Genomic DNA, 56385 nt, shown 5'->3' on the forward strand with positions numbered 1-56385 from the left:
TACTCCACCACCGCGTTCCTCAAGGGCCTGAAGCAGGTTGACGGTTGGCAGGACATGCCGCTGACCGACGCCGCGCAGACCGTGCAGGTCTCGGCTTACCCGGACGCGTACGCCCAGTGGGAGCAGCAGGCCGCCGACCTGGTCGGCCAGTACTGGAACAGCTGACCCACCGCAACACCACACAGCACCACCGCACAGCAGGACCGCACGGCAGGACCGCTGGCCGGCACCCCGCACACAGGGGTGCCGGCCAGCGGCATGTCCGGACCCCAACCCGGATGCTGGCCCACAGTCATGGCCACGCCGCGACACCCCCGAGGCGCGGGCCACCGGGTATGCGCGGACCTCGAACCCGGGATGCCGGCCAGCGGCACGTCCGCGCTTCGATTCTTGGACAGTTTCCGTTAGCCCCGCTAACGGAAACTGTCCAAGATTCGGGTGGGTGGTAGGTCGGGTGCGGGAACAGGGTGGGGTGGTGGTGGGTTGTGAGGGGTGTCGGTGTGACTCAGTGTCCCCGGGCCTCACCTAATATCGCCGTCGCGGAATACCGTTTGGCTGGAGCCGCGTCGCGCCACTCGCCGAGAGGCGACCTGCACACCGACACCAGCGCCGCCCCCGACCCACCCGGCCGGGGGCGGCGCCGTCTGCACCCACCCTGGCGCAGCGACGCCATGCGCGGCTCGCGTGCCGGTCACCCACGCGCACCCGCGGGGCCTCTTCGGCATCGCGCCGGCCCTCTTCCTCGAAACGTTTGCCGGTCACTTGCGCATGTGTGCTGGGCACCTACGGCACGCGCGCCGGCCACACGGTCGTTGCGCTCAGCGGGAGAATGCCCGTGTGACTGTTACGCAGCCCTGGTCCGAGCGGTCGGGTGTGCTCGTACTGCCGAGCGGGGCGACGGTGCGCGGACGCCGTGTCGCCGCGACTGCCTCGCCCGCCGATTTTGCCCTGCTGTTGGCGCCCGGCCCGGAGCCGGCCTGGCCGCACCGGCGGATCCGGTGGCCCGACTTCTGGCTACCGCTCGACCGTGAGGATGCGCTCGACGCCCTCCGGGACGCCCTGCGGCGGGCGCGGGACGGCGAGCGCGTGGAGGTGGCCTGCCGGGGCGGGGTGGGCCGCACTGGTACGGCGTTGGCCGCGCTGGCGATCCTCGACGGTCTGCCGGTCGACCGGGCGGTGCCGTGGGTGCGGGCGGGCTACCACCCGAAGGCAGTGGAGACCCCCTGGCAGCGGTGGTGGCTACGCGGGGTCTCCTGAGCTGTTGGGCTTGTTGACGCACTCGCGGAGGTGCTCGGCGGTCAGAGCGGCGAGCTCGGCGGGTGCGTCGGTGAGGGCGATCGTGACAGGTGTCGAGCCGAGTACGAGCGCCGGCCGACTACCCGTCCGTGGGCATCCGGTCCCGCCGGGCGATCTTGTTGACTAGGGTCGGGCACATGAGAGCTGCGCTGTTGGCGGCGACGGCGACCGCCGTCCTGCTCGCTCCCGCGCCGGTCGCCGCCGCGTCGGCCGTGTCCGCCCTGCAGGCCGCGCCCGCACCGCAGGCCGCGCGAGCAGCGCAGGCCGCGTCGGCCACGGGAGCAGCGCAGGCCGCTTCGGCCACGCGAGCACCGCAGGCCGCTTCCGCTACGGAGGCCGCCGCCGTGCGGTGCCCACGGGCGCCGGCGCCGGTGGTGTCCCGGCCGCCCCGGCCCGTGCCCCCGCCTACGCTGCCCGAGCAGCGGACCGTCGGCGGCGCCGGGCTGGCCACCAGTGGTCTGGTCGTGCCGGCCGGCGTGGGCGCACCGCCGGCGATCACCGCCACGTCGTGGCTGGTCGCCGACCTGGACACCGGGCAGGTGCTCGGGGGCTGCGGCCCGCACGAGTACGGCCCCCCGGCCAGCGTGCAGAAGCTCCTGCTGGCGGCCACCATGATGCCCCGGCTCGACCCGAAGCAGACGGTCACCGTCACGGCGGCGGACATGAACATCGAGCCGGGTTCCTCCGCCGTCGGCCTGGTCGAGGGTGGCCGGTACACCATCGAGACCATCTGGCTGGGGCTGCTGCTCAACTCTGGCAACGAGGCGGCGAACGCGCTGGCCCGGCTGGGTGGCGGGCCCGACGGGGCGGCCGGCGGTGTCCGTGCCATGAACGAGCAGGCGCACCGGCTCGGAGCGCTCCAGACGCACGCGGTCACCCCGTCCGGCCTGGACGGCAAGGGCCAGTTCACAAGCGCGTACGACCTGGCGTTGATCGCCCGGGCCTGTTTCGCGCAGCCGACCTTCCGGCGGTACGCGCTCACCGACCAGGCGACCATCCCGGCCCAGCCGGCGCAGCGCACCAAGGGTTTCCAGATCCAGAACGAGAACCAGCTCATCTACCGGTACCCGGGTGCGCTGGGCGGCAAGACGGGCTTCACCGATCTGGCCCGGCACACGTACGTCGGGGCCGCGGAGCGCAACGGCCGGCGGCTCGTGGCGACGCTGCTGGGTGCCGAGCCGGCGCCGATGCGCGGCTGGGAGCAGGGTGCGGCTCTGCTGGACTGGGGGTTTTCGCTGCCCCGCGACGCCGCCGTGGGCCGGTTGGTCGAGCCGGGCGAGTTGACAGCCACGCCGTCGGCCGTGCCGTCCGCGTTGGCCGCGCCCGGTGGGCCCAGGCCGGCAGCGGCCAGCGGCCCGCATCCCGGCTCTGGATGGCTGTGGCTGGTGACAGCGGTGAGCGGTGCGGCGGTGCTGGCGCTGCTGGGCGGGCTGCTGTGGCGCCGCCGCCAACTGCCCTGACGGATCGACAACAGGCTCTGGGATCCATAGACTCCGGTCGTTTCAGCACCACGAGTCCAGGAGGATCCCTGTGTCGAGTGAACTCGAACCGCCCTCCGGCGCTGCGGCACCCCGCCGGCCGGTGCGCGTGCTCACCCGCCTCGCGGGCGTGACGGCGCTCGCGGGGGCGCTGCTCGTCGGCGTGTCCGCCGCCGCCGTGGCCGCGCCGGGTGGACCCGTCGACGCGATAACCGCGCCGGGTGGACCCGTCGACGCGATAACCGCGCGGGGCGGGTCCGTCGACGCGCCAACCGCGTCCGCCGCGTCGCCTGCCGCCGTCCGGCCGCCGCGCACCACGCACGGCCCGTGCGCGTACACCGAGACGCCCGACGAGCCGGCCGCCCGCCCGGTGCCGTTGCCGCCCGACCCCCGCCGCACCCCGGCTCGGGGCAGCGTCCGGGTGACCCTCTCCACCAATCACGGGCCGATCGGGCTGACCCTTGACCGGGAGGCCGCGCCGTGTACGGTGCAGAGCTTCCTGCACCTGGTCGGCAAGCGGTTCTACGACCGCACCTCGTGTCACCGGCTCACCGCCTACCCGACGCTGAGCGTGCTGCAGTGCGGTGACCCCTCCGGCACGGGCGAGGGCGGCCCGGGCTACCGGTACCGCGACGAACTGCCGACCGACCTGCCGCCGGCACCCACCGACCCGACCGGGGAGCGCCGGATCTACGCCCGGGGCGTGCTGGCCATGGCGAACGCCGGGCCGGACACCAACGGCAGCCAGTTCTTCCTGGTGTACGCCGACTCGGCGCTGCGCCCCAACTACACGATCTTCGGCGAGGTCGATCCCGCCGGCCTGGCCACCCTGGACCGGATCGCCGCCGGGGGAGTGGCGCCGACCGCGGAGGACCCGGCACCTGTCGACGGCGCGCCCGCGCTGCCGGTCAGCATCCGTCGGGCTGTCCGCGTACACCACCACCACTGACGCGTTCGGCGCGGTGAGCGGCTCCCGTCGCTCACCGCGTCGGCGTGTCGACGGCCGGCGCTGGACGTACCGCCGTCGCCCGACCTGGGGCGGGACGGGTCGAACCGGAAATTTCGGTCGCTGCTCCGGAACGGGCGGACCCGGTTCCGGGCACGGCTCGGGCCGTCACGACGAGTGCGGTGACACGGCCGGCGGCGCTATGGTGCTGTCCCGTACGACCATCTCGGTCGCGAGTTCCACACGGGGCGAGTCGATGCTCTCGCCCTGGGCCAGTCGCAGCACCGTCCGCGCCGCGAGCCGGCCCATCTCGACGAGCGGCTGACGCACTGTGGTAAGTGGAGGTGAGGCCCAACGGGCCTCGGGCAGGTCGTCGAAACCCACCACGCTGACGTCGTCGGGGACGCGCAGCCCGCGCCGCCGGATGGCCTCGTAGACACCGAAGGCCATCTGGTCGCTTGCCGCGAAGATGCCTGTCGGCGGGTCGGCCAGTTCGAGCAGCGCCGTGCCACCGGAGAAGCCGGAGGCGTGGTAGAAGTCGCCCGGGTAGATCAGCGCGTCGTCCACCGGAACGCCTGCCGCCTCCAGCCCGGCCCGGTAGCCGTCGAGGCGGGCGCGGCTGCACAGCAGGTGCGTCGGCCCGGCCACGAACCCGATTCGCCGGTGCCCGATCGCCAGCAGGTGCTCGGTCGCGGCGAGCCCGCCGGCCCAGTTGGTGGCGCCGATCGTCGGCACGTCCATCGCCGGCACACCGGCCGGGTCGACGACTACCACCGGCACGTTGAGACGGCGGAGCTGCGCGTGCAGGGGCGGGCTCAGGTGTGACGTCACGAAGATGACGCCGTCGGTGGCCCGGGTACGCAGGTTCTGCAACCACTGCCGGGCCGCCGTGGGCTGCCGGTGGATCGCGGAGACCACTGTGCCCACGCCGGCGCCGTGCCCGACGTCCTCCACACCGCGGATGATTTCCACAGCCCACGGGCTGTCCAGGTCATTGAAGACCAGGTCGACGAGGCCGGCACGGCGCACGCTGCGGCTGCTGCGGCGCCGGTAACCGTGGTGGCGCAACAGCTCCTCGACCCGTTCCCGGGTGTCGGGGGCCACATCGGACCGACCGTTGAGCACCCGGGACACGGTCGGCACCGAAACCCCAGCCTCCCGCGCGATCGCGGTGATGGTCACCCTGCGTCCGTCGTCCGCGCCCACCCGCGTCTCCTTCACCGGTCCGGAAGAGCGACCGCAAGCCGTCGCCATGCCATTGTCCCGGAACGGCATTCCCGCTCCTGCGCGTCATCTTGCCTCACGGACGGGGGTTGACGACATGGCAGGTCGGTTCTAGCGTTCGGCGCAGTTGCGGAAAGATTCCGGTACGTTATCGGACTCCTTCCGGTGTGCTGCCCGACGCCCGCGCCGTCGCCCCCGGCGACCGCCCCCTGCTCAGTGTCAACCCGACGGACCGAGGACGCCATGTACACCGACCTGTCCGAGGAGCAGCTACGCGACCACCGTGGCGTGGTGACTGACCCCGCGGACTTCGACGAGTTCTGGGACGGCACCCTGACCGAGGCCCGAGCCGCCGGATGGCCGATCCGTGTCGAGCCGGTGGCGACCGCTCTGACCAGCATCGACGTGTTCGACGTGACGTTCGCGGGCTTCGCCGGTCAGCCCGTACGGGCCTGGCTGCGGGTGCCCCACGGGGCCGCCGGGGCGCTGCCGACTCTCGTGCAGTACGTCGGCTACGGCGGCGGGCGCGGGCACCCGTTGGAGAACCTGCTGTGGGCGTCGGCCGGGTTCGCCCATCTGCAGATGGACACCCGGGGGCAGGGCTCTGGCTGGAGCCGGGGCGACACCCCGGATCCGGGCACGTCCGGTCCGGAGGCGCCCGGCGTGACGACCCGGGGCATCGCCGACCCCCGCACGTACTACTACCGGCGGCTGATCACCGACGCGGTCCGGGCGGTGGACGCCGTCCGCACCCTGCCGATGGTCGACCCGACCCGGGTGGCGGTGCTCGGGCACAGCCAGGGCGGCGGGTTGGCCCTCGCGGCCGGCGCGTTGGCACCCGGTGTGCGGGCGGTGGTCGCCCTCGTGCCGTTCCTCTGCGACATTCCGCGCGCGGTGGTGGTCACCGACGCCCGCCCGTACCGGGAGATCCGCGACTACCTGGCGATCCACCGGGACGCCGAGGAGCGGGTGCTGACGACCCTGTCGTACGTCGACGGGGTCAACTTCGCGCGGCGTTGCCGCCGGCCCGCCCGCTACTCGGTGGCGCTGATGGACGACATCGTGCCGCCGTCGGGGGTCTACGCGGCGGTGAATGCCCACGCGGGGCCGACCGAGTTGGCGGTGTGGCGCTACAACGGCCACGAGGCCGGCGGGATCGACGACGACGAGGCGGCGCTGCGGTTCCTGCGTGGGCACCTGGTCGACGACACCGACACGGTGCGACCGGCCGACCGGCGAGGGTGATCCGGCCACCGACTGTCGATCCGGCGCGGAGCCCGGGGCGGGGCTGATAGACAGGACGGGTGCGCAGGTCAGGTCGGGTGGGCAACGCCGCCGTGCTCGCGGTCGTCGCGGTGCTCGGTGGCTGCTCGCACCCGCCGGCCGGCCAGGAGCCGGCGGTCCCGATCACCACGTCGGCGAGCCCGGGGTCGGCGTCGGCGAGCGCTGAGCCCTCCGCCGCGGGCCGGCTGCCGGGGTTCGTGGTGCTGTCCGACGTCGATCCGCGCATCCACTCCGACATCCGGTACGCCACGGCGCACAACTTCGTCGGCCGGCCGGTCGCCGCCTACCGCGAGCCCCTGTGCCTGCTCACCCGCCAGGCGGCCGACGCGCTGCGCCGGGTGCAGGACGCCGCGCTGGCCGGTGGGCACAGCCTGAAGGTGTACGACTGCTACCGGCCGCAGCCGGCGGTGGACGACTTCGTCGCCTGGTCGAAGAGCACGCGCGAGCAGCAGACCAAGGCCGAGTTCTATCCGGATCTGGCCAAGGATCGGCTCTTCGCGGACGGCTACATCGGTGCGCCCACTGCGCACAGCCGGGGCAGCACGCTGGACCTGACCCTTGTCGACGAGCCCGCCGCCAGCCAACAGCCGTTCGTGCCGGGGCAGCCGCTCGTCGCCTGCACGGCCCCGGTCGGGCAGCGGTTCGCCGACAACAGCATCGACATGGGCACCGGCTTCGACTGCTTCGACGCCCGTGCGCACACCGACGACCCCCGTATCACCGGCACGGCCCGGGACAACCGGCAGTTGCTGCGACGGCTGATGACCGACGCCGGCTTCGTCAACTACGACCGCGAGTGGTGGCACTACCGCTATCGCGACGAGCCCTACCCGGACACCTACTTCGCCCTGCCGGTGGCCCGCTCCTCGGTCGGCTGACCTCGGCGGTCACCGTGTCGACCTCGTAGCCGCCGGCGCGTACGGCGGTGCTGTCGGAGTTGCCGCGAGACTTCCGCGCCAGCCTCGGCGTCCACAATTGACGCCCTCGCGGTGGAGAGCATAACCTCTCGTCTATCTGTAAAGGTTGTGAACTGATAGTTCACGCTGACGCGACGGCGCGCGTCCCGGGCCCACACCGAAGGGCGATCACGTGATCACACAGCAGCTCTCCACCCGTACCAGAAGGATCTTGTCGGCGTTCGTGGCGCTCCTCGTCGCGGTGAGCGCCGGCCTCGTGGGCGGCGCCGCACGGAGCGCGCACGCCGCGCCGACGTTCAAGGTCCTGGCCTTCTACAACGGCACCTGGGACGCCGCGCACATCGACTTCGTCCGCGACGCCCGCGCCTGGTTCCCGCAGGCGGCGGCCCAGTACGGCTTCTCCTGGGAGGCGACCACCAACTGGAACCTGCTGAACACCGCGAACCTGGCCCAGTACAAGGTCATCATGTTCCTCGACGACGCCCCGCCCACCGCGCAGCGCGCCGCGTTCCAGCAGTACATGCAGAACGGCGGCGGCTGGCTGGGCTTCCACGTCAGCGCGTGGACCGACAACCCGTCGAGCTGGAGTTGGTACTACAACACATTCCTCGGCACCGGCGCGTTCCAGTCGAACACCTGGGGGCCGACCCGGGTCACGCTGCGCGCCGACAACCGCACCCACGCGGCCACCCGGAACCTCCCGGCGACGTTCGGATCGTCGATAAGCGAGTGGTACTCCTGGAGCAACGACCTGCGGCAGAACCCGAACATCGACATCCTGGCCTCGATCGACCCGTCCAGCTTCCCGGTCGGCACCGACCCCAACCAGACCTGGTACGGCGGCTACTACCCGCTGGTGTGGAGCAACAGGAACTACAAGATGCTGTACGCCAACTTCGGCCACAACGCGATGAACTACAGCACCAACACCGGGCTGTCCTCCACCTTCGACAGCGAGCCGCAGAACCGGCTGCTTATCGACGGGCTGCACTGGCTCGCGGGCGTCGGCACCGGGACCACCCCTACGCCCACCCCGACGCCCACGCCGACGGGCCCGATCTCGCCGACCGCCTGGCACAGCGTGGTCAACCGAGGCAGCGGCAAGTGCGTGGACGCGCGGGCCGCCGCCAGCGCCAACGGCACGGCCATCCAGCAGTACACCTGCAACAACAGCACCGCCCAGCAATACCAGTTCGCGCCGACAAGCGATGGCTACCTGCGGGTCAACAACCGCACCAACAGCGCCCAGGTGCTCGACGTGACGAACGTGTCGACAGCCGACTCGGCGCCGATCCAACTCTGGTCCTACAGCGGCGGCAACAACCAGCAGTGGCGGGCCGAGTCGGAGGGCGGCGGCTACTACCGCCTGGTCAACCGCCTCAGCGGCAAGTGTCTCGACGTGCCGGGGGCGTCCACGGCGAACAGCGTCCAGCTCATCCAGTACACCTGCAACGGCACCGCCGCGCAGTCGTTCCGGCTGGTGCCACAGTCATAGGCCTCTCTCCTGGATCGAGCACGATCCAGAGCCCGCCCGGGCGGTGAACCCTGAAACAACAGGGCTCACCGCCCGGGCGCAATATCCTTTGCGGACAGGCCGCGGCCCACCTATCGTGATCGGCGCAAGGTCAACCGATCAGACCCCCGGGGAGTACGCCGTGTCGCAGCGCGACCGCACCACGACCACCTGGCACGCGCCAGGTGCGGGTGCCGGCTTGCCCTCGAGGGCACGGTGCCGGTATCTCGGTCTGCCCGCCTGCTTCGGCCAGCCCGCCGAGGGCTGGCGACCAGGGCGACACCACCGCTGACGCCAGCGCGTCAGGTGTCGCCGCCCACCCCACCGGGGTCGGGCGGCCTTTTCGTATCCGACAAACCCCTTCGCGCCCGGCCGATCCGTTGGCGCGATCATTTCCGGTCACCCCTGCGACGATGGTGCCGGTACGACATAAGGAGACCACGATGGGATTCACGCCCCTCGCCGGTACCCGGGCGCCGGTCCGGGTCTGGACCGACCCGTACGCCATCGAGCCGCAGGCCGCCAAGCAACTGCGCAACATCGGCGCGCTGCCCTGGGTGCAGGGCGTCGCCGTGATGCCGGACGTGCACTTCGGCAAGGGCGCCACCGTCGGGTCGGTGATCGCGATGCGGCAGGCCGTCTCGCCGGCCGCCGTCGGCGTCGACATCGGCTGCGGCATGTCGGCGGTGCGTACCTCGCTGACCGCCGCCGACCTGCCGGACGACCTCGCCGGCCTGCGTTCCGCTATCGAGGCCACCATCCCGGTCGGCTTCGCCCAGCGGAAGGAGGCGGTCAACCCGCGCCGGGTCCGTGGCCTGGAGCAGGGCGGCTGGGCCGACTTCTGGGGCCGGTTCGCCGGGCTGGACCGCCGCGTCGCGCAGTTGGAGACCCGGGCTCAGCGGCAGCTCGGCACGCTCGGCGGCGGCAACCACTTCATCGAGGTCTGCCTGGAGCAGGGCGGCGACGACGAGGGTCGGGTGTGGCTGATGCTGCACTCCGGGTCCCGCAACATCGGCAAGGAGTTGGCCGAGCGGCACATCGGGGTGGCCCGGGGGCTGCCGCACAACGCCGACCTGCCCGACCGGGACCTCGCCGTGTTCCTCGCCGGCACGCCGGAGATGGACGCGTACCGGCGGGACCTGTGGTGGGCGCAGGAGTACGCGCGGCGCAACCGGGCGGTCATGGTGGCCCTGCTCTGTGGTGTGGTGCGGGAGCAGTTCCCGCAGGTGGGCTTCGACGAACCGATCTCGTGCCACCACAACTACGTCGCCGAGGAGAGCTACGACGGGGTGGACGTGCTCGTCACCCGTAAGGGCGCGATCCGGGCCGGTCGGGGGGACCTGGGCATCATTCCCGGGTCGATGGGCACCGGGTCGTACATCGTGCGGGGTCGGGGCAACCCGGACGCGTACTGCTCGGCCTCACACGGGGCCGGGCGGCGGATGTCGCGGGCACAGGCCAAGCGGACCTTCAGCACGGACGACCTGGTCGCGCAGACCGCAGGGGTCGAGTGCCGTAAGGACGCCGGGGTGGTCGACGAGATCCCCGGGGCGTACAAGGACATCACCGAGGTGATGGCCCAGCAGGAGGACCTGGTGCAGGTGGTGGCGCACCTGAAGCAGGTGGTCTGCGTGAAGGGGTGACGGCCGCGCGGGCCGGGAGGACCGGCCCGCGCGGTACGCGTCAGAAGCCGACGAAGACCCGGCGCAGGTCGTCGAGTGTCACCGGGCCGGTCACCTGTACGCCGTCAGGGGTGTACGCGGGCCCGAGCCGGCCCACCGCGAGTCGCAGCCACGCCTCGGCCGGTGCGGTCAGCTCGCCGTCGGGCTGCGCGGGCGCGTCGACCAGCTCGACCTTCTCGCCCAGCCGCAGCCCGTACGTCCGCTCCGGCTGGTGCAGCCGCAGCAGCAGGGTGGCTTCCCGGCCGGCCAGTTCCTGCGGCCGGCTGGTCCAGCCCAGCATGCCGCCGACGTGGTCGAGCAGCAGCGTCACCGCCTGCGGCGTCACCGACGCGAACGGGTTGAACGCCACCTCGACGTCCCACTGGTGCAGGGCGAACTCGCTGAGTCGGAACCGGGCCGAGGTGGCGACGTCCACCGGCTCGGGCAGGAAGCCCATGTCGATGCGCAGCGTGGCGCGGGTGTCGGCGTCGAGTGCCTCGTACGCCTCGACCAGCTCTTCGTTGGCGGCCAGGAAGCCGGCGGCGTGCTCGGCCGGGGACATCGCGTCCCAGCGCTTCCAGACGCGGCGGTTGAAGTCGCCGTCCAGGCCGGGAGCGCCGGTGCGGGCGGCGGTCAGGGTGGCGAGGCCGATCTCGGCGCCGCTGCCCAGGTGGCTGAGCACCTGGGACACCTGCCACTCGCTGGCCCCCGACGGTCGGAGCAGGTCGTCTTCCTTGAGGTCCCGGACGAGCGCGGCCAGCTCCTCGTGGCCCGCGCGTAGAGCGGCGATGATCTCATCGGCAGGGGTGGGCATGTGTCTCCTCAACGGGTTGTCGACGTGCTCGGAACGCTATCCGACGCCGGCCGGTCCACCCCGCTCGCGGGGACCGGCAGGCGCCGGTCGGTCCGCTCAACCCATGTGCGCGGGGCCGCTGGTCCGGATGTCGCCCTTGCGTACCTTGATCAGGAACAGGGTGATCAGGCCGGCGAGCACGATCAGTGCCGCGCCCCAGGCGAACGCCACGCTGTAGCCGTGCACCAGCGCCTTGACCTGGGTGGCCGGGCTCGGTGCCCGGGACACCAGGTACGCGGTGACAGCGCTCGTGTACATGGTGTTGAGCAGGGCGGTGCCCAACGAGCCGCCGATCTGCTGGGTGGCGTTGAGCGTCGCGCTTGCCGCGCCCGCGTCGTGCTCCGGCACCCCGAACAGCGCGAGGCTGGACAGCGGCACGAATGTGAAACCGAGGCCCAGCCCGAGGACGACCTGGGCTGGCAGCAGGAGGGCGAGGAACGAGGTGTCCACGTCGATCTGGGTGAGCACCAGCATGCCGATGGCGGCGAGCGCGGCGCCCCCGACCATGAGCGGTTTGGCGCCCAGCCGGGGCATCAGTTGGCTGGCGCCGGCGGCGGCGATCAGCACACCGCCGGTGACCGGCAGCGACGCGAGGCCGGCTTCCAGCGGCGTGTACTGGAGCACCACCTGGAAGTAGAAGGTCAGGAAGAGGAACGCGCCGAACAGGCCGGCGCCGATGAGCGTCGAGGTGAGGTACGCCGCGCCCCGGTTGCGGTCCAGGACGATCCGCAGCGGCAGCAGCGGATGGTTGGAGCGCAGTTCGATCACCACGAAGACGGCGAGCAGCACCACGCCTGCGGCGATGAAACCGAGCGTCGCGGCGGCGTCCCAGCCGTCCTCCGCGGCCTTTGTGAAGCCGTACACGAGGGAGACCAGGCCGGCGGTGACAACGACAGCTCCTGGTATGTCGTAGCGGGTGTTGCCGTGCGCCCGGCTCTCCGGCACCAGCGGCAGGGCGAGGGCGATCGCCACGGCGGCGACGGGGATGTTGACCAGCAGGCACCAGCGCCAGTTGGCGTACTCGGTGAGCACCCCACCGAGCAGCAGGCCGACAGCCGACCCGCCGCCGGCGATGCCGCCGTACACGGCGAACGCCTTGGCGCGTTCGGTCGTCTCGGTGAACAGGACGGTGAGCAGGGCCAGCGCGGCCGGGGCGAGCAGCGCGCCGAAGACGCCCTGCAACGCCCGGGCGGCGAAGAGCATCTCGCCGGTGGTCGCCAGACCGCCCAGCGCGGAGGCCAGCGCGAAGCCGATCATGCCGACGATGAACGCGCGCTTGCGACCCCAGTAGTCGGCGATCCGGCCGCCGAGCAGCAGCAGGCCACCGAAGGCAAGCGTGTAGGCGGTGACGACCCACTGCCGGTTCGCGTCGTTGATGCCCAGGTCCGCCTGGGCCTGGGGGAGCGCGATGTTCACGATTGTGGCGTCCAGGACCACCATCAGCTGCGCGAGGGCGATGACCACAAGCGCGAGCCAGCGCCGCGGGTGCGGCGTGCCGGGCGGCGTCCCGGCGCCGGGCGTGCCGGGTGCGGTCGAGGCGGTTGCGGGCATGGTGCGGCCTCTCGTGTCGCGAGCGGTGACGGGTCAGGCGGTCGGCACCCCGGAATCCGCGCCCACCCACTGACCGCCACGCATTCCGACGCCCACGAACGCTGTCGTACTGACGTTAGGTCGCGGCCAGACGACTTTGAGTCGCTTTACGAATTACGTCGCATCCGGTCGGGACAGCGGCTACCGTCCCGCCGCCCCCGCTCAGGCGGGCGCGAGGAGCACCGGCACGGCCACCGTGTTGATCCGTGCGCCGTCGTGCGGAGACACCTCGTACACCTCGATGGTGCCGTGCTGTTCTCGGGCCGTGCGCCAGCCGACGACCACGCGGTAGGCGCCCCGGCAGCCGCTGCCGCAACTGGCGTTGCCGAAGCCGGTGACCATCTCCCGGCCGGCGGCGTCCAGGACCCGGACGCTTACGGTGGCCTCGAACACGTCGGCGGTGCCGGTGACGGTGAGCGGGGCTGTGACCCGCGCACCGGCGCTCGGGCCGGTGACCACGATCGGCGGCAGCAGTCCCGGATAGTCGGCACGGTCGACAGGGGGGCCGTCGCCGAAGCGGACCTGCCGCACGGTGGGGAACTGGGTGAGCGTCCACACCACCTGCGCCTCGCGCAGCCGCTCACGCCCCGGGTCGTCGGCGGCCGGAAGCTGCCGCACCGTCGCCACGCCGTCGGTGATCCGGGTGACCTCGACGCCGGCCGGGAGCAGGGTGGTCAGGCCGGTGGCGGCCTCCGCCGGGGTGGGCCCGGCGGCCAGTTCGGTGAGCGCCAGTCGGGACGTCGCGACTGTCGCCGGCCGGGTCCGGCGGGTCGGCACGAGTTGCCCGGACCGGACGTACCACAGCTCGATTGTCACAGTCGCCTGCTGGTGCGGGCCGGTGGTGGCCGGCGTCGGCGGACGCGGCGGGGTGCCGCTGGCCGACGGTGACGGTGACGGTGACGGTGTCGGTGCGGCCACCGGGGTGGGGGTGGGGGTGGGGCGTGCGGTGGGCGCGGAGCTCGACGGCGACGTGGTCGGCGCCGGGCCGAGGGCACCGGAGCGCGGTGTGGCGCAGCCGCCGAGCAGAAGCACCGCGACGAGCACGGCGACGCCCATCGCGCGCCACCCGCCGGGCCGCGTCATCTCGCACCGCCGGTCGGGCCGGTGGTCTCCACGTCGGCGCTCGCGTCGAGGTGCCCGGCCGGGCGCGGCACGCCGTCCGGCGGCCCGTCGGGGCCGTGCGCGGGCAGTTCCAGCCGGAAGCGGGTGCCGGCGCCCGGGTCGCTGCGGACGCTCAGCACCCCGCCGAGCAGCGCGGCGTGTTCCCGGGCGATGGCAAGCCCCAGCCCACTGCCCGGTGCGGAGCGGGACGGATCGGCCTTGTAGAACCTGTCGAACAGGCGGGGCAGGTGTTCGGCCGGGATGCCCGGCCCCTGGTCGGTGACCTCGACGACGACAAGCGGGCCCGCCCCGGCCACTGTGGCCCGGATCTCGCCGCCACCGTGCTCGACCGCGTTGGACACCAGGTTGGCCAGCACCCGCTCCAACCGGCGTGGGTCGGTGCGCAGCACCACCGCCTCGGCACTGACCACCACCCGGCCCGACCAGCCGCGCGCCGTGACGATCCCGTGCAGCAACGCCGACGCGTCCACCGGCTCGATGCTCGGGCGCTCCCGTCCAGCGTCCAGCCGGGAGATCTCCATCAGGTCCTCGACCAGCCGGCGCAGCCGGACCACGTCACCGACCAGCAGCCGCGCGGCCGGCCGGGCGTCGTCGGGCAACTGGTCGAGCTGCTCGCGCAGCAGCGAGGCCGCGGCCACCAGGGCGGTCACCGGGGTACGCAGCTCGTGCGCGACGTCGGCGGTGAACCGTCGCTCCCGGGCCTGCGCCGCCGAGAGCGCGGCGATCTTCGACTCCAGAGCCTCGGCCATCTCGTTGAACGACGCCGCCCAGTCGCTGAACTCGTCGTGCCCGCGCACTGGCAGCCGGGTGGCGAGCAGCCCTTCGGTGAGCGCCCGGGCGGCCCGGCTGGCCCGGCCCACCGGCTCCAGCGTGCGGCGGGCCAGCGCGTGCCCCACCCCGGCGGCGAGCAGCACCACGAGCACCCAGCCGGCCAGCAGCGCGTTGCGCAGCTGATCCACGTCGGCGGCGATGCCGTCCTCCTCGGTGATCACGTACAGCTCGGCTGTCGACCCGGGGATGCGTCCGCCGACCACCAGGAGTCGAGGGCGCGTCCCCGGGGCGGACCGCTGGTAGCCGAGCTGCCCCTCGGCCACGGTGGCCCGCAGCCGGCCGCCGAGCGTCGGGGCGTACGCCGGGTGCGAGGGCCGGGCCGGGCCGTCGACGAGCACCACGTGCCGGCCGCTGCCCTCGAAGCTGGTGAGCAGATCGGTGCCGCGCTGCTCGGTGAGCGGCACGAACTGTCCGGCTAGGACGAGTTGGTAGCGGGCGTCGGCGGCGGCCTGGCGCAGCGAGGCGTCCAACCAGGACTGCCGCAGCAGCAGCCCGGTCCCGCCGGCCAGCAGACCTGCGGACACCCCGGCGACCAGCACGAACGCGATCGTCAGCCGGCGTCGCAGGCGGCCCGGTGGCACTGCGCGACCGGCCATCGCCGATCCTCCTCCTCAGCCCGTGGACAACTTGTAGCCGGCGCCGCGCACGGTGCGGACCAGCCGAGGGTGCGCCGGGTCGTCCTCGACCTTGGCCCGCAGCCGCTGCACCGCCACGTCGACCAGGCGCGAGTCACCGAGGAAGCTGTGGTTCCAGACCAGGTCCAGCAGCAGCTCCCGGGTGAAGACCTGGCCGGGGCGGCGAGCCAACTCCAGCAGCAGGCGGAACTCGGTGGCGGTAAGCGCGACCTCCCGGCCGTCCCGGCGTACCACGAAGCTGCCCGGGTCGATCTCCAGACCGCCGACCTCGATGGTGCTCGACGACACCGGCGCGCTGGCACGGCGCAGCACCGAACGGACCCGGGCCACCAACTCGGGCATGTCGAAGGGTTTACGCAGGTAGTCGTCCGCGCCGCACTCCAGGCCGACCACCACGTCGAGGGTGTCGGTGCGGGCGGTCAGCATCAGGATCGGCACCTGACTGGTCCGCCGGATCTCCCGGCAGACCTCCAGGCCGTCCAGGCCGGGCAGCATCACGTCGAGCACGATCACGTCGACCGGGTGGGCCCGCCACGCCGCCAGGGCCTGCCGCCCGTCGACGGCGGTGTCGACCCGGAAGCCGGCGCGGCGCAGACCGAGGGCGGTGACCTCCCGGATGGAGGCATCGTCCTCGACCACCAGTACGCGGCCCTCCACCACCTGAGCGTAGACCCGCCGCCACCCCGCGCGACCTGGCGAAACGGCCGGTGTCGGCGGCCCGGCCGGCCCGGCGGGGCGCCACGGTGGCGGGTCGGTGCACTACCTTGCTCCCGACCCGGCAGCTCACCCGAGAGGGCACGACGTGCAACGTTTTGGCTGTGTGATTCGGCTCCGCCCGGAGCAGCGGGAAACCTACCTGCGGTTACACGTCGCCGTCTGGCCGAGCGTCGAGCAGACGCTCCGCCGGGCCAACTTCCGCAACTACACGATCTTTCTGCACGACGACCTGCTCTTCGGCTACTACGAGTACGTCGGCGACGACTACGAGGCCGACCAGCGGCTCATCGCCGCGGACCCGCAGACGCAGGAGTGGTGGAAGCTGACCGATCCGTGTCAGGAGTCGCTCGCAGAGCCCGGATCGGGGCACTGGTGGGCACCGATGCGAGAGGTTTGGCACCTGACCGACGAGCCGGCGCAGGCCGTGCCCACCCAGGCGCGGCAGGGCTTGGAGGGCTGAGGAGCGCCCGGCCGAGCGGCAGTGCGCCGTCCGGCCGGGCAGCCCTGTCACTCCTGCCACTGGTGGGCCACGTCGAGCACGACACGGCTGTGTGTGCCGGGGCCGGCCAGCACGAGCACGCGGAACGGCAACCGCGCCCGTACGCCGACCGCGAAGGTGCTGTAGCCCTCGAAGCTGCCGCCGAAGACGACGTCGCGCAGTGTCGAGTAGCGCAGCAGGTTGGCGGTGTGCTCGCCGACGGCGTACGGGATCGTGCCGGAGTGCGCGGCGTCGTACGCGGGTGCCCGCAGCGACACCCGCAGCAGCGCGCCTCCGGCGGTGTACGGCGACAGCGCCAGCCCTTCGCCCTCGGTCCACGTCTCGCCGTAGCCGACGGCGTAACCGTCGACCGGGCCGGCGAACTCGAACACCACCCGGTCGTAGCAGTCGTGCCGGCCGGTGCGTACGTCGACGAGCGGGGCGTCGCTGAGTGTGCCTGCCGTCTTGTCGGCGCTGCCCCAGGTGATCCCGCAGTACGGCGACGCGGCCGCCGTGGTGGTGCTCGCCGTGGCGCTGCTGCCCGCGCCGGCGACCAGCGCGGCGAGAACGACCGCCAGCGCCGTCAGTGCGCTCCTGATCCTCATCGTGGTGCCTCCGTCCGATGCTCGGGGCCACGTCGCGGGTGGCCCTCTGCGTCGACCGTCGTCCCGGCGGGGCACTGTCACTTCGCTGCGGCGTAACCGCTGGGTAACAGCGGCCGGTATGACACTTCCGCTATGCCGAGCTGCGCTCGCTGTCACTTAACATCCACGTACATCAATGAGCGGCGGCCGATGGTCGCCGGCGACCAGGGGAGTGCGTGATGTTCCGACGACAACTGAGACGTGCGGTACAGGTCGCGCTGGTGGCCGTGCTGGCGGCCGCCGGCGTGCAGCTCGCCACCGGCGCACCGGCCGCGGCCGTGCGGACCGTCTACTACGACGCGAGCCGGACCGGCGAGTTCCGCACCAACTTCGACCAGGCCGCGCAGATCTGGAACAGCCGGGTCAGCAACGTCCGGCTCCTGGCCGGCACCCCGGCCAACATCACGATCACCGTCGACGACGGCTGGCCCCGGGCACAGCCGACCGGCCTCGGCTCGGGACGGATCTGGATGGGCCGCACCGCCGTCAACCAGGGGTACGACCGCAACCGGATCGCCACCCACGAACTCGGCCACATCCTCGGCCTGCCGGACCGGCGCACCGGCCTCTGCACCGACCTGATGTCCGGCAGCAGCGCCCCGGTCTCCTGCCGCAACGCCAACCCCAGCGCGGCCGAGGCGTCCCGGGTGAACTCGCTCTTCGCCGGGACGCTCGCCGCGCCCGCCGCCGGCACGACGTACACCTGGACCGACGGGGCCGGCGACATCAGCCCGCTCGTGGTCGGCGGCCGGCTGGCAACCGAGAGCTACCCGTTCATGGTGTACGTCTCCGGCTGCACCGGCACCCTGATCAAGGCCAACTGGGCGGTCACCGCCAAGCACTGCTCCACGCCGTCCTCGGTGCGGGTGGGCAGCGTCAACCGCAGCAGCGGCGGCACCGTCGTCCGGGTGACCCGCGCGGTCAACCACCCGAGCGTCGACGTCAAGCTGCTGCAACTGGCCAGCTCGGTGACGTACGCCCCGGCGCCGATCCCGAGCACCTCCGGCGCGGTCGGCACCGCCACCCGGATCATCGGCTGGGGTCAGACGTGCGCGCCCCGGGGCTGCGGTTCCGCCCCCACGGTCGCCAACGAGCTGGACACGTCCATCGTGGCCGACAGCCGGTGCTCCGGCATCAACGGCCCGTACGAGATCTGCACCAACAACACAAACGGCAACTCCGGCGCCTGCTACGGCGACTCGGGCGGCCCGCAGGTGCGCCGGGTCAACGGGGTGTGGAACCTGATCGGCGCGACCAGTCGGGCCGGCAACAACAACTCCACATGCGCCACCGGCCCGTCCATCTATGTGGACCTGCCGTCCATCCGGTCCTGGATCTCCACCCAGGTCGGCGGCGGCCTGCCCGTCTGACCTGCTCGATGTGCCGGGTGAGGGCGCGACGCGCGTCCCCACCCGGCGCTGTCTGTTCACCTGGACGCGGAGCTGCGGTACGGTGCCTGGCACATCGATGCATCCGAGGTGGACCCATGCCTGCCATCGTCGCGCTCTCGCTGGCCCTCGCGCTGACGCCCGCTCCCACTCCCACGCCCACTCCGTCGCCCTCGGCCACCTCGGGCGTGGTCGGTGGCCTGCTCGACGGCCTCGGTGGGCTCGTCGACGGCCTGCTCGGTGGCGGTAGCGCCTCCGGCTCGCCCGCGGCGCCCAGCCCGACCCCGACCGACGGCTCGACGCCGAGCCCGCAACCGGCTGTCGTCCCGCCGGGTGCCTCCGCCGCCCCACCCGCCGCGTCCGGCTCGGCGTCGCCGCCGGCACCAGGCGTGGCCCCGCGCACGCTGAACCCCGCCGGTCCGGGGCAGGGCGCCCGCGACGGGGTCCTGCCCGTGCCGAACGGCGGTGCCTCGGACTCGCTCGACTCGCCAGCGCTCGGTGCCCCGGAACGCGGCGGCTGGCCACTGCGTCCCGTGTACTACCTGCTGGTCGCGGGTGTGCTCGCGGTGCTGGCGCTGCTGCTTCTGCGCCGCACCCGGCCCGCCCGGGTGGCTGGCTCGGCTCCCACGCCGGCTCCGATCCCCGCCCCGACCCCGGCCCTTGATCCGGATCTGGATCCGGATTCCGAGCCGGTGCCGGACAACGTGAGCCGACTCCCGACAAACCTCAACGCCATCTACGAGCTGGGCCGGCTCGACGAGCGACTCGAACAGGAGCGCCGCTCGAAATCGTGAGCGCCAGCTCAGTGCGCCGGCCGGGCGCCCTCGGGCGGGGGGATCTCGTCGAGGTACGCCCCGACCGGCCCGGCGTAGCGGTCCGGGCCATCCGGGTACGGCCAGGCGTTGGCCGTGCACCCGTGCAGCCCCAGCGTCTGCTGCTGCATCACCGGCGCCGGCCGTCCCCGCCCCGGGCAGCGCTCGTGGCCCAGGCCGAGCCGGTGCCCGACCTCGTGGTTGACCATGTACTGGCGGTAGGTGGCCAGGCTCGCGCCGTAGCCCGGCACCGCCTCGACCCAACGCGCCACGTTGAGCACCACGCGAGCGCCGTTACGGCACGAGGTGTAACCGTCCGGGATGTCCTGGCACAGGTCGTCGCGGGTGCCGGGCGTCACGAGGTAGACGGTGAAGTCAGCCGTGGTGTCGGCACCCACCCGGCGCAGCCGCCACGCGCCGCCGGCCGTCCACCCACGCGGGTCGTTGAGCGTCGCGGAGATCGCCGCGGCGACGTCGGCCACCGGCAGGCCCCGAATGTCGCGCTCGACGGCGACCCGGTAGCGCAGCAGACGCCCGCTGGTGCCGTGCACGGCGGGCTCGGCCGCCGCCATCGACCAAGCGCCGCGGCCGGTGGCGGGATAGCTGATGGCTACGGGCGCGGCACCGGCGCTCGCGGCGGCGACCGGCGCTCGCCCGGTCCTGCCCTGCCCGGCTGCTGGCGGGCCGCCGACGGTCGGCGCGGTCTCGGCCGGTTCGGCCGCGGGCTGTCCGGCCGCCGGCAATCCGCAGCCGGTAAGCAATCCCGCCACCGCCAGCAACGCCACCGCTGACGTGGCCCACAGCCGACAAGTCTTCGTCGCCATGTCTCTCCCCTCGCACGCCGCGATGGCGTGCCGCGGAAAAGACGAGCGGACCCCCACGAAAAGTTGATCTCGCACGCATGCAACTTTTTGCCCGCCCCGTCCGTCGGTAAGCGGTGTGGCGGCTGTGCGGCCAGGTGCTCAGGCCGGGGCGTCCAGCCGGCGCTCGATAGTCACCGTCGTACCCTCGCCTGTGGAGATCATCCGCACGTCGCCGTAGGCGTTCATCAGCAGCGCGCCGCGGCCCCGGTCCATGGCCGGTCGGCGGTCCCGCCAGGTGCCGAAGTCGCGTACCGAGATGCGGACCAGGCCGTCGCCCACCCGGAGCCGGACCCGCACCTCGGGGCGGCTGGGCCGCTGCGCGTGCTCGACGGCGTTGTTCATCGCCTCCGACGCGGCGAGCAGCAGGTCCTCCAGCACATCCGGGTCGACGTTCAGGTCATCCAACACCCGCCGGACGTCACGGCGCATCGCCGACGCCGAGGTGGGCGCCGACGGGTATGCCCACCGGACGTCGACCGTGCCATCGAGCCCGGCCCGGTCGGCCTCCGAAACCACGGACGGGCCGTCGTTCAGCCCACCGGCGGCGGCCGGGTCGGCAGCTGGCACGGTCGCGGCGGGCGCCGGTGCCGGCACGACGGCGGCGGCACCGACAGGTGGTGCCGATACCGGGCCGCCGACCGGGCCGCGGTGGGCGTGGGCGCGTCGGATGGCGGCCCGGACCCGGGCGATCAGCTCCGCCGCGGCGAACGGCTTCACCAGGTAGTCGTCGGCGCCGAGGTTCAGGCCCACCACGCTTGCCGCCTCACCGGCCCGCGCCGAGAGCACCAGCACCGGCAGCGCCCTCGTCGCCTCGTCCGCGCGCAGCCGGCGGACCAGGTCGAAGCCGCCCAGGACCGGCATCATCACGTCGGTGAGCACCAGGTCCGGCGGCTCGCGGTGGATCGCGTCGAGGGCCTGCTGCCCGTCGGTGACCGATCGCACCCGCCAGCCCTGGCCGGTGAGCAGCCGACTCAGGTACGCCCGCATGTCGCTGTTGTCGTCGGCCACCAGGATTCGCGCCCCGGCCAGCTCGTCGGTCTCCGGACCGGACACGGCGGCGGGCTCCGCGACACCGCCGGTCGGGTCGGTCAGCCAGCTCAGCGCGTCCTGGACGGCAGCGTGTGCCGCCACGCCCTGCTGCCCGTTGGGCGCCGGCCCGGTCATCGCCGTGGGTCGTGACGTCGCCCAGGGCAGGGCGACGGTGAAGGTGGTGCCGACACCCACCCGGCTGGTCACCCGAACCTCGCCGCCCTCCAACCGGGCCAGCTCCTGGACCAGGGCCAGACCGATGCCGGTGCCCTCGTGGCTGCGCGAGCGGGCGCCCTGCACCCGGCGGAAGCGCTCGAAGAGCTTCGGCAGGTCGTGGTCGGCGATCCCGATGCCGCTGTCGGCGACGGTGAGGCGTACCTCGTCGTCGTCGGCGTCCACGGTGACCCGGATCCGCCCGATGAACGTGTACTTCAGAGCGTTGGACAGCAGGTTGGTGACGATGCGCTCCCAGTTGACCGGGTCCACCGGCACCGGCCGGGGCAGCGGCGGACAGTCGACCTCAAGTGCCAGGCCGGCCCGCTCCACGGCCGCCCGGAAGACACCTGCCAGCTCGGCGGTGAGCGCGGCGAGATCGACCGGGCGGGCCTCGCTGCGCGCCCGTCCGGCCTCCAGGCTGGAGAAGGTGAGCAGGCTGTTGACAAGTGTCAACAGTCGGGTGGCGTTGCGCCAGGCGGTGTCCACCCGCTCCCGCTGCACGGGTGCCAGCGGCGCGGCGGAGTCGTTGAGGGCGTCGGCGAGAGGGCCGAGCATGAGGGTCAGAGGGGTACGGAACTCGTGGCTGACGTTCGTGAAGAAATCCGTCTTCACCCGGTCCAGCTCGGCAAGCGACTCGGCCCGACGTCGTTCCAGCTCGTACTCCCGCGCGTTGCGCACCGCCATCGAGACCTGCTGGGCCAGCAGTTGGTAGAAGGAGCGGTACGCCTCGTCCAGCCTCCGGTTGGGGCTGACGCCGGCGAGCAGGACGCCCAGCGGCTCGTCCTCGGCGGCCGAGGGCAGCGGCAGTGCCAGCGCGGTGCGGACCGGGTCGCCCCACGGGCCGGCGGGCAGGGGCAGGCGGTCCGCGAGACCGGCCACCTCGGTGGGCCGACCTCGTGCGGCGTCCGGCAGGCCCCAGGCGCGGACGCCCGCGCCTGAGTCGGCAAGCTCCACGGCGTCCGGCAGCGCCCCTGGCACCGTCGGGTGACCCGGCTCGCCACCGACGCAGGCGATCCGCCGCAGCACCGACCCGTCGCGCAGGTAGATCGCGGCGAACGGCACATCCAGTGGATGTCCGCCGATCGCGTCGATCAGCCGGGCGCAGGTGGCGTCGACGTCGACGGTGCGCCCGTCGCCGCGCAGGGACAGATCGCGCAGCAGACGCAGCCGCCGTTCGCCGACGACCTGCTGGGTGACGTCGCTGCACACGGTGAGCACTCCGACGGTGCGGCCGTCGTCGTCGCGGGCCGGGGCGTGCGAGACGCTGAAGTGCGCCTCCTCGCGGTAGCCGGCGCGTTCCAGCAGCAGCCGCAGGGCGGGCACCCAGCTCGCCACACCTGTCGCCATGGCCTGGTGGACCAGCGGGCCGAGGACGTCCCAGCCCTCGGCCAGGGTCACCCGCACGTCGTTGCCGAGCGCGGCGGGGTGCTTGTCACCGATAAGCGCCGCGTACGCGTCGTTGTAGAGCTGGGAGAAGCGGTCACCCCAGAGCAGCAGCATGGGGTACCGGGAGGAGAGCACCATCCGGACGGCGGCTCGCAGGCTCTGCGGCCAGTCGGCCACCGGGCCCAGCGGGGTGTCGGCCCAGTCCAGCTCCGCCATGAGCCGGCCGGTGTCACCGCCGTCGGTGAACAGGTCCCTGCTGGGTCGTGTCACGCTCGACCCGACCTCATCGCAAGCCCCCGTTCCGGGCCCGATGACCCCTGCTGGTGGTACGCACCCATCCTGACACCTCGCCTCGCCTGTGCTGACGTCGGCACCCCGGCTGTCCCACTGCCGGGCGGTGTGGCCTCGGGGTGTGCTCGGCCCGGCGGAGGAGGTGCCGGTCGGTGATATCGGCAGGCGGCTGCGTGGTGGTATGTCCGGCGTCGAGCCGACGGGGTTGGGACGAACGACCGATGCCTGGCGAATAGATATCTGTAAGTGTCTCGGTTATCTCTCCAACCCCCGAGGAGCCCTCATGAGAGGCAGAACGCTGAGCGCGGCCATCGCGCTCACCGTGTTCGCCGGGACGGTGACGCTGGCCGCCCAGCCGGCAACCGCGTCACCCACCACCGGAACGGCAGCGGCCCGGCCGATCGCCGCGTCAGCCGCCGTCCTGGCAGCGCCGGACATCTCCGTCACGAACGTCCAGGCGCACCTGACCCAGTTCAACTCCATCGCCACAAGCAACGGCGGCAACCGGCGGGCTGGCTCGGCCGGCTACACCGCCTCGCTCACCTACGTGAAGAACAAGCTCCAGACGGCCGGCTACACCGTCACCGAGCAGTACTGCTCCAGCTGCACGTACCCGTCGAACAACCTCATCGCGGAGTGGCCCGGCGGCCCGACCGACCAGGTGGTCATGTTCGGCGCCCACCTGGACGGCGTCTCCGCCGGCCCGGGCATCAACGACAACGCCACAGGCTCGTCGGTCCTGCTGGAGAACGCCCTGGTCCTGGCCTCGCAGAACCCGACGATGACGAAGAAGGTCCGGTTCGCCTGGTGGACCGACGAGGAGCAGGGGCTCAACGGCTCCCGGTTCTACGTCAACTCGCTCAACACCACCCAGCGCGGCTACATCAAGGGCTACTACAACTTCGACATGGTCGGCTCGGTCAACGGCGGCTACTTCATCAACCGGGTCACGTCCACCACGGCGGCGCCGCTGAAGGCGTACTGGGACTCGCTCGGGTTGCAGCCGGAGGAGAACGTCGAGGGCCAGGGCCGCTCCGACGACTACTACTTCCAGCAGGCAGGCATCCCCACCTCGGGCTACGCGGCGGGCGCCAGCGCCCGCAAGACAAGCAGCCAGGCGGCCAAGTGGGGTGGCACCGCCAACTCCGCGTACGACCCCTGCTACCACCGTGCCTGCGACACCACGGCGAACGTCAGCGCCACGGTGCTGAACCGGGCAGCCGACGGCGTGGCGTACGCGCTGTGGGATCTGGCCGTCGGTGGAGGAACCCCGAGCAACGACTTCTCCGTGGCGGTCAGCCCCACGACCCGTAGCGTGGCCCGGGGCGCCAGCACCACCGCGACGGTCTCCACGGCGACCACTGCCGGCTCGGCGCAGTCGGTGAGCCTCTCCGCCTCCGGGGCGCCCAGCGGGGTGAGCGTCTCGTTCAGCCCGTCCTCGGTGACCTCCGGTGGCTCGTCGACGATGACGCTCACCGCGTCGTCAAGCGCCGCGACAGGCACCTTCACCGTGACGGTCACCGGCACCGGCTCGGTCACCCGCAGCGCTACCCTCACCCTCACGGTGACCGGCACCGGCGGCTGCGCGGCCGCCCAGGTGATCGGCAACGGCGGCTTCGAGAGCGGCGCCACGGTGTGGACGGCGTCCTCCGGCGTGATCACCAACTCCAGCAGCAAGCCGGCCCGGACCGGGTCGTACAAGGCGTGGCTCAACGGGTACGGCAGCACCCGCACCGAGACCCTGTCCCAGTCGGTGACCGTGCCGGCCGGGTGCGCCAGCTACACGCTGTCGTTCTGGACGCGCATCGACACCGCCGAGACCACCAGCTCCACGGCGTACGACAAGCTGACCGTGCGGATGGGCTCGACCACGCTTGCGACGTACTCGAACCTCAACGCCTCCACCAGCTACGTCCAGCGCACCCTGAACGTGGCCGCGTACGCCGGGCAGACGGTGACGCTGACGTTCACCGGCACCGAGGACTCGTCGTTGCAGACCAGCTTCGTGATCGACGACGTGACGTTGCAGGCGAGCTGACCACGTACCTGTTGCAGCGGGCCGCCGCCGGGAACACCCGGCGGCGGCCCGTCACGTGCAGGGGTCAGGGGAGCTGCGGGTAGAGCGCGGCGACGCCGCCGGCGAGCCCGGCCTGGACCCGCCGACTGATCTCGTCGGCGACGATCTCGTAGGCGTCGGACTCGATGCCGTCCACAGCGATCCGGGCGATGACCGCCGGGTCGGACTTCGGCTGGGTGACGGCGGCTGCCATGTCGGTGTCCATGTAACCGACGTGCAGGCCGGCGACCCGCACGCCCCGTTCGGCGAGCTGGACGCGCAGCGCGTTTGTCATCGCCCACTCGGCCGACTTGGCGACACCGTAGGCGCCGTGTGTCGGGAAGTTCACCCAGGACAGCACGGAGAGCACGTTGAGGATCGTCCCGCCGCCGTTGGCGACGATTGCCGGCGCGAACGCCCGGACCATCGACAGGGTGCCGAAGTAGTGGGTCTCCAGTTCGAGCCGGACGAGGTCCAGGTCGCCGTCGAGCAGATCGGTGCCGGAGTCGACGCCGGCGTTGTTGATCAGGAGGTTCACGTCGCCCGCGAGTTGGGCGGCGGCGGTGACGGAGGCGGGGTCGGTGATGTCGAGCCGCACCGGCGTCACGCCGGGCAGGTCGACGGTGTCCGGGTTGCGGGCGCCGGCGTAGACGGTCGCGCCACGGGTGACGAGTTCGGCGGCCAGGTGCCGGCCGAAGCCGCGGTTGGCGCCGGTGACGAGGGCGGTACTGCCAGCAATCTTCATGCGCGCCACTCTAGGCTATCTGACTTCTGTTAACCAAAGCCAGCTAGGTCACACGGGCGACCCCCACAATCGGGAATGCGACCCGGACGCGGCAGCACCCCGGCCGGTGATGACTCGTATCCTTTGCGCGAACCTCCGCACGAGCCGAGAAGGGAGACGGTGTGAGCAACCAGGCCGAGACGTTGGAGTTCCAGGCAGAGGCGCGTCAGCTCCTGCAGTTGGTGGTCCACTCGATCTATTCGAACAAGGACGTCTTCCTGCGGGAACTCATCTCGAACGCGTCCGACGCACTGGACAAGCTGCGACTTGCCACGCTCGTCGACAAGGACCTCGTCGCCGACATCGACGACCTGCACGTGACCATCGAGGTCGACAGGGACGCCCGCACCCTGACCGTCCGGGACAACGGCATCGGGATGACCCGCGACGAGGTCGTCGGGCTGATCGGCACGATCGCCAAGTCCGGCACCGCCGAGCTGCTGCGCCAACTGCGGGAGTCCGCCGACGCCCGTGCCTCGCAGGACCTGATCGGCCAGTTCGGCGTCGGCTTCTACGCCGCGTTCATGGTCGCCGACCGGGTCACCCTGCTGACCCGCAAGGCCGGCGAGACCGGCGGCACCCGCTGGGAGTCCACCGGCGAGGGGACGTACTCGATCGAGTCGGTCGACGAGGCACCCCAGGGCACCGCGGTGACGCTGCACCTCAAGCCCGCCGACACCGAGGACAACCTGCACGACTACACCGCCGAGTGGACCATCCGGGAGATCGTCAAGCGATACTCCGACTTCATCGCCTGGCCGATCCGGATGACAGTCGAGCGCCCCGGCGCCGACGGCGCGGACGCCACAAGCGAGGTCCAGACGCTCAACTCGATGAAGGCGCTCTGGGCGCGGCCCCGCGACGAGGTCGACGTCGCCGAGTACAACGAGTTCTACAAGCACGTCAGCCACGACTGGGCCGACCCGCTCGAGGTCGTGCACATGAAGGGCGAGGGCACCTTCGAGTACGAGGCGCTGCTGTTCCTGCCCAGCCACGCCCCACTGGACCTGTTCTCACCGCAGGGCCGCCGGGGCGTCCAGCTCTACGTCAAGCGCGTGTTCATCATGGACGACTGCGAGGCGCTGGTCCCCACCTACCTGCGCTTCGTCAAGGGCGTTGTCGATGCGCACGACCTGTCGCTGAACATCTCCCGGGAGATCCTCCAACAGGACCGGCAGATCCAGATCGTCCGCCGCCGCCTGGTCAAGAAGGTCCTCGCCACGGTCAAGGACCTCAAGGCCAACCACCCCGAGCGCTACCGGACGTTCTGGACCGAGTTCGGCGCGGTGGTCAAGGAAGGTCTGATCGACGACACCGACAACAGGGACACCCTGCTGGACATCCTGTCGGTGGCCTCCACCCACGACGCGACCGAGCCCACCGACCTGGCCGGCTACGTCTCCCGGATGAAGGACGGCCAGACCGACATCTGGTACGCCACGGGCGACTCCCGGGCCACAATCGAGAACTCCCCGCACCTGGAGGCGTTCCGGGCCAAGGGCCATGAGGTGCTGCTGCTCACCGACCAGGTCGACGAGGTGTGGGTCGAGCGGGTCGGCGCGTACGACGGGCGGCCGCTGCGCTCGATCGCCAAGGGCGAGGTCGACCTGGACACCGACGAGGAGAAGCAGCAGGCCGAGGCCGAGCGCGAGCAGCAGCGGCAGGAGTTCGCGGCGCTCGTGGACTGGCTGGGCACCACCCTGGCCGACAGCGTCCGCGAGGTCCGCTTGTCGTCCCGGCTCACCACCTCACCTGCCTGCGTGGTGGGTGACGCGCACGACCTCACGCCGACCCTGGAGAAGATGTACCGGGCGATGGGGCACGAGATTCCCGCGACGAAGCGCATCCTGGAGATCAATCCCGGTCATCCTCTGGTCGCCGCACTGCGCAAGGCCCACGAGCAGGGCGACTCCGCCGAAGCCCTCACCGAAACCGCCGAGCTGCTGTACGGCCTGGCGGTGCTCGCCGAGGGCGGCGACCTGGCCGACCCGGCCCGCTTCACCCGGACGCTCGCCGACCGGCTGGCCCGTACCCTGTGACCTGCTGCCTCGGCCGGCGGTCGCCCGCGTTGTCGGGTTGCCGCCGGCCGGGGCGGCCGGCCTGATCGGTTCCGGTCCATCGTGGTCACTGCACAGGTCCACACCGCCCGCAACCGCTGAGTACGCCGCTCAGCGTGGCCCGGTGAAGAACGTCACTGCGGTTAGGCGATCGTCACGGGCCGTGCCTAACGTCGGTCGGGTTCGCCATCGCGGACACCACGGCCGGCAACGCCAAATCCTGCCCCCGGTCGTCGGAACCCAGTCACCCGGGCAGGAGCGGGGGACCCACGTTCCTCGGTGCATCGTCACCTCGGGGTGAAGCCGCCACCGCGCGGCCGGGCTCCTCGGCCCGAACCCGACAGCTCACCTCGCCGGCGTGGAGGAAGCTCACATGACGTCTGTCTACACGCCCCGTCATCGACGGGTCACCACCCGCCGCCTCGCCGTCGGCACCCTGGCCGTCGGCGCGGTCACCGGCGCTGTCGCGCTCTTCGGGCCGGCCGCCCCGGCGCAGGCCGCGGTCAACTGGGACGCGATCGCCAAGTGCGAGTCCGGTGGCAACTGGAAGATCAACACCGGGAACGGCTACTACGGTGGTCTGCAGTTCTCGCAGAGCACCTGGGCCGGTTACGGCGGCAAGAAGTACGCTTCCCGCGCCGACCTGGCCAGCCGCGGCGAGCAGATCGCCGTCGCCGAGAAGGTGCTCAAGGGGCAGGGCATCGGCGCGTGGCCGACCTGTGGCAAGAAGGGCGGCTCGTCGAGCGGCTCCACGTCGAAGTCGACGAAGTCCACCTCGAAGTCGACGAAGTCCACGGCCAAGTCCGACAGGACCACCAAGCCCACCCAGCGGTCGTCGCGCGGCGAGCAGCCGGCGACCCGCAACCACGAGCGCACCGCCCCGGCGGCCAGCGGCGACACGTACGTGGTGAAGCCGGGCGACACCCTGTCGGAGATCGCGCAGAGCCACCGGCAGGCCGGCGGCTGGCAGGCCCTGTACGAGCGCAACCGGCAGTTGGTCGGCGCCGACCCGGGCCTGATCTTCCCGGGCCAGCGGCTCAGCCTCTGACGGAGTGCACCACGAACGCTCGGCCGGTGACCCGGCCGAGCGTTCGTGTGTGTCGTGCTGTCAGCCCGGGTGCCCGTGCGGGCTGTCACGCCGCCGAGACGGACGCCTTCGTCCCTCGGTGCGACGCTGCCGGGGCGGCGTTCCAGCCCCAGCGGGGGGCGGGCACCGCGGCCTCCTCGGGCCGGTCCGCGCCGCCGTCGACGGGTGCCTCGACCGAGTCGTGGCTGCTGCGGGACAGGCGCAGCGACTGCTCGGCGCCGTTGCGGGCCGCGCAGGGCCAGGACTGCCCGGCGCACTGGAGGTTGCGGCAGAACCCCTCGTCGTCCGGCTCGTGGGCGCTCAGCACATCCACCGCCAACTGCCAGAGCAGAGGGTCGGTCACGTCGTGCGGGCGTTCGGTGCGACGGCTCGGGCGGTTGCTGGTGTCGTCGGACATCGTGTGGGTCCCCCTTGTCAGGCTGTACCCCCCAAGGGTCACCCGTCAGCCGCTGGCTAAACCGCCGACCTGCTGTGATGTGTCTCCGATCGCAGCTGGAGCGGGTGAAAAAGCACGCGGACCGGTCAATCTGGCAGCAGCGGCATCTCGACGCCCGGGTCCCGGCCGAGCAGCACCGCGCGGGTGAGCGCCGCCGAGCCGAACCGGTCACGGACCGCGTCGACCGCGGCGTCGAGGTCGGCTCCCGGGGTGGCGTCGAACGGCAACTCCGGTTGGACCGGGTTGTCGTCGAGGTTGCCCACCGACACGCCGATAAGGGTGACGCCCCGCCTGTCGACCTCCGGCAGCGCCGTCCGCAGCAGTGCCCGCGCGGCGGCCAGCAGGGGCGTGGTGTCCGCGGTCGCCTTGCCCAGGGTGTGTGAGCGGGTGGCTCGGGTGTAGTCGCCGAAGCGCAGCCGCAGCATCACCGTGCGCCCGGACCGGCCAGCCGCCCGCATCCGCCGCGTGACCCGGTCCACCAGGCCCGCCAGGATGGCGTCCAGCTCGGCGGGCGCGTGCGGGCTGCGACTGAGCGCGTGCTGCGCGCCCATCGAGCCGCGTCGTCGGCCGACCTGCACCGCCCGCGGGTCACTGTTGTGGGCCAGGGCGTGCAGGTGCCGGCCCGCGCCCGCGCCGAGCAGGGACACAAGCGCCGCCTCGCCGAGGCGGGCCACCTCCCCGACGGTACGGATCCGCCGCTCCCGCAACTTCGCGGCGGTGACCGGGCCGACGCCCCAGAGCCGTTCCACAGGCAGCGGGTGCAGGAACGCCAACTCGGCGTCGGGCGCGACGACAAGCAGCCCATCCGGCTTCGCCACCCCGCTGGCCACCTTCGCCAGGAACTTCGTCCGGGCCACGCCCACCGTGATCGGCAGGTGGACCTGCTCGCGGACCTCCCGGCGCAGCCGCTCGGCGATGTCGGCAGGCGCCCCGGCCAGCCGACGCAAGCCGCCCACATCGAGGAACGCCTCGTCGATGGAGAGCCCCTCGACAAGCGGCGTGGTCTGCCGGAAGATCTCGAACACCGCCCGGCTGGCCCGCGTGTACGCCGACATCCGGGGCGGCACCACTATCGCGTCCGGGCACAGACGACGCGCCTGCTGCCCGCCCATCGCGCTGCGGACGCCCCGCGCCTTCGCCTCGTAGCTGGCCGCGAGCACCACGCCGCCGCCGACGATCACCGGCCGCCCGCGCAGGCGCGGGTCGTCACGCTGCTCGACCGACGCGTAGAACGCGTCCAGGTCGGCGTGTAGGATGCTGGCCCCGGGCGACACGTACACATGTTCGCATGGCGTCCGGCCGTCATGGCAGTGAGCTGGGCGAACGCCCGGTCAGTCGAGGCAGAATTCGTTGCCCTCCGGGTCGGCCATGATGATGTGGCCGGCACCCAGCGGGGGAGCGGGTTCGTGACGACTGAGCCGGGTGGCGCCGTGCGCGACGAGTCGTTCGGCCTCCGCCTCCAGGGCCTCCATCCGCTCGTCACCCGCAAGCCCGGGAGCGGCCCGCACATCGACGTGTACGCGGTTCTTCACCTGCTTGTGCTCCGGCACCCGCTGGAAGAACAGCCGCGGCCCCGAGCCGTCCGGGTCGACCACCGCCGACGCGGAGTTGTGGTCCTCCGGTGGCACACCCATCGCGTCCAGCGCCTGCTCCCACGACTCGAAGTCGCCGGGCGGGCCCTGCACCTGATGGCCGAGCGTCTCGGCCCAGAACGCCGCCAGCCCGGCCGGATCGGCGCAGTCGAATGTGATCTGGATGTCGCGGGCCATGGCAGCTCCCTGTCTCCTGGTCTGGTCGGTCATGATCCCAGCCTTCCCCTGATCGCGGACAGGCTCGTTCCGCGATGTGTGCAACGATCGGCGGGTGACCGTCGAGGCGACCACCGAGCGGGTCCTGCGGTTGCTGGGCCTGCTACAGCGACGACTGTCCTGGACGGCCACCGAGCTCGCCACCGAGCTGCTTGTCACCGACCGCTGCGTCCGCCGCGACGTGCAGCGACTGCGGGCGCTCGGCTATCCCGTGCACGCGGCCCCCGGTGTCGGCGGCGGTTATCAGCTCGGCGCGGGCACCCGGCTGCCGCCGCTGCTCCTCGACGACGAGGAGGCGATAGCGACGGCGGTCTCCCTGCGGCTCGCCTCGGGCGGCACGGTGGCCGGGGCGGGTGAGGCAGCCCTACGGGCACTGGCCAAGCTCGACCAGGTGATGCCGTCGCGGCTGCGGGCCGAGGTGCGTGCTGTGCACGGCTCCACGGAGACGCTCATCGGCCCGGTGCCCGAGATCGACGCGGAACTGCTGGTGACGCTCGCACGTGCCTGCCGCGACGCCGTGCGGGTCCGGTTCACGTACTCCGGCCGTGACGGTGGTGACCGCGAGCGGACGGTCGAGCCGGTCCGCATGGTCACGACAGGCCGTCGCTGGTACCTGATGGCCTGGGACGTCGAGCGCGACGACTGGCGTACGTTCCGCCTGGATCGGATGCGGACCGCTGTGGCGACGACCTGGCGCTTCGGGGCGCGCGAGCACCCCGATCCGGTCGCGTTCGTGCAACGGTCGGTGACCGAGGCGCCGTACCGGTATCTCGCCCGGGTGCGGGTGCACGCCCCGCCCGACCGGGTGCGGGAGTTGGTGCCGCCCCAGGTGGGCCGCGTCGAGGACGACCGCGACGGGTGGTGTGTGCTTGTCGTCGGCGGCGAGAGCCTGGACTGGATCGCCGCGCACATCGCGCGCCTGAGCTACGACGTGCAGGTGCTGGAACCTCCGGAACTGCGCGAGGCCGCCGGTCTGCTCGCCCGCCGCCTGGCGGCGATGGCCAGCGCGGCGCCGGGTCACACGGCGTCGGTGCGCAGGATGTAGTGGCGCAGCGCCACCGGGCCCCCGTCGGGAGCGGTCCATGGCGCGGTGCTGGTGCCAGTGCACCGCCACCCGGTGCGCCCGTAGAGGGCGGCGGCAGCGCCATCGGAGGCCACCACCTCAAGGACCAGGTCGGTCCCGCGCACACTGGCCCAGCGGCGGGCCCGGGCCAGCAGTGCGCTGCCCAGCGCCATCCCTCGCGCGGCCGGCGACACGAACAGCCGAGCCACCTCGGCTGTCGGCCGGGCGTGCGACCCGCCGGCCGGGCCGGGCACCCGGTGCACCGCGACGTGACCGACAATGTCCGCGCCAGCGCCAGCGCCAGCGCCAGCGCCAGCGCCAGCGCCAGCGGCGACGGCGACGGCGACCCAGGCCCGTGCCGGGCGCGGCTCGCGCAGCCAGCGGCGCGGGTCGTCAGGCCAGTTCATCGGGTACCCGTCGACGCGGTGAACCTCGATGAGCGCCGCGACGCATCCGTCGAGGTCGGCGTCACGCCGCCGCCGGATGTGCGGTCGCGTCACAGGTCGTCGAAGGGCCGGGCGTAGCGGAACTCGCCGCGGATCGACTCGCGCCACGCGTGCAACGGCCGTGCCTGGAAGTACTGCGGAGCCCATGGCTGCGGCGGGGTGACACCCAACTCGACAGCGGGCCTGAACCCGAAGCGCGGGTAGTAGTCGGCGTGCCCGAGCAGCACCACGAGGGCCTCGTCCCGCGCGTCGGCAGCGCCGAGCACCGCGTGCATCAACGCGCTGCCGACCCCGCGCCGCTGCCAGTCGGGCAGCACACCGACCGGCCCCAACCCGAGCGCCACCGGCTGGCCGCCCACCCGACCACGGGTGGCCACCACGTGCCCCACCACCCGGCCGTCCGAATCGGTCGCCACCAGGGAGTACGCGGGCAGCCAGCCCTCGTCGGCCCGCAACGCGTCGACGAGCGTCGCCTCGACGGGTACGCCGTCACCACCGTCCGGCGCGGCGAAGGCGGCGCAGTGCACCGCCCGGATGGCATCGACGTCAGCGAATGTCTCGCGTCTGATCAGCACGGCGCCACCATAGGCACCCCCGTGTCGCCGGCTCCACGCGTTTATTGCGCGCCCGCACGCGGGACGCGGACCGGGTTCATCACGGCCTCGAACGTGGTGGCGTCATTGACGTTGCCCGGCGTGAGGACCAGGGCGACTCTCCCCGAATCGCCACGACATGCATCATCCGAAAGGCGATATGGGCGCCGTCACAGAACCCCGAAGATCATTCGTCAGATGCGGCCGAGGTCGATAGCGACATCCCCGGGGCCCTTTCAGCGGTGGCCATGAGCGGGGGGCGTGGGCTGGCCGAGGACCGCTTGCGACTCGTCGACGAGTCCGGTCAGGCGCGCGACCTCGGTGTCGGTCAATTGTTCGGCAACGTCGGAAGCTGCGATGTTGGACCGCAGGTGGTCGGTGCTGCTCGTGCCGGGGATGACGACCATGGAGGGCGAACGGCGCAGCAGCCAGGCCAGTGCGATCTGGGCCGGTGTGGCACCTAGGCGCTCTGCCGGGCCGGTCAACTCTTGGTGGCCGCTGAGCCGTCCGGCGGCCAGCGGAAAGTAGGGGATGAAGAGGATGCCCTGGGTCTCGCAGTCGGCGAGGACCTGGACGCCGCTGCGGTCAAGCAGGTTGAAGCGGTTCTGCACCGCCGCGATGGGGGTCATCTGCTGGGCGCGGGCCAGCACCTGCGGGGACGCGCCGGACAGGCCGATGCGGCGGATCAGCCCCTGCTCTCGCAGCTGGACGAGCGCGCCGAGCGACTCCTCCAGCGGTACGTCCTGGTGCGCGCCGGGGGTGTCGCCGACGAGTCGGAGGTAGGTCAGCTCGCTCGCGTCCGTTCCCATGTCGGTAAGGGCCTCGTGAACCTGCCGCCGGACCGTCTCCGGGCGACCGTCGACGACCCAGGACTTGTCCGGGCCGCGCTCTGCGCCGACCTTGTTGCCCACGATCACGCCCTCGGGGATCGGTCCCAGCGCCTGCCCGATCAGCTGGTTTACCGTTCGTGGCCCGTAGGCGTTCGCGGTGTCGAAGAAGGTCACGCCCAGCTCGACAGCCAGGCGCAACACCCGCCGCGCCGCCTCCGGGTCGTCCGGGAATCCCCAGACCTTAGGGCCCGCAAGCTGCATGGCGCCGTATCCCACACGATTCATCGATCTCTCCTGCCGTATCACTGCGACGGTATCTCCCGTATCGCTGGCCGAACCAGTGATACGCCTTATGCCGTAGCATTGCAACCGTGGATGATGCGAAGACCCGCAGTCGCCGGCAGATCCTGGAAGTCGCAGCCGAGCTCTTGGAACGGAAGGGCGCCCAGGCGCTCTCCACCCGCGCCGTCGCAGCGGCGGCAGGCATCCGTGCCGCCTCCTTGTACCAGCTCTTCGGCGACAAGGACGGGCTCCTTTCGGCGCTGGCCATCCACGCCTTCGACCTTTACTTGGCGCAGAAGCACACCTTGTCGTCGAGCGGCAACCCGGTCGACGACATGCGCCGCGGATGGGACATGCATGTCGACTTCGGCCTGAAACACCCCGCCTTCTACCTGCTGATGTACGGCACCGACCGCCCGGGCCGGCGCCCACCTGCCGCGCGGGAGGCTCAGGAACTCCTCATGACGTTCCTCGGCCGCGCCGCCTCCGACGGCCGCCTACGGGTGCCGCCCGTCCTTGCCGCCCACCTCACGCTGGCAGCGGTAACCGGCACCACGCTCTCCCTGATCGGCATCCCCGAGAGCGAACGCGACCCGGAGGTCTCACCGCGCATGCGAGAAGCACTCATCGACGCCCTGACCACCGACGCGAGCCCAGCCCCGGACTCCACCCTCGCCGCTCGCGCCCTCGCGCTCGATGCCGCCCTCGGCGGGGCGGATCCAGCTATCGTCCCGCTCCGCCCCGTCGAGACCGCACTCCTGCAGGACTGGCTCCAGCGTCTCGCCTACTAGGACGAGCCGGGCCCCTCGAAGGCCATTTGTCAGACGCGGCCTAGGTCAGGCGGGGGACGTCGGTCCGGGACCTCAGCCGACGGCGGTGGCCGACGGTGGAGCGCTGCCGCCCTGTGGTGCCTCCGGTGCCATCAGCCGGATGATCTCCTTGTGGTCGGCGGGGGAGGGCAGGCCCCAGTCCGGCTGGTAGCCGTACACCTTGTGCAGTGGGGTGGAGCCGGTGCGGCCGTCCAGGATCTCCACGGCGTCCGTGCCGATCAGGCCGGGGTGTTCCACACCGCAGGCCTCGGCGACCTTGGTCAGGTCCCGGCGCAGCGTCCGCAGGTAGTTGGCCGCCCGGACCGACTTCGACGCCGGGTCGAGGCCCCGGGTGAGCCACGCGTTCTGCGTCGCGACGCCGGTGGGGCAGGTGTCGGTGTGGCACTTCTGCGCCTGGATGCAGCCGATCGACAGCATCGCCTCGCGGCCGACGTTGACCAGGTCGCAGCCGAGCGCGAAGGCCACGATGGCGTTGTCCGGCAGGCCGAGCTTGCCGCCGCCGACGAAGACCACCTGTTGGTGCAGGTCGTGCTCGGCGAAGACCTTGTAGACCCGGGAGAAGCCCTGCTGGAACGGGAGCGACACGGAGTCGGTGAAGATCAGTGGTGCGGCGCCGGTGCCGCCCTCGCCGCCGTCGATCGTCACGAAGTCCACGCCCCGGCCGGTGTCGCGCATCAGGGTGGCCAGTTCCTGCCAGAAGCCCAGGTCGCCGACCGCCGACTTGATGCCGACCGGCAGGCCCGTCTCGGCGGCCAGCAGCTCCACCCAGTCGAGGAGGCTGTCGCAGTCGGAGAACTCGGCGTGCCGGGACGGGCTGACGCAGTCCTGACCGGCCGGGATACCCCGGGTGGCGGCGATCTCGGCGGACACCTTCGCACCGGGCAGCAGCCCGCCGAGGCTGGGCTTGGCGCCCTGGCTCAGCTTGATCTCCAACGCCTTGACCGGCGCGCCGGCGACCAGGTCCTTCAGCCGGTCCAGGCTGAAACGGCCGTGCTCGTCGCGGCAGCCAAAGTACGCCGTGCCGAGCTGGAAGACCAGGTCACCGCCGTTGCGGTGATACGGCGACAGACCGCCCTCGCCGGTGTTCTGGAGGCACCCGGCGAGCGCCGCACCCTTGTTGAGCGCGGTGATGGCGTTGCCGGAGAGCGAGCCGAAGCTCATTCCGGAGATGTTGACCACCGACTCCGGTCGGAACGCGCGGGCGCGCCCCCGGGCCGCGCCGAGCACCTTGGCGCAGGGCAGCCGTACGTCGTGGCCGGCGGTCGGAGTGGACGGTGGCACCGCACGGCCGAAGGTGCGGTGCTTGATGACCGGGTAGCCGGGGGTGTACTCGATGTCGTTGTCCGTGCCGAAGCCGAAGTAGTTGTTCTGCTGCTTCGCCGACGCGTACACCCAGCGGCGCTGGTCGCGGGTGAACGGCCGCTCCTCGTTGTTGCCGGCCACGATGTACTGCCGAAGCTCCGGCCCGATCGCCTCCAGCAGGTAGCGGGCGCGGCCGAGCACCGGGAAGTTGCGCAGCAGCGCGTGGTCGCGCTGGATCAGGTCGCGCGCGGCGAGCGCGGCGACGGCGGCGGTGACGGCGGGTACGGCTCGACGGGCCCATCTCATGCCGGCACTCTTTCCGCCCGTGACCTCGGCCAAACCGCCGCACCGGCGAGAGCCGCCCTGCTCGGACCGCTGAACACCCCACCCGCTGGGCCGAGGGCGGCGCGGGTTCGCGCCGCCCTGGCTCGGGGTCAGCGGTGCTGGAACGACTGGCGGACCGACCCGCCCACGACCGCGCACCACGTGCTGGTGCTGAGCTTGCCGTTGCGGGGCAGCCCGTGCAGCGCCTGGAGGTCCTGCACCGCCTTCCGGGTGGCGTGGTCGTACGCCCCGGTGACGGTGACCGCGTACCCCTTGGTGGCGAGGATCTCCTGCACGGCCGTGACCGGCGGGCCCGCGGCGTGCTGGTCCAACTCCGGCACGAGGGTCTCCCAGGTGGGTGTGGTGAGCGTGGCGTCGACGTCCACGGCGATGCCGTTGCGGGCCTGCCAGTCCTGCACGGCGGCCACTGTCGCGGCGTCGAACGTGCCGCTGGCCGTCACCGGGTAGCTCCGGTACGCGAGCAGGTGCTGCACCACCCGGACCGACGGCGAGTTGACGAAGCGCCACAGGTCCGGCCAGCGGCGCGCCGGCACGTCACCGAGCTTGGTGCCGAGGGCGGCGTGCACCCGTCGCCGCAGCGCCGGGAACTCCCGGTAGAAGGCGGCTCCGGGGCACTCGGTAACGCGAAAGTCCCAGTGGCCGAAGATGTCGTGCGCGTGCAGCCCGTACTGCCGGCAGACGGCGACGCAGAGCTTGACCAGGGAGTCGGTAAGGGCCTTCGGCGGCGTCTCGGTGACGTAGGTGCCCTCGTTCTCGATCCCGATGGCCCGGCCGTTCTCGCCCGGGCAGTGCGCCGAGATCATCTGCCGGTCGCCGGCTTCGAGGCGCTCCAGGCTGCCCCGGCGGCCCTCCAGCACGTAACCGCCCCGGCTCACCGTGAAGTGCTGGCCGGTGTCCGACCACCCGTTGCCGTCCATGTGCAGGTCCTGGCAGTCGTGGGCCAGCTTGACCGCCTGCTCGCGGGAGTAGTCGGTGACGTTCGGGAACGCCATGTGGTGCACGATGATCTTGTTGGTGGCGATGGCGCTCACCGACAGCGGGTCCTTCGGTGGGCGGGCGGCCCACTCGTCGCAGCTGATGATCCAGTCCAGGTCGGTGCCGGGAGCGGCCTGCGCGGCGCCCGGGAACGCGAGTTCACTCCCGACCACGGCGACAGTGGCGGCGCCGAGACCGGCCCGCAGCAGCGTCCGGCGATCCATTTCGGAATGGTCGACGTGCATATTGCATCTCCTCCTGCGGCCGACGGCGAGGGGATGAAAAGTAGCTCCAGTGGCCGCACGTACTCCGGAGAATATTGCCAAGGCTCGGCCCTGCGCTAGATCCACGCGGTCGCATGCTGTTCGTTCACCAGCACCCGGCTGTGCGGGCGACCCTGCCTGGGCGGCGTTTCCGCCCGTCGGGTCGAGGGTAGGTCCGGGGCTGACCGTTCCGGCTGCCCCACTTAAGGAATGACCAGATGAGTGACAACGTCAGCGACGCGGTGGGCGACGCTCTCCGCTCGGTGATGCTCTTCCTGCCCAAGGCCGTCGCCTTCCTGGCGATCCTGGTGGCCGGATGGCTGATCGCCAAGGCCGTGCTGAAGATCGTGGAGAAGGTCCTCGAACGGGTGGGCTTCGACCGCGCCGTCGAACGCGGCGGCATCCGCCGCGCGCTGAGCCGATCCCGGTACGACGCCAGCGACATCGTCGCGAAGCTCGTCTACTACGGGTTGCTGCTGTTCACCCTGCAGCTCGCCTTCGGCATCTGGGGGCCGAACCCGATCTCCGACCTGCTCGGTGCGGTGATCGCGTGGCTGCCCCGCGCCTTCGTCGCGATCGTCATCGTCGTCGTGGCCGCCGCCATCGCCAACGCGGTCAAGGACATCATCAGCGGCGCGCTCGGCGGCCTGTCGTACGGCCGGGTGCTGGCCACCATCGCCTCGGTGTTCATCCTCGGCCTCGGTGTCATCGCCGCGCTCAACCAGATCGGGGTGGCCACCGCGGTCACCACACCTGTCCTGATCGCGGTGCTGGCCACGATCGGCGGCATCCTCGTCGTCGGCGTGGGCGGTGGGCTGATCCGTCCGATGCAGAGCCGGTGGGAGGCGTGGCTGAGCCGCGCGGAGCAGGAGTCGCGGCTGATTGCCGAGCACGCCCAGGCGTACCGGGCCGGTCGCCGCGACGCCGAGGCCGAGCTGGCCCGCCAGTCGAGCGCCGCCGCCCCGGACGCCACGCCGGCCCGCCCGTCGGCCGTGACCAGCGACCCGGAAGCCACCCAGGTGGTGACCCGACCGGCCGACCCGGACGTCACGCAGGGGGCGGGCGTGTCCGCCGACTCGGACGCCACCCAGGTGGTGCGTCCCCACAGCGATCCGGACAGCACTCAGGTGGTGAGCTGGGGCGATGCCGACACGACACAGGTGGTGCGCGCCGGCGGTACGGTGCCCGGCCCGCGCACCAGTGACGACATTGAGAGCACAACTGTCATCCCGCCGGTCGACCCGAATCGGCGCTGACACGCGGCGGCACGGCACGGCGGGGCGGATCCCTTCCGGGCTCCGCCCCGCCGAACGTCCTCCGCCCCGCCGAACGTCCTCCGCCCCGCCGAACGTCCTCCGCCCCGCCGAACGTTCTCCGGGGCGGACGACGGCCTCGCTCAGTTGGACCGGTGCAGGAACGACCACTGGTGGCCGTCGAGGTCGCGGAAACCACGCATGTACATCGGCCCGTTGGCCGTGCCGGGCCCGAGCGACTGCCCGCCGGCGACCGCCGCCTGGTCGACAAGTTCGTCGACCTGCTCGCGGCTCTGCGCCGACAGCCCGATGACGACCTCGCGGCTGGTCTCCGTGTCCGTGGCGGCGACACCTGTGTACGACTCGAAGCCGGAGCGGAGGTGCAGCACCAGCCGGGTGCTGTCGGAGATGGTGAGCACCATGGTGTCGCCGTCCAGGTCGGCTTGGTCGCTGGTGAACCCGAGCGCTCGGTAGAACTCGGCGGCGGTGGCCAGGTCGCGCACCGGCAGATTGATGAACGTCATGGTCATCTGTTGTCTCCCCTCGACGCGGCCCGCCAGCACGCCTTCAGCTCGGCGGCCTGCTCGGCTCCGGTCAGCTTCTCGTGCGGCCACGCTGACCGGGCCTTCGACTCGCCGACAGCGTCGAAGCCGACGACGATCCGGGTGGGTCCACCGGCCCGGTCGCGCCGCCACCGTCCGGTTGGCAGCGGCGGCGAGGCCACAGTCAGGGCTGGTCACCGTCGAGGTAGACCCAGCGGCCGTCCTCGCGGACGAACCGGCTGTGTTCGGTGAGGGTGCCGGGCCGTCCGGCGATCCGGTAGTGGGCGTGGAACGTCACGGTGCCGGTGGCGTCGAGCAGGCCACCCCGCTCGGTCTCGACGATCTCCAGTCGGGTCCACCGCTGCCCCGGGTCGAGTTCGAGGGAGGCGGGCCGGGTCGAGGAGTGCCAACTGCGCAGCAGGTAGCCGGTGTCGCCGAGGGCGAAGGCGCTGAACCGGGAGCGCATCAGCGCCTCGGCCGTCGCTGCCGGGCTGTCGCCGCCGTGCGCCGGGGCGCAGCAGTCCGCGTACGCCTGACCGGAGCCGCACGGGCAGGCCCGTCCCGTCGTCGTGTTCGCCCGTCGGCGTCCCGCACCCTTACCCACGTCGTCATCCTGCCCCACCGCCGGGCGTCGGGCCGCGCAGGCCGGGCATGATCCACTCGACATCACGGGGATCGGGGTATCCGGGTGGGCCCGACACCCCGACGTCAAGGAACCCGAGTCGATCACCCCTTGCCGGGCGGTCAGAGCCGCCGCGTCCTGCCGAGCAGGGTCCGGCTCCCGACAGCGGGCGGGTGGCTCAGGCCGTGCGGGTGGCTCAGGCCGTGCGGGTGGCGAACACGACGACGTTGTCCACGTAGTTGCCGGTCGTGCTGTCGAATCGGCCGCCGCAGGTGATGAGGCGCAGCCCGGCGGTGTCCGCCGGGCCGTAGACCAGGCCGCTGGGGAAACGATCCTTGGGGTACGCCTGGACGCCGTCCACGGTGAACGTGGTGACCCGAGCGTCGGCGCGGGTGACCTGGATCTGCTGGCCGGCGCGGAGCAGGCCGAGGTCGAAGAAGACCGCCGGGCCGGCCGGGGAGTCGACGTGCCCCACCAGGACCGCGTTGCCCGTCTCGCCAGGGCTGGCCCCGTGCCGGTACCAGCCGGCGATTGTGGGCTGGTCCAGCGGCGGCACCTCCAGCACCCCGGCGGCGTCCACGCCGACCGGGACGATCTCGGCGTGGACGTCGATGGCGGGGATCTGCACCCGTACCGGCGCGGCGCGGTTCAGTGGCGCCAGGTCCGGTGCGGGCTGGGTTCGGGTCGGAGCGTCGGCGGGCGGGCGTGGTGGCCGTGCCGGGCCGCCGGTGAGGCCGACGGTGACCAGCCCCAGGCCGGACAGGCCGACCACGGCGACAACAGCCGGTAGGGTCCGCCGCCACCACACGTGTTGACCTCCGGATCGTCGGGATGCCCGCGCCGGTGTCACCGGCGCGGGCACCCGTCCTCAGGGATGGAGCAGCCGCCGATCAGGCGACGGTGGGCACCGGGCGACGCCGGCGGTACAGGATCAGCGCGCCGCCGGCGGCGGCGCCGAGCAGCGTGCCACCGGCGGCGAGGGCGCCGGTGTCACGGGTGTCGCCGCCGGAGCCGGCGGGCGCGCCGCCGATCGGGGTGACGGTGAACGTGGCGCTGCCCGCCGAGCTGCCGTCGCCGCAGGTCGCGGCCACCGTGTAGGTGCCCAGGGTGAACCCGGCGGTGAAGAGTTCGGCGCTCAGCCCGCCGCCGGCGGCGGCCGTGGTGGATCGGACGTTCTGGTCGCGGTTGGGTCCGGTGACGCGGAAGATGGCGTCACCCGACTTCGGGTTGCAGGTCGTCGCGGTGAGCACGACGGTCCCTCCGACCGGGGTGGTGGCCGGTGACACGACAGTGTCGGCCAGTGCGGCGCCCGGCAGCAGGAGCGTGCCGAGGCCCACGCCGAGCGCCGCCGAGCAGAGTGCTGTTGAGACCTTCATACGCGTCTTCCCTCACTTTTCGTCCGCTGACTGCGTGGGACGTCGTTCGGGTGGCCAACTCCGTGACTAGCACCGGTGTGCCCAACCCTAGGTGGGTTGGGTCCTCGATCCGGTGAAAATGAGAATTCTTCGTTGCCGTCACGTGTCCCCCCGAAGGCGGGGAGAGTCGCGCAAAGACCCGGTTCGCCGGGCCGCGCCGCGTATCGGGCGCCGGATGGCGACGCGCGATCGGACGGGACCGTGTGGCAGCGTGGGTGCGGTGACCGATTCCGCGCCGCTCGACGTCGACCTCGCCCTGCTCGGCGGCGGCGGCGCCGCGTCGCTGCTGCTCGCCGCGTTGGACCGGCACGGTGTGCGCGACAGGCGGATCGCCGTCGTCGACCCGGTGCGCCGACGCGGCCAGGACCGCACCTGGGCGTTCTGGGGTCACCCCGACAGCGACCTGGACCCGATGCTCAGCGCGAGCTGGCAGCAGGTCGAGGTGGCCACGGCGTCGCGGCGTCGCGTCCTGGACCTGGCCCCCCTGCGGTACGCGATGCTCCGCTCCGGCCCGGTCTACGACGCGGCTGCCGAGGCCGAACGCCGCCTGGGTGTCACCCGGATCCTCGCGCCCGCCGAGACGGTGACCGACGACGGTACGCATGTGCTGGTGCGTACCGGCGGCGGGCAGAGCGTCCGGGCCGGCTGGGTGCTCGACTCCCGCCCCCGCCCACCGGCGAGACCCGGGCGGACCACCTGGTTGCAGCACTTCCGCGGCTGGTGGCTGGAGGCCGACCGGCCGGTGTTCGACAGGCGGCGGGCGGTGCTCATGGACTTCCGCACCCCGCAGCCGCCCCGGGGCGTCTCCTTCGGGTACGTGCTGCCGGTGAGCGACCGTTACGCCCTCGTCGAGTACACCGAGTTCTCGCCGGACCTGCTCACCGACGCCGGCTACGACGCGGCGCTGGCCTCGTACCGGGACCTGCTCGGGCTGGACCCGGCCGGGCTGAGGGTGCGCGAGGTGGAGAACGGGGTGATCCCGATGACCGACGCGCCGTTCCCGGCCCGACCCTCACCACGCGTCGTACGCCTCGGAACGGCAGGCGGCGCCACCCGCCCCTCCACAGGCTTCACGTTCTCGGCCATGTACCGCCAGGCCGACCAGGTGGCCCGCGCTCTCGCCGCCGGCCGGGCGCCGGTGCCCGCCCCGGCGTACCCCCGGCGGCACCGCTGGATGGACGCGGTGGCGCTGCGCGCCCTGGACCGGGGTGGGGTCGGCGGCCCCGACTTCTTCGACCGGCTCTTCGACCGCAACCCGGCCGAGCGGGTGCTGCGCTTCCTCGACGGCGGGACCACCCCGGCCGAGGAGATCGCGATCATGAGTTCCACGCGGCTGCTGCCGATGATCGCCGCCACCGCAGGCGACGCGGCGCACCGCGTCCGCGACCGGCTGCGGCCCGCCCGGCCCGCGCCGCCCATCCCGGCCGCCGTGGTGGGCGCTCACCCCGGGCGCGACGACCGGCCGGGGCCCGGCTGACTCCGGACAGCTCAGCGCCGGGCGGCCACCGCATTGCGGACCAGCACCCGCAGATCCTCCATCGGGTCGCCGTCACCGGCCCCGAGCAGCGTCTTCGTCGCCGCCACTGTCAACCCCAGATCCGGGTACGCGTACGCGAGGCTCCCGCCGCTGCCGGCGGCACCGAACGAACCGTCGGCATCCACCGCGTACCCGAGGCCCCAGGTCGCCTCCTGCCCGAACACCCACTCCGGGCCGGCCCCGGCGGGCGTCGTGGCGGTGGTCAGCCGGGCCGGCGAGATCAGCCGGACACCGTCCACCTCGCCGATGAGCGCGGCGAGCATCCGTGCCGCCGCGCGGGCGGTCATGGTGCCGGTGGCCGGCACCTCGGCGGTGAGGAAGTCGGCGCGGCTGCCGATCTCCGCGCCCGGCCGGACGCCGGCCGGGGCGACACGGTCGAAGTTCGGCAGGTTGGCACTCGCGTAGTCGAACAGCGCCGACAGGTTGCGGTCCTCCACCCGGGCCAGCCGGTCCAGGTCGCCCGCCGGCACCGCGAGGTACAGCTCGTCGGCGACCCCGAGCGGCCCGGCCACGTCCTCGGCGAGCACCTCCGAGACGCGCCGGCCGGTCGCCCGGCGGACCACCTCACCGACAAGCCAGCCGAACGTCCACGCGTGGTACGCCTTCAACTCGCCGGGCGGGGCGATCGGCTCGGTGTCGGCAAGGATCGCGCACATCCGGTCCCAGTCGGCGAAGTCCTCCGGCGTGATGGCCTCCGGCAGGGCGGGCACGCCCGCGGTGTGGGTGAGCGCGTGCCGCAGGGTGACGCGGTCCTTGCCGTGCCGGGCGAACTCCGGCCACACCTCGGCGATCGGCAGGTCGTAGTCCAGCCCGGCGCGCTCGGCCAGCACATGCACCACAGTCGCGGTGAGGACCTTGCCGGTGGACACGCTCCAGATCGGCGTGTCGGCGGTCAACGGCCGACCGGTGGCCCGGTCGGCGCTGCCCGCGTGCACCTCCAGGATCGGCTCACCGTCGAGGTATGCGGCGGCCTGCACGCCGGATTCCCGCCCGCTGGTGATCAGCTTGTCGATCGTCTGCCGCACCTCGGCCCGCAGGCCGTCCCAGCTCCCGTTCACGGGATCGACTCTGGCAGACCGGGCCGGGCCGGCGCGCTCGATTTTCGCCGGCCGGCGTGGATGCCCCCCGAGCAGGACCTGCGACGTCGCCGCCCGGTAGGTTGCCTGCCATGGTGGACGTGGCGGCCGGCAGGGGTGTGCAGATCTGGACCGACGGGGCGTGCAGTGGCAACCCCGGTCCGGGCGGCTGGGGTGCGCTGTTGCGCTACGGCGACCACGAGCGGGAGTTGTGCGGCGGTGAGGCCACGCCGACCACTAACAACCGGATGGAGTTGATGGCCGCCATCCAGGCGTTGGAGAGCCTGAACCGGCCGGTCACCGTGGAGCTGCACACCGACAGCACCTACGTGCGCAACGGCATCACGAGTTGGCTGGCGTCGTGGAAGCGCAACGGTTGGCTGACCGCCGCGAAGCAGCCGGTGAAGAACGCCGACCTGTGGCAGCGGCTGGAGGCGGCCTGCGAGCGGCACCAGGTGACCTGGCTGTGGGTCAAGGGGCACAACGGGCACCCGGAGAACGAGCGGGCCGACGGGCTTGCCAACAAGGGCATGACCGAGGCGCGGGCCGCCGCGCCGGCCAGCCGCTGACCCTGCGCCGGGCGGTCAGCCGCTGATCGCGCCGCGTGTCAGCGTGCCGCGTCCGGATGGCCGGGCATGCTCGATCCGCCGCCACTGCTTCCGGACGACCCGCCCGTCATACCCGAGCCGTTGTCCTCGGTCACGATGTCCGGCCGTGCGTCGGTGTCGTCCGGCGGCGGGACCTCGGTGTCCGCCTCGACCTGCACCAACGGCACTTGACCGGCTTCGTCCTCGGCGTGTGCCGGGTCCGCCGGTTCCGCACCGTCACGCTTTCGGAAACCCACGCCGTGCCCCCCGTCGATGCCGCTCCGCGTCGGCGGTGGCTACCCGGCGTCGGCTCAGCGAAACCTCGCCCGCCTGCCGCCTCCTCCGTCGGGCACCGTGCTGACGGTCAGTGGCGTCGGCGTCGGCGGGTTGTGGCGGCGGGCGCAGCGCGGCGTACCGGTGTGAGTGGCAGGGCCGTCCAGTGCGCCGGCCGGGTGAGCGTCGCCGGCAGGCCGGTGCGCGCGTCGCCCCGGGCGGCGTCCAGTTGGGTCTGGTGCAGGAAGAGGGTGCCGCGCAGGTCCGCGCCCCGCAGGTCGGCCCCGCGCAGGTCCGCGCCTGTGACGTCGGCCTGGCCCAGGTCGACGCCGCGCAGGTCGGCGCCGATCAGCAGCGCCCCGCGCAGGTTGGCCCGCCGCAGGTCCGACCGGCGTAGGTCCGCCCCGATCAGCCGGGCACCTCGATGATCGGCGCCTCCTGGGGACCGCGCCGCGTCGCCGGCCCCGGACAGCAGCGGGTTGACCCGGTCGCGGTGCGCGGCGACGTCCACCGTGCGCAGCCGCGCCAGGTCGGCGGCGGTGAGCGCGGCCGTGTCGGCGCGGGCACGTTCCAGGTCGGCGCGCAACCCTGCCGGCGGGCGCAGCGCCAGAGCCTCGGTGAGATACCAGAGAAGCTCGTGCAGCGCCCGCAGCACGGTGAACGCCTCGGCCATCGCCGGTAGCGTCTCCGGCGCGTCCCGCCAGTCCCGACCGCCGAAGGTGACCTGGGCGACCTGCTGCCCGGCGCCGAAGCAGTCGAACACCGTGCAGCCCGGGAACCCGCGCTCGCGGAGCTGCGTGTGGATGCCGCAGCGGTGGTCCGGGCGCAGGTTGGGGCAGGGCCGCCCGGCCGGCTTGTCGATCGCGAAGTCCGCCGACGCGGCGAAGGCGGGCACCACGCAGCACAACCCGAAGCAGCGCGCGCAGTCGGCGCGCAACTGCGCCGAGCCGGGCGGCGGCGCGGGGTCGGACGACATGCGACAGCCTCCGGTGGTCGGGACCACCATTGTCCTGCGCGGCACCTCGACCGGGCCGGTCGGGGGTCACCGTCCGTGCGCGTCGCCAACCGTCGCGGAACTGGGAACGTGCCGGTTTCGCCGCTCGCTGTCGCGTTTCACGACGCCCGGCCGCCACTGCGCAGACCCCAGGGCCACGACGACCGTCACCGTCGTCTAGGGCGTCACCGCCTGACCGGGCGCGGTGGCCGCCCGCACGGTGAACTGTGGCGCGGCGGAGGTCAGCACGGCGGAGGCCACCGGTGGACCCCACCCGGCGGTCAGGTCCGTCACCAGCGCGGCGACCAGCCGTGTCACGGCCGGCTCGGCGTCGGCGTGCAGCGCCTCGGCGACGATCAGCACGGACGACGTCTCCGCCCGGACGGCCGAGAGGCCGCTCTGCCGATTGACCCACCGCCGCGCGTGGGCGCGCCCGGCGGCGTCGGCGTAGGTCACCTCGCCCGGGTCGGGATGTTCGGTGTCGCCCGCGAACGTCACGTACTCCTCGTCGCCGTGTGCCAGCCGGACGGTCAGGTCGCCGTCGACCCGGTCCAGGTCCAACACCGCGACCGGGATGGCGTACGCGGCCGAGACGGCGTTGCACAGATCGACGAGCGGGTGCAGCCGGGGCAGTTCGCCGTCCAGGCGCAGCCGGCGCAGCAACGCCTCGGCGGCGCACCGGTACTGGGTGGGCCGCAACCCCATGGCCGTGTACGCCCGCCGCCACGCCTGGATCTCCGCGAAGGTGCTCTCGGTGCCGCCGGCCAACCGCTGCCGGGCGAGGGCCAGGTAGCCGGCGGTGCGCTCGCCGACGTCGGCTGTGGCGGTGATCCCGGTCGCCTGCACCACGCCGGCAAACAGGTCGGGGTATGCGGCGCGTAGCTGCGCCGAGTGTGCGAACCGCACGGGACTCCTATCGTTCGGTGAGGGCGAGTGTCACGCCGAGTGCGACGAACGTGCCGGCGACGGACCGGCGCAGCCAGTCGGTGACACGGGGGCGGGTCAGCACCCGGTCCCGTACGCGGGCGGCGAAGATGCCGTAGCCGCTGAACACCGCGAAGGTGAGCAGCATGAACACCGCGCCGCAGACGAGCATCGCCCGGGTCGAGCCGGGGGCTGTGGTGTCCACGAACTGGGGGAGGAACGCGACGAAGAACAGCGTCGGCTTGGGGTTGAGCAGGTTCACCAGGACCCCGGAGACGATCACCCGGGTCGCCGAGCGGGCCGGTTGATCGCCGCCGGCCGTGAAGGCGCTGCGGTCCCGCACCGTCGACCAGGCCAGGTAGAGCAGGTAGCCGACGCCGAGGTACCGGACCACCTCGAACGCGGTCGCGCTCGTCTGCATCAGAGCGGCCAGCCCGGTCATCGCCGCCAGCAGGTGCGGCACCACGCCCAGCGTGCAGGCGAACGCCGCCAGCACCCCGGCTCGGGCGCCTCGCGAGAGCCCGGCGGAGAGGGTGAAGAACACCCCGGTGCCCGGGGTTACCACCACGACCAGCGTGGTGATCAGGAACGGGACGGTCACGGTTGTCCTCCGGCGTGGTGGGTGGGACGGTCTCCTGCCCACTTTGCTGCCACGATGGTCCGATGAGCAGGGCCATACCGAACGCGCCCGAGGGGTCCATATCGGCCGGGTCGGATTTTTTGCACCTGACCATCGCCGACGCGCCGCCCGGCGGACGCGCCGACTGGCTGGCCGCGCGGCTGCGGCAGGCCATCGCCGAGGGCCGGGTTTCGATCGGCGATCGACTTCCCGCCACCCGCCTGCTCGCCGCCGACCTCGGCGTCTCCAGAGGTGTGGTGACCGAGGCGTACCAGCGGCTCACCGAGGAGGGCCACCTCACCGGCCGGGGACGGGCCGGGACTGTGGTGGTCGGCAGCCCGGCCGCGCCGGCACCGCCGGCACCCGCCCCGACCGCCGCACCGGCACCGGCGGCGCTCTTCCCGCCGGCACCGGGCAGCGACATCTTCGACGCGGTACGCGCGGCACGAGCGACGATCGACCTGACGCCCGGCGTACCCGACCTGACTGCTTTTCCCCGAGCGGACTGGCTGCGCGCCGAGCGGACCGTGCTGCGTCGCCTGACCGCGGCCGACCTCGGCTACGGCGACCCGTGCGGCGCGCCCGTGCTGCGGCAGGCCGTGGCCGCCCGACTGGCCCGCAGCCGCGGCATCGCCGTCGACCCCGCCGACGTGATCATCGTGGCCGGCGTGTCCCAGGCGCTCGGGCTGCTCGCCCAGGCGTTCGGCCCGGCCGGCATCGACCGGATCGCCGTCGAGGACCCGGGCTCACTCGGCGTACGCCAGCACCTGAACAACTGGCGGATGGCCACTCCGCCGATCGCCGTGGACGACGCCGGCCTGCGTGTCGACGAGCTGGCCGCAAGCGGCGCCCCGGCGGTGCTGCTCACCCCCGCGCACCAGTTTCCGACAGGCGTGGTGCTCGACGGTGACCGCCGCCGGCGGCTCGTCGAGTGGGCGCGGGCCGGCGGTGTGATCATCGAGGACGACTACGACGCCGAGCACCGCTACGACCGTCCACCGGTGCCGGCGTTGCGCGGCCTGCTGCCCGAGCAGGTCTTCTACACCGGCAGCGTGTCCAAGCTGCTCGCCCCGGCGCTGCGGGTGGGCTGGCTGCTCGTGCCGTCCCGCTGGCGCGAGGCGGTGGTGGCCGCGAAACGCAACGCCGACCTGGGCAACGCGGTGCTGCCGCAACTGGTGCTGGCGGAGCTGATGACCTCCGGCGCGCTGGATCGGCACCTGCGGCTGCTGCGCCGCCGGCACATCCGCCGCCGGGATGCGATGATCGCCGCCCTGACCCGGCACCTGCCGGGCACCACGGCGCACGGCGCCGCGGCCGGGCTGCACCTGATGATCACCGTGCCGGGCGCCGTGGCGGACACCGACCTGGCGGCGGCCACACTGGCGCGCGGCGTGAAGGTGCAACCCCTGACCTGGCACTGCCAGCGCCCGTACCGGCCCGGTCTGGTTCTCGGTTACGCGGCCCGCACGACGACCGAGATCGAGAACGGCGTCACGCAGGTCGCCGCCGCGCTGCGCGCCCTGATCCACAGCGTCTGACGACTGAGCGGCGACACCGGCCCGCAACCAGGTGAGCCGTCGGGCTGGTCAGCGCAGGAACAGTTGGACGAGCACCAGCACGGCAAGCAGCGCCGGCCCGCGCGAGCCCTGGCGCAGCAGGTCCACCGGGATCATCCCGAACGGCGTGTTGACAGTCGCGCCGCCGTAGTTGATCGGCGGCCGGGTGCCGGCCCGCCAGGCGGCGGCCACCACGCCGAGCGCCAGCGTCGGCGCCAGCCAGGGCGGCCCGGGCTCGACGGTGGGCAGGGTCAGCAGCCACCACAGGCCCGCGCCGATCGCCGGCACCACCACGTGGATCCCGCGCAGCAGGTTGTCGCTGCCGCCGAGCGCCCGGCGCAACCCCGGTGACCGGCTGATCGACCGCAGGCCGCCGGTGAGCCGGCCGGTGGCGAGGTAGGCGAACACGACCTGCGCGGCGCCGGCCAGCCCGGGCAGGGCGAGCGCGGCAGCGTACTGGACGCCGATGAGCGCCGCCCAGATCAGCAGGGCGCTGGGGTGGCGGCGCAGCCGGCGTATGTCGGCCTGCAACAGCGCCCACCAGCCCGGCCCGGGCAGGATCCGGCTGCTGCGGACCCGGCCGATGCGGCGCCACCGCCGGCTCTCCATCAGGCCGGTGAGCAGGCTGGGGTCGAGCAGGATCGTCGCCGTGGCGGCGGCGTTGGCGAACTGCGCGCCGGTGGTAAGCGTGGCCCGGTCCACCCGGGGCAGCGCGCGGACCGCGAAGACCGTGCCGGCGACCGCGAGCGGCACCCCCACGGCGACAAGCGCGGTCGTCGGCAGCGCCGCGGGCCGGGGCAGCCCGTCCCCGAGTCGACCGGCGAGCACCACCGCGGCCGTGACGACGCCGGCCGTCACCATCGGCACCGCCCCGACGAGCGTGGGCCACCGCCGGCCCGTCCGGCCGCCCTGCGCGACGACGCTCAGCGCCAGCGCGGCGGCGCCCCACCCGGCGCCGGCGCCCGCCGCCCAGCCCAGGGCGCCCGGGTCGGTGGTGCCGCCCAGCACTGCCACGGCCACGCCGAGCAGCGCCGTGCCGGTCGCCGCGCCCGCCAGCAGGACACCGAGGCGCGGCGCCAGCCAGGCCCGCCGGTCGACGGGCGCGCTCGTCACCCAGCTCTGCGTGGCCGGGGTGACAAGCAGCGGGCCCAGCGCCCGCAGACCCCGCCAGGCGAGCCCGGCGCCGGCCAGCAGCGCCGCCACCGCCAACCACCATCGCACCCCCGGGTCGGCGCGGCCGATGGTCGGGGAGGCAAGCATGTCGCGGCTGGCGCTTATCGCGAACCAGCCGTACATGCCCACGAACAGGACCATGACGTACGCGTCGCCCAGCACGTCGCCGAGGGAGTGCTCGTGGTGGCGACGGCGGGCCTGACGCAGGCGCGTACGCACCTGCCGGGCCGTGGGCAGCTCGGCAGGCGCCGGGGCGATCGTGGTCGGCTGGGTGGTCACCTGCCGATCTCGATCCGCTCGTCGACCACCGCGTCGATCAACTCCGGGTCGTGCGAGGCCAGCAGCACGGCGGTGCCGGCGTCCCGCTCCCGGCGCAGCCGATCGGCCAGCCACTGCCGGCCACGCACGTCCAGCCGCTGCTCCGGCTCGTCCAGGATCAGCACCCGGCGGGGGCGTACGAAGCAGGACGCCAGCGCCAGCCGACGACGCTGACCGCTGGAGAGGGTCACCGGCAGCTGGTCACGGGCCGGCTCCAGGCCCAGCTCGGTGAGGACTTCCTCGACCGGCTCGGCGTTGCCCCCGTGGGCGTACGCGACCAACTCCAGGTGCTCGACCACTGACAGGTCGGGGAAGAAGTCGATGTCGTCAAGGGCGGCGGCCACCAGCGCGCGAATCTGCGGATCGGTCTCGTCGGCGCGGCGGCCCTGCACGAGCACCTCACCCGTGTCCGGCCGGTCGGCGCCGACCACGCAGCGCAGCAGGGTGGTCTTGCCGCTGCCGTTGGGGCCGAGCACCACAGCGATCCGGCCCGCCGCGAGCGTGAAGCTCACATCGTCGAGCACGACCAGATTGCCGAAGTTGCGGCCAAGTCCCCGTACCGAGAGCGCATCCACGGTGACACACTCTCCCAGACCGTGCCGGCTGGCCGTTTACCGACTCGTACTCGCGAGGGGTGGCCCGCCACGCCGGCGCTGTCGTGCCGGCTGCGCGGTGGGGGCGTAGAGGGCGGCCAGGCCGGCCGCCGTGGCGGCCAGGCGCTCGCGGAGCGCGACAGGGGTCAGCACCTCCACGTCGGCGCCGAGGCGCAGCAGGTCACCGTGGGCGTGGGTGAGCGACTCGATGGGCAGCACGGCGGTCACCCACCCGTGCGCGTCGGGTGGTCCGGCGCTGGCGTCCACGGCGGCCACCACCGGATCGCTGCCGATCTCCCGCAGCCGTTCCCGGCCGGCGGGGGAGAGCCGGACGGTGGCCTCGTCCCGGTGCAGCCGGGCGCGGAACCCCACGACGTGCTCCCGCCACCAGGTCGGCAGGTCGAAGTCGGCAGGCCGCTCGAACTCCTGCGCGAGCGGGGTCAGGGCGAGGATCTGGTTGACCCGGTAGGTCGCCGGTTCGTACCGGCCGGGCTGGGTGGCCACCACGTACCACCGGCCGCCCTTGAGCACCAGGCCGTACGGCTCCAGCACCCGTGTCACCTCGCCGCGCCAGCTGCGGTAGCGCACCTCGACGCGGTGCTGTCGCCAGACGGCCTCGGCGGTGCGGGCCAGCTCGGGGGAGGCGTCGCCGTCGGCGTACCAGCCGGGGGTGTCCAGGTGGAAGCGTTGCTGGAGTTGGGTGGCCCGGTCGCGCAGCGGCGCCGGCAGCGCGGCGTGCAGCTTGAGTTGCAGCGCGGCCACCACGTCGCCGTAGCCCAGCTCGTCGGCGGGGCCGGGCAGCCCGGCCAGGAAGAGCCTGTCGGCCTCCTCGGCGGTCAGGCCGGTCAGCCGGGTGCGCCAACCGTCGACAAGTTGGTAGCCGCCGGCGTGCCCGGCCTCCCCGTACAGCGGGATGCCGGCGGCGTGAAGCGACTCCACGTCCCGGTAGATGGTGCGCGGGGAGACGGCCAGCCGCTCGGCGAGCTGTGCCGCGGTCAGCCGGCCGTGCGACTGGAGCAGCAGCAGGACGGAGAGAAGTCGACTGGCCCGCACTTCACTGACACTAGCTGTCAGGGGAGCGGTCGTACCGTCCCGGCATGGCCTTTCGCGACAAGGATCTGACAACCCCGGGACCGATCATGGTGGACGGTCGACAGCTCAAGCGCTACCACGTCGACCAGCCGGAGCGGCGTATCGAGCCGGAGGTGGAGAAGGCCGCCTACGACCTGCTGCCGGCGCTGCTGGCCGACGCCCCGCGCGACGGCACCCCGGCCGCCGGGTGGGTGGTGCTGCACCGGGGCGCGGACACCGGTGCCTACCTGCTGGCGTACACCTGGGTGTGGGACAACGCGCTGGAGATCCGTGTCGGGGTGGCGGGGCAGCCCGTGCTGGACTGCCCGGACCAGGACCCCGCACATTTCGTCCAACTGCGCCGTCCCGTCGTGGGCTGTGTGTGGGAGGTGGCGGTGCTGGAGCACGAGCGGGCCGCCTGGGTGCGGCACATGCTGGCGCCGGAGAGCCCCGACCTGCCCGGCTATCTGCGGGACACGCGAGCGGAAGGGCCGGTGGGCCGCTGATGGGCGACTTCGACTTCTACGTGGGCACCTGGAACGTGGCCAACCGGCGGTTGCGTGAGCGGCTGGCCGGCTGCGACGAGTGGGACGAGTTTCCGGGGGTGTCGGTCGCGCACAGCTTCTTCGGCGGCGGCGGCAACTTCGACGAGGTCACCTTTCCGACCAAGGGCTTCTCCGGCGCCACGATCAGACTCTTCGACCCGGTACGCGAACAGTGGTCGATCTACTGGATGAACAGCGGTCGCGGAGTGGTGGAGCCGCCGCCGATGGTGGGCCGTTTCGTCGACGGCGTGGGCCGCTTCTACGCCGACGACCAGCACGAGGGGCGACCGGTGCGGTGCCGGTTCATCTGGTCGGAGATCACCGCGACCACGGCCCGCTGGGAGCAGGCGTTCTCGGTCGACGGCGAACGCACCTGGGAGACGAACTGGATCATGACGTCGACCCGGGTGCCCGACTGACTCAGCACGTCACCATCGGCGACCGGCGGCCCGTCACGGGGCGGTGCTGCCCCGCTTCTCCTCCTGCGCCACCACCGCCTCGCGGTGCTCCGGCTCGTCGCGGCGCGCCAACTCCGCGGCGAGCCGGGGGTCGGTCACCAGCCGCTCCCGGTTGCGGTGCAGGAAACTCTCGAACCCCCCGGTGTACGGGCAGGCCAGGTCGCCAAGCGCCCGCTCCGGCACATACCGGCAGCCGCCGCAGTAGTCGCTGATCTCGTCGATGTCGGTGCCGTCCACCGCGTACGGGCGGGTGTCCACCCTGGACAGGTCGGCGTACTGGCTCATGCCGATCACCGTCGCGTTCATCACCCAGTCGGTGCCGTCGACGAAGCAGCGCTCGAACCAGTCCGCCACCTCGGCCGGACGCCAGCCGCGCTGCAACGCGTAGTTGCCCAGCACCAGCAGCCGGGGCGTCTGGTGCGTCCACGCCCGGTCCCGGACGGCGGCGAGCACGTCGGCCAGGCAGCGCGCCTCCACCGCGTCGGCGTCGAGGTCGGCGAACCAGTCCGGGATCGGTTCGGTGGCGGCCAGCCAGTCCGCGCCCCGGAACCGGGGCTCGAAATACCAGTACAGCTGCCACAGGAACTCCCGCCAGCCGAGCAGCCCGCGGATGAACGGCTCGACCGCCGTCCGCGGGGCCGTGCCGGCCCGCCACGCCTGCTCGGCGGCGCGTACGGCCGGCTCCGGGTGCAGCAGCCCGAGGTTGAACGAGGACGAGAGCGCGGAGTGCGCGAACAGCGGGTCGTCGGCGCTCATCACGTCGGCGTAGCGGCCGTACTCGGGCAGCCGGTGGGTGAGGAAGTGCTCCAGCCGGGCCTGCGCCTCGGCGTGCGTGGCGGGGTGCTGCCGGGGGCCGTCCCGGCCGACGAACCGCACCCCGTCGGCGGCCCACACGTCCAGGTCGCGGCGGACCTGCGCGTCGATGTCGTCCTCGACGATCGGCGGCGGGGGTTCGGCACGGCCCTGCGCACCCGGATGGCGGGTCTGCCCGGCGGCGTTGACAGGCCCGGTCAGCACGATGTGCTGACGGCGGACGTGGCGGTAGTGGTCGGCCATCCGCAGCGGGCCGCGCCGGGTCCGGTCCGCCCAGGCGGCGAAGTCGGCCTGGCTGGTGATGAAGCCACGAGCCGGCAGCACCGTCAGCCCGGGCACCGTGCGGGCGAAGCGCAGGGCCGCCCAGGAGTGCGGATGGCTCACCTCGACGGGCTCGGCGACCTGTGCCAGTGCCTCGCGGAACGTGTCGGTGCGCAGCAGCAGCGCCCGATCACCCAGCTCGGCGGCGCGGTGCCGCACTGCCGAGAGGATCAGGTGTGCCTTCTGCCTGTGCATCGGCCGACGGCGGAACAACTCCTGGATCTCCACCAGCAGCACCGGCTGAGCAGGGTCGTCGAGGAAATGTGGCCCGAGTTGGTCGGCCAACAGCCATCGGCGGCGAAGCATGCCGCAATTCTGCCGACTTCCGGGCCGCCGCGCCCAAACTCGTGCCGCATATTCGGGTCCTATCACCGAACTATGCCGCGCCGAGGTCAGGCCCGGCCCGCCTCGGCTCGCATTGGCGCGGCACCGTCGTCGCGCCGACGCAGCAGGACGGTGAGCGCCACCAGGGCGACAAGCAGCAGCGCCAGCATCTGCACCGGGGCCGGCCCCAGCGGCGCGAGCAGCGCCAGCCCGGCGACGACCGGGTAGGCCACGACCACACCGCCGTGCTGCTGGCGGCGGACGTGCAGCACCCACACGGTCAGCAGGAAGACAGCCATCGGGATGGCCACCGCGTAGCCGGCGGTGATGCCGGAGATGTGGCCGAGGTGCCGCTCGTGGTCCACCACCACCGTCAGGCCCGCGCCGACCGCCGCGACCGCCGCGAAGATCAGGTAGTGGCCGTAGCCCCAGATCAGGGAGTAAGGCAGCCGGTCCGGCGCCTCGATCGGCCTGTCGAAGTAGAGCCACCAGAGGGCGAAGACGATTGCCGCACCGGCCGCCGCGAGTGACCAGAGCTGATGGTCGCCGGCGTCGAGGCCGGTCTGGATCGCCACCGAGATCGCCAGTACCGCCTCGCCGAGCACGATGAGGGTGAACAGCCCGTACCGCTCGCCGATGTGCCCGGGGTGCCACGGTGTCATGCCGGGCCGCTCGGCGACCGCCGGCACCAGCAGGTCGGCCAGCCCCAACAGCACGAACGACGCGATGCCCCCCTCGTCGGGAAGCGTGAGCCGCAGCAACCAGCCGAGCTGCACCACTGTCACCCCGATCGCGTACCGGCGTGCCGCCGCACGGTGTGCCGGGTCCCCGGCGGCGGCCCGGGTCCACTGCGCGACGGCGGCCAGCCGCATCACCACGTACCCGTAGGTGATGACGGCGAAGTCGCCGTCGGCGAAGGCGCGGGGCACCCCGGCGGCCAGGATCAACGCGCCGGAGATCTGCACGAGCGTGGTGAGCCGGTAGACATCGTCGTCGGTGTCGTACGCCGACGCGAACCAGGTGAAGTTCATCCACGACCA

53 protein-coding genes and 1 riboswitch (1 of these 54 only partly in view) are annotated in these 56385 nt (G+C 72.6%); of the genes, 21 read left to right on the plus strand and 32 right to left on the minus strand.

What is annotated here, in order from left to right; all coding sequences use genetic code 11:
- Positions 1-837: 837 nt before the first annotated feature.
- The 3 genes from ACFY2Q_RS25115 to ACFY2Q_RS25125 all read left to right on the plus strand — a co-directional run bounded on the left by ACFY2Q_RS25115 (position 838) and on the right by ACFY2Q_RS25125 (position 3723).
- On the plus strand, positions 838-1257 hold the full coding sequence (locus ACFY2Q_RS25115; protein ID WP_387134083.1) for a protein-tyrosine phosphatase family protein: 420 nt from the start codon (positions 838-840) through the stop codon (positions 1255-1257).
- A 176-nt stretch (positions 1258-1433) separates the two neighbouring features.
- Entirely contained in the window at positions 1434-2756 is a 1323-nt protein-coding gene (locus tag ACFY2Q_RS25120; RefSeq protein ID WP_387134084.1) for a D-alanyl-D-alanine carboxypeptidase family protein, read from the plus strand.
- Between the two features lie 64 nt (positions 2757-2820).
- Positions 2821-3723: a peptidylprolyl isomerase gene (locus ACFY2Q_RS25125; protein WP_387134365.1), complete on the plus strand. Its 903-nt coding sequence runs from the start codon at positions 2821-2823 to the stop codon at positions 3721-3723.
- 165 nt (positions 3724-3888) lie between these two features.
- Here ACFY2Q_RS25125 and ACFY2Q_RS25130 read toward each other — a convergent pair whose 3' ends face one another.
- Complete coding sequence (locus ACFY2Q_RS25130) at positions 3889-4926, minus strand: LacI family DNA-binding transcriptional regulator (protein WP_387134085.1); 1038 nt, start codon at positions 4924-4926, stop codon at positions 3889-3891.
- Between the two features lie 261 nt (positions 4927-5187).
- Here ACFY2Q_RS25130 and ACFY2Q_RS25135 point away from each other — a divergent pair, with 261 nt between their 5' ends.
- From ACFY2Q_RS25135 to ACFY2Q_RS25150, 4 genes are all read left to right on the plus strand, one after another.
- Entirely contained in the window at positions 5188-6189 is a 1002-nt protein-coding gene (locus tag ACFY2Q_RS25135; protein ID WP_387134087.1) for an acetylxylan esterase, read from the plus strand.
- Between the two features lie 59 nt (positions 6190-6248).
- A complete protein-coding gene (locus ACFY2Q_RS25140) occupies positions 6249-7106 on the plus strand; it encodes a M15 family metallopeptidase (protein ID WP_387134088.1) in 858 nt (285 codons plus the stop codon).
- A gap of 211 nt (positions 7107-7317) precedes the next feature.
- Complete coding sequence (locus ACFY2Q_RS25145; RefSeq protein WP_387134089.1) at positions 7318-8640, plus strand: RICIN domain-containing protein; 1323 nt, start codon at positions 7318-7320, stop codon at positions 8638-8640.
- Positions 8641-9101: 461 nt separating this feature from the next.
- On the plus strand, positions 9102-10301 hold the full coding sequence (locus ACFY2Q_RS25150) for an RtcB family protein (protein ID WP_387134091.1): 1200 nt from the start codon (positions 9102-9104) through the stop codon (positions 10299-10301).
- Positions 10302-10341: 40 nt separating this feature from the next.
- Here the strand turns inward: ACFY2Q_RS25150 and ACFY2Q_RS25155 are convergent, their stop codons facing one another.
- The 5 genes from ACFY2Q_RS25155 to ACFY2Q_RS25175 form a co-directional block, all read right to left on the minus strand.
- On the minus strand, positions 10342-11133 hold the full coding sequence (locus ACFY2Q_RS25155; protein WP_387134092.1) for a maleylpyruvate isomerase family mycothiol-dependent enzyme: 792 nt from the start codon (positions 11131-11133) through the stop codon (positions 10342-10344).
- Between the two features lie 96 nt (positions 11134-11229).
- Positions 11230-12723: an MFS transporter gene (locus ACFY2Q_RS25160; RefSeq protein WP_387134093.1), complete on the minus strand. Its 1494-nt coding sequence runs from the start codon at positions 12721-12723 to the stop codon at positions 11230-11232.
- Positions 12724-12924: 201 nt separating this feature from the next.
- On the minus strand, positions 12925-13818 hold the full coding sequence (locus tag ACFY2Q_RS25165) for a Gmad2 immunoglobulin-like domain-containing protein (RefSeq protein WP_387134095.1): 894 nt from the start codon (positions 13816-13818) through the stop codon (positions 12925-12927).
- Positions 13819-13841: 23 nt separating this feature from the next.
- Entirely contained in the window at positions 13842-15311 is a 1470-nt protein-coding gene (locus tag ACFY2Q_RS25170; protein ID WP_387134096.1) for an ATP-binding protein, read from the minus strand.
- A gap of 15 nt (positions 15312-15326) precedes the next feature.
- On the minus strand, positions 15327-16007 hold the full coding sequence (locus ACFY2Q_RS25175) for a response regulator (protein ID WP_387134098.1): 681 nt from the start codon (positions 16005-16007) through the stop codon (positions 15327-15329).
- A gap of 163 nt (positions 16008-16170) precedes the next feature.
- Here ACFY2Q_RS25175 and ACFY2Q_RS25180 point away from each other — a divergent pair, with 163 nt between their 5' ends.
- The gene (locus ACFY2Q_RS25180) at positions 16171-16527 is read left to right on the plus strand and encodes an L-rhamnose mutarotase (RefSeq protein ID WP_387134100.1); all 357 of its coding nucleotides are present in this window, start codon (positions 16171-16173) and stop codon (positions 16525-16527) included.
- Between the two features lie 47 nt (positions 16528-16574).
- Here ACFY2Q_RS25180 and ACFY2Q_RS25185 read toward each other — a convergent pair whose 3' ends face one another.
- On the minus strand, positions 16575-17150 hold the full coding sequence (locus tag ACFY2Q_RS25185) for a hypothetical protein (RefSeq protein WP_387134102.1): 576 nt from the start codon (positions 17148-17150) through the stop codon (positions 16575-16577).
- Positions 17151-17368: 218 nt separating this feature from the next.
- Between ACFY2Q_RS25185 and ACFY2Q_RS25190 the strand changes: the two genes are divergently transcribed.
- Positions 17369-18559 (plus strand): snapalysin family zinc-dependent metalloprotease, encoded by a 1191-nt coding sequence (locus ACFY2Q_RS25190; RefSeq protein ID WP_387134105.1) that lies wholly within the window; start codon positions 17369-17371, stop codon positions 18557-18559.
- Between the two features lie 116 nt (positions 18560-18675).
- Entirely contained in the window at positions 18676-19371 is a 696-nt protein-coding gene (locus tag ACFY2Q_RS25195) for a hypothetical protein (RefSeq protein ID WP_387134107.1), read from the plus strand.
- Between the two features lie 8 nt (positions 19372-19379).
- Here ACFY2Q_RS25195 and ACFY2Q_RS25200 read toward each other — a convergent pair whose 3' ends face one another.
- Entirely contained in the window at positions 19380-20213 is an 834-nt protein-coding gene (locus ACFY2Q_RS25200; RefSeq protein WP_387134109.1) for a DUF3152 domain-containing protein, read from the minus strand.
- 138 nt (positions 20214-20351) lie between these two features.
- Positions 20352-23153, minus strand: a complete 2802-nt coding sequence (locus ACFY2Q_RS25205) for an ATP-binding protein (protein ID WP_387134111.1) — start codon at positions 23151-23153, stop codon at positions 20352-20354.
- A gap of 304 nt (positions 23154-23457) precedes the next feature.
- On the opposite strand from ACFY2Q_RS25205, the gene ACFY2Q_RS25210 reads away from it, so the two are divergent.
- Complete coding sequence (locus ACFY2Q_RS25210; protein WP_387134114.1) at positions 23458-25212, plus strand: M28 family peptidase; 1755 nt, start codon at positions 23458-23460, stop codon at positions 25210-25212.
- Between the two features lie 64 nt (positions 25213-25276).
- Here ACFY2Q_RS25210 and ACFY2Q_RS25215 read toward each other — a convergent pair whose 3' ends face one another.
- Complete coding sequence (locus tag ACFY2Q_RS25215; RefSeq protein ID WP_387134117.1) at positions 25277-25975, minus strand: SDR family oxidoreductase; 699 nt, start codon at positions 25973-25975, stop codon at positions 25277-25279.
- A 161-nt stretch (positions 25976-26136) separates the two neighbouring features.
- On the opposite strand from ACFY2Q_RS25215, the gene htpG reads away from it, so the two are divergent.
- Both htpG and ACFY2Q_RS25225 read left to right on the plus strand, forming a co-directional pair.
- Complete coding sequence (gene htpG / locus ACFY2Q_RS25220; protein ID WP_387134121.1) at positions 26137-28053, plus strand: molecular chaperone HtpG; 1917 nt, start codon at positions 26137-26139, stop codon at positions 28051-28053.
- Between the two features lie 219 nt (positions 28054-28272).
- Positions 28273-28445: riboswitch (cyclic di-AMP (ydaO/yuaA leader) on the plus strand.
- Complete coding sequence (locus tag ACFY2Q_RS25225) at positions 28445-29119, plus strand: transglycosylase family protein (RefSeq protein WP_387134123.1); 675 nt, start codon at positions 28445-28447, stop codon at positions 29117-29119. Its footprint overlaps the riboswitch before it by 1 nt.
- An 85-nt stretch (positions 29120-29204) precedes the next feature.
- Here ACFY2Q_RS25225 and ACFY2Q_RS25230 read toward each other — a convergent pair whose 3' ends face one another.
- The 3 genes from ACFY2Q_RS25230 to ACFY2Q_RS25240 form a co-directional block, all read right to left on the minus strand.
- Positions 29205-29555, minus strand: a complete 351-nt coding sequence (locus tag ACFY2Q_RS25230) for a hypothetical protein (RefSeq protein WP_387134125.1) — start codon at positions 29553-29555, stop codon at positions 29205-29207.
- 125 nt (positions 29556-29680) lie between these two features.
- Positions 29681-30868 (minus strand): DNA polymerase IV, encoded by a 1188-nt coding sequence (gene dinB, locus ACFY2Q_RS25235; protein WP_387134128.1) that lies wholly within the window; start codon positions 30866-30868, stop codon positions 29681-29683.
- Positions 30869-30925: 57 nt separating this feature from the next.
- A complete protein-coding gene (locus ACFY2Q_RS25240; RefSeq protein ID WP_387134130.1) occupies positions 30926-31363 on the minus strand; it encodes a VOC family protein in 438 nt (145 codons plus the stop codon).
- A gap of 94 nt (positions 31364-31457) precedes the next feature.
- Here ACFY2Q_RS25240 and ACFY2Q_RS25245 point away from each other — a divergent pair, with 94 nt between their 5' ends.
- Positions 31458-32447, plus strand: a complete 990-nt coding sequence (locus ACFY2Q_RS25245) for a helix-turn-helix transcriptional regulator (RefSeq protein ID WP_387134133.1) — start codon at positions 31458-31460, stop codon at positions 32445-32447.
- Here ACFY2Q_RS25245 and ACFY2Q_RS25250 read toward each other — a convergent pair.
- The 3 genes from ACFY2Q_RS25250 to ACFY2Q_RS25260 all read right to left on the minus strand — a co-directional run bounded on the left by ACFY2Q_RS25250 (position 32420) and on the right by ACFY2Q_RS25260 (position 34619).
- On the minus strand, positions 32420-32872 hold the full coding sequence (locus tag ACFY2Q_RS25250) for a GNAT family N-acetyltransferase (RefSeq protein ID WP_387134135.1): 453 nt from the start codon (positions 32870-32872) through the stop codon (positions 32420-32422). The genes ACFY2Q_RS25245 and ACFY2Q_RS25250 overlap by 28 nt on opposite strands.
- Before the next feature lie 89 nt (positions 32873-32961).
- The gene (locus ACFY2Q_RS25255) at positions 32962-33486 is read right to left on the minus strand and encodes a GNAT family N-acetyltransferase (RefSeq protein WP_387134138.1); all 525 of its coding nucleotides are present in this window, start codon (positions 33484-33486) and stop codon (positions 32962-32964) included.
- A 254-nt stretch (positions 33487-33740) separates the two neighbouring features.
- Positions 33741-34619 (minus strand): aldo/keto reductase, encoded by an 879-nt coding sequence (locus ACFY2Q_RS25260; protein ID WP_387134140.1) that lies wholly within the window; start codon positions 34617-34619, stop codon positions 33741-33743.
- 86 nt (positions 34620-34705) lie between these two features.
- Between ACFY2Q_RS25260 and ACFY2Q_RS25265 the strand changes: the two genes are divergently transcribed.
- The gene (locus ACFY2Q_RS25265; RefSeq protein ID WP_387134143.1) at positions 34706-35407 is read left to right on the plus strand and encodes a TetR/AcrR family transcriptional regulator; all 702 of its coding nucleotides are present in this window, start codon (positions 34706-34708) and stop codon (positions 35405-35407) included.
- A gap of 72 nt (positions 35408-35479) precedes the next feature.
- On the opposite strand, the gene ACFY2Q_RS25270 is transcribed toward ACFY2Q_RS25265, so the two are convergent.
- Both ACFY2Q_RS25270 and ACFY2Q_RS25275 read right to left on the minus strand, forming a co-directional pair.
- A complete protein-coding gene (locus tag ACFY2Q_RS25270; protein ID WP_387134146.1) occupies positions 35480-37054 on the minus strand; it encodes an FMN-binding glutamate synthase family protein in 1575 nt (524 codons plus the stop codon).
- Between the two features lie 128 nt (positions 37055-37182).
- Entirely contained in the window at positions 37183-38292 is a 1110-nt protein-coding gene (locus tag ACFY2Q_RS25275; protein WP_387134149.1) for an N-acetylmuramoyl-L-alanine amidase, read from the minus strand.
- 257 nt (positions 38293-38549) lie between these two features.
- Between ACFY2Q_RS25275 and ACFY2Q_RS25280 the strand changes: the two genes are divergently transcribed.
- Positions 38550-39587: a hypothetical protein gene (locus ACFY2Q_RS25280; protein WP_387134151.1), complete on the plus strand. Its 1038-nt coding sequence runs from the start codon at positions 38550-38552 to the stop codon at positions 39585-39587.
- Between the two features lie 140 nt (positions 39588-39727).
- Here the strand turns inward: ACFY2Q_RS25280 and ACFY2Q_RS25285 are convergent, their stop codons facing one another.
- From ACFY2Q_RS25285 to ACFY2Q_RS25300, 4 genes are all read right to left on the minus strand, one after another.
- Entirely contained in the window at positions 39728-40114 is a 387-nt protein-coding gene (locus ACFY2Q_RS25285; RefSeq protein WP_387134153.1) for a VOC family protein, read from the minus strand.
- 196 nt (positions 40115-40310) lie between these two features.
- The gene (locus tag ACFY2Q_RS25290) at positions 40311-40730 is read right to left on the minus strand and encodes a YchJ family protein (protein WP_387134156.1); all 420 of its coding nucleotides are present in this window, start codon (positions 40728-40730) and stop codon (positions 40311-40313) included.
- 214 nt (positions 40731-40944) lie between these two features.
- Complete coding sequence (locus ACFY2Q_RS25295; protein ID WP_387134158.1) at positions 40945-41556, minus strand: class F sortase; 612 nt, start codon at positions 41554-41556, stop codon at positions 40945-40947.
- A gap of 82 nt (positions 41557-41638) precedes the next feature.
- A complete protein-coding gene (locus ACFY2Q_RS25300; RefSeq protein WP_387134160.1) occupies positions 41639-42124 on the minus strand; it encodes a hypothetical protein in 486 nt (161 codons plus the stop codon).
- A 214-nt stretch (positions 42125-42338) separates the two neighbouring features.
- Between ACFY2Q_RS25300 and ACFY2Q_RS25305 the strand changes: the two genes are divergently transcribed.
- Positions 42339-43640 carry a lycopene cyclase family protein gene (locus tag ACFY2Q_RS25305; RefSeq protein WP_387134161.1) on the plus strand — a complete coding sequence of 434 codons (1302 nt, stop codon included), beginning with the start codon at positions 42339-42341 and terminating at the stop codon, positions 43638-43640.
- 11 nt (positions 43641-43651) lie between these two features.
- Here the strand turns inward: ACFY2Q_RS25305 and ACFY2Q_RS25310 are convergent, their stop codons facing one another.
- A complete protein-coding gene (locus ACFY2Q_RS25310; RefSeq protein ID WP_387134164.1) occupies positions 43652-44758 on the minus strand; it encodes a serine hydrolase domain-containing protein in 1107 nt (368 codons plus the stop codon).
- Between the two features lie 110 nt (positions 44759-44868).
- Between ACFY2Q_RS25310 and rnhA the strand changes: the two genes are divergently transcribed.
- Positions 44869-45345 (plus strand): ribonuclease HI, encoded by a 477-nt coding sequence (gene rnhA / locus ACFY2Q_RS25315; protein ID WP_387134167.1) that lies wholly within the window; start codon positions 44869-44871, stop codon positions 45343-45345.
- A gap of 38 nt (positions 45346-45383) precedes the next feature.
- On the opposite strand, the gene ACFY2Q_RS25320 is transcribed toward rnhA, so the two are convergent.
- The 4 genes from ACFY2Q_RS25320 to ACFY2Q_RS25335 all read right to left on the minus strand — a co-directional run bounded on the left by ACFY2Q_RS25320 (position 45384) and on the right by ACFY2Q_RS25335 (position 48155).
- Positions 45384-45620: a preprotein translocase YidC gene (locus ACFY2Q_RS25320; protein WP_387134170.1), complete on the minus strand. Its 237-nt coding sequence runs from the start codon at positions 45618-45620 to the stop codon at positions 45384-45386.
- A 107-nt stretch (positions 45621-45727) separates the two neighbouring features.
- A complete protein-coding gene (locus ACFY2Q_RS25325; protein WP_387134172.1) occupies positions 45728-46612 on the minus strand; it encodes a pentapeptide repeat-containing protein in 885 nt (294 codons plus the stop codon).
- 195 nt (positions 46613-46807) lie between these two features.
- Positions 46808-47536 (minus strand): B3/4 domain-containing protein, encoded by a 729-nt coding sequence (locus ACFY2Q_RS25330; protein ID WP_387134174.1) that lies wholly within the window; start codon positions 47534-47536, stop codon positions 46808-46810.
- A 7-nt stretch (positions 47537-47543) separates the two neighbouring features.
- Positions 47544-48155 carry a LysE family translocator gene (locus tag ACFY2Q_RS25335; RefSeq protein WP_387134176.1) on the minus strand — a complete coding sequence of 204 codons (612 nt, stop codon included), beginning with the start codon at positions 48153-48155 and terminating at the stop codon, positions 47544-47546.
- A gap of 62 nt (positions 48156-48217) precedes the next feature.
- Between ACFY2Q_RS25335 and ACFY2Q_RS25340 the strand changes: the two genes are divergently transcribed.
- Entirely contained in the window at positions 48218-49711 is a 1494-nt protein-coding gene (locus ACFY2Q_RS25340; protein WP_387134178.1) for a PLP-dependent aminotransferase family protein, read from the plus strand.
- 48 nt (positions 49712-49759) lie between these two features.
- Here the strand turns inward: ACFY2Q_RS25340 and ACFY2Q_RS25345 are convergent, their stop codons facing one another.
- Genes ACFY2Q_RS25345 through ACFY2Q_RS25355 form a run of 3 tightly spaced genes read right to left on the minus strand, consistent with a single transcriptional unit; the run spans position 49760 to position 52866 of the window.
- Positions 49760-51181 carry a DUF6297 family protein gene (locus ACFY2Q_RS25345; protein WP_387134181.1) on the minus strand — a complete coding sequence of 474 codons (1422 nt, stop codon included), beginning with the start codon at positions 51179-51181 and terminating at the stop codon, positions 49760-49762.
- Positions 51178-51795, minus strand: a complete 618-nt coding sequence (locus tag ACFY2Q_RS25350) for an ATP-binding cassette domain-containing protein (protein ID WP_387134183.1) — start codon at positions 51793-51795, stop codon at positions 51178-51180. The genes ACFY2Q_RS25345 and ACFY2Q_RS25350 overlap by 4 nt, the downstream gene beginning before the upstream one ends.
- A gap of 36 nt (positions 51796-51831) precedes the next feature.
- Positions 51832-52866: a helix-turn-helix transcriptional regulator gene (locus ACFY2Q_RS25355; protein WP_387134186.1), complete on the minus strand. Its 1035-nt coding sequence runs from the start codon at positions 52864-52866 to the stop codon at positions 51832-51834.
- Between the two features lie 44 nt (positions 52867-52910).
- Here ACFY2Q_RS25355 and ACFY2Q_RS25360 point away from each other — a divergent pair, with 44 nt between their 5' ends.
- Both ACFY2Q_RS25360 and ACFY2Q_RS25365 read left to right on the plus strand, forming a co-directional pair.
- The gene (locus ACFY2Q_RS25360; RefSeq protein ID WP_387134189.1) at positions 52911-53390 is read left to right on the plus strand and encodes a hypothetical protein; all 480 of its coding nucleotides are present in this window, start codon (positions 52911-52913) and stop codon (positions 53388-53390) included.
- Positions 53390-53848, plus strand: coding sequence for a hypothetical protein (locus ACFY2Q_RS25365; protein ID WP_387134191.1), 459 nt, complete (start codon positions 53390-53392; stop codon positions 53846-53848). Before ACFY2Q_RS25360 ends, ACFY2Q_RS25365 begins: the two co-directional genes overlap by 1 nt.
- 33 nt (positions 53849-53881) lie before the next feature.
- On the opposite strand, the gene ACFY2Q_RS25370 is transcribed toward ACFY2Q_RS25365, so the two are convergent.
- Both ACFY2Q_RS25370 and ACFY2Q_RS25375 read right to left on the minus strand, forming a co-directional pair.
- Positions 53882-55327: a cryptochrome/photolyase family protein gene (locus ACFY2Q_RS25370; protein WP_387134194.1), complete on the minus strand. Its 1446-nt coding sequence runs from the start codon at positions 55325-55327 to the stop codon at positions 53882-53884.
- A gap of 86 nt (positions 55328-55413) precedes the next feature.
- Positions 55414-56385 carry the 3' portion of a low temperature requirement protein A gene (locus ACFY2Q_RS25375; RefSeq protein WP_387134197.1) on the minus strand. It continues 216 nt past the right edge of the window, so 972 of the gene's 1188 nt are visible here — the last part of the coding sequence; its start codon lies beyond the right edge, outside the window — the gene reads right to left on this strand; the stop codon is at positions 55414-55416.

This window comes from Micromonospora sp. NPDC000316, assembly GCF_042898885.1.
Lineage (GTDB): Bacteria > Actinomycetota > Actinomycetes > Mycobacteriales > Micromonosporaceae > Micromonospora.

Bases quoted from the DNA above. Each gene is read 5' to 3' on its own strand.
- ACFY2Q_RS25120 (WP_387134084.1), top strand. From the start codon at position 1,434: ATGAGAGCTGCGCTGTTGGCGGCGACGGCGACCGCCGTCCTGCTCGCT.
- ACFY2Q_RS25135 (WP_387134087.1), top strand. From the start codon at position 5,188: ATGTACACCGACCTGTCCGAGGAGCAGCTACGCGACCACCGTGGCGTG.
- ACFY2Q_RS25150 (WP_387134091.1), top strand. From the start codon at position 9,102: ATGGGATTCACGCCCCTCGCCGGTACCCGGGCGCCGGTCCGGGTCTGG.
- ACFY2Q_RS25155 (WP_387134092.1), bottom strand. From the start codon at position 11,133: ATGCCCACCCCTGCCGATGAGATCATCGCCGCTCTACGCGCGGGCCAC.
- ACFY2Q_RS25160 (WP_387134093.1), bottom strand. From the start codon at position 12,723: ATGCCCGCAACCGCCTCGACCGCACCCGGCACGCCCGGCGCCGGGACG.
- ACFY2Q_RS25165 (WP_387134095.1), bottom strand. From the start codon at position 13,818: ATGGGCGTCGCCGTGCTCGTCGCGGTGCTTCTGCTCGGCGGCTGCGCC.
- ACFY2Q_RS25170 (WP_387134096.1), bottom strand. From the start codon at position 15,311: ATGGCCGGTCGCGCAGTGCCACCGGGCCGCCTGCGACGCCGGCTGACG.
- ACFY2Q_RS25185 (WP_387134102.1), bottom strand. From the start codon at position 17,150: ATGAGGATCAGGAGCGCACTGACGGCGCTGGCGGTCGTTCTCGCCGCG.
- ACFY2Q_RS25190 (WP_387134105.1), top strand. From the start codon at position 17,369: ATGTTCCGACGACAACTGAGACGTGCGGTACAGGTCGCGCTGGTGGCC.
- ACFY2Q_RS25195 (WP_387134107.1), top strand. From the start codon at position 18,676: ATGCCTGCCATCGTCGCGCTCTCGCTGGCCCTCGCGCTGACGCCCGCT.
- ACFY2Q_RS25200 (WP_387134109.1), bottom strand. From the start codon at position 20,213: ATGGCGACGAAGACTTGTCGGCTGTGGGCCACGTCAGCGGTGGCGTTG.
- ACFY2Q_RS25210 (WP_387134114.1), top strand. From the start codon at position 23,458: ATGAGAGGCAGAACGCTGAGCGCGGCCATCGCGCTCACCGTGTTCGCC.
- ACFY2Q_RS25215 (WP_387134117.1), bottom strand. From the start codon at position 25,975: ATGAAGATTGCTGGCAGTACCGCCCTCGTCACCGGCGCCAACCGCGGC.
- ACFY2Q_RS25225 (WP_387134123.1), top strand. From the start codon at position 28,445: ATGACGTCTGTCTACACGCCCCGTCATCGACGGGTCACCACCCGCCGC.
- ACFY2Q_RS25230 (WP_387134125.1), bottom strand. From the start codon at position 29,555: ATGTCCGACGACACCAGCAACCGCCCGAGCCGTCGCACCGAACGCCCG.
- ACFY2Q_RS25240 (WP_387134130.1), bottom strand. From the start codon at position 31,363: ATGGCCCGCGACATCCAGATCACATTCGACTGCGCCGATCCGGCCGGG.
- ACFY2Q_RS25250 (WP_387134135.1), bottom strand. From the start codon at position 32,872: ATGAACTGGCCTGACGACCCGCGCCGCTGGCTGCGCGAGCCGCGCCCG.
- ACFY2Q_RS25260 (WP_387134140.1), bottom strand. From the start codon at position 34,619: ATGAATCGTGTGGGATACGGCGCCATGCAGCTTGCGGGCCCTAAGGTC.
- ACFY2Q_RS25270 (WP_387134146.1), bottom strand. From the start codon at position 37,054: ATGAGATGGGCCCGTCGAGCCGTACCCGCCGTCACCGCCGCCGTCGCC.
- ACFY2Q_RS25275 (WP_387134149.1), bottom strand. From the start codon at position 38,292: ATGGATCGCCGGACGCTGCTGCGGGCCGGTCTCGGCGCCGCCACTGTC.
- ACFY2Q_RS25280 (WP_387134151.1), top strand. From the start codon at position 38,550: ATGAGTGACAACGTCAGCGACGCGGTGGGCGACGCTCTCCGCTCGGTG.
- ACFY2Q_RS25285 (WP_387134153.1), bottom strand. From the start codon at position 40,114: ATGACCATGACGTTCATCAATCTGCCGGTGCGCGACCTGGCCACCGCC.
- ACFY2Q_RS25300 (WP_387134160.1), bottom strand. From the start codon at position 42,124: ATGAAGGTCTCAACAGCACTCTGCTCGGCGGCGCTCGGCGTGGGCCTC.
- ACFY2Q_RS25305 (WP_387134161.1), top strand. From the start codon at position 42,339: ATGGCGACGCGCGATCGGACGGGACCGTGTGGCAGCGTGGGTGCGGTG.
- rnhA (WP_387134167.1), top strand. From the start codon at position 44,869: ATGGTGGACGTGGCGGCCGGCAGGGGTGTGCAGATCTGGACCGACGGG.
- ACFY2Q_RS25325 (WP_387134172.1), bottom strand. From the start codon at position 46,612: ATGTCGTCCGACCCCGCGCCGCCGCCCGGCTCGGCGCAGTTGCGCGCC.
- ACFY2Q_RS25340 (WP_387134178.1), top strand. From the start codon at position 48,218: ATGAGCAGGGCCATACCGAACGCGCCCGAGGGGTCCATATCGGCCGGG.
- ACFY2Q_RS25360 (WP_387134189.1), top strand. From the start codon at position 52,911: ATGGCCTTTCGCGACAAGGATCTGACAACCCCGGGACCGATCATGGTG.
- ACFY2Q_RS25365 (WP_387134191.1), top strand. From the start codon at position 53,390: ATGGGCGACTTCGACTTCTACGTGGGCACCTGGAACGTGGCCAACCGG.
- ACFY2Q_RS25370 (WP_387134194.1), bottom strand. From the start codon at position 55,327: ATGCTTCGCCGCCGATGGCTGTTGGCCGACCAACTCGGGCCACATTTC.